This is a genomic window from Shewanella sp. TC10, assembly GCF_009663145.1.
Classification (GTDB): Bacteria; Pseudomonadota; Gammaproteobacteria; order Enterobacterales; family Shewanellaceae; genus Shewanella.
Map to the genome: position 1 here is coordinate 1 of NZ_VKHR01000008.1, position 57,671 is coordinate 57,671.

At 38.1% G+C, this 57,671-nt stretch carries 51 protein-coding genes and 5 tRNA genes (1 of these 56 running past the window's edge); 20 read left to right on the forward strand and 36 right to left on the reverse strand.

Annotated elements, in window-relative coordinates; translation table 11 throughout:
• Nucleotides 1-134 precede the first annotated feature (134 nt).
• Nucleotides 135-2,411 carry an acyl-CoA dehydrogenase gene (locus tag FNZ24_RS04260; protein WP_416384812.1) on the reverse strand — a complete coding sequence of 759 codons (2,277 nt, stop codon included), beginning with the start codon at nt 2,409-2,411 and terminating at the stop codon, nt 135-137.
• A 9-nt stretch (nt 2,412-2,420) separates the two neighbouring features.
• Nucleotides 2,421-3,065 (reverse strand): TetR/AcrR family transcriptional regulator, encoded by a 645-nt coding sequence (locus FNZ24_RS04265; RefSeq protein WP_153913173.1) that lies wholly within the window; start codon nt 3,063-3,065, stop codon nt 2,421-2,423.
• 1,302 nt (nt 3,066-4,367) lie between these two features.
• Here FNZ24_RS04265 and FNZ24_RS04270 point away from each other — a divergent pair.
• Complete coding sequence (locus tag FNZ24_RS04270) at nt 4,368-4,508, forward strand: hypothetical protein (protein ID WP_153913174.1); 141 nt, start codon at nt 4,368-4,370, stop codon at nt 4,506-4,508.
• A 94-nt stretch (nt 4,509-4,602) separates the two neighbouring features.
• Here FNZ24_RS04270 and smrA read toward each other — a convergent pair whose 3' ends face one another.
• Nucleotides 4,603-5,193, reverse strand: coding sequence for a DNA endonuclease SmrA (smrA, locus tag FNZ24_RS04275; protein ID WP_153913175.1), 591 nt, complete (start codon nt 5,191-5,193; stop codon nt 4,603-4,605).
• Between the two features lie 129 nt (nt 5,194-5,322).
• On the opposite strand from smrA, the gene FNZ24_RS04280 reads away from it, so the two are divergent.
• Together FNZ24_RS04280 and FNZ24_RS04285 are read left to right on the forward strand one after the other, a co-directional pair.
• Nucleotides 5,323-5,928: a YybH family protein gene (locus FNZ24_RS04280; protein WP_228768371.1), complete on the forward strand. Its 606-nt coding sequence runs from the start codon at nt 5,323-5,325 to the stop codon at nt 5,926-5,928.
• A 97-nt stretch (nt 5,929-6,025) separates the two neighbouring features.
• Nucleotides 6,026-6,514: a YchJ family protein gene (locus FNZ24_RS04285; protein WP_153913176.1), complete on the forward strand. Its 489-nt coding sequence runs from the start codon at nt 6,026-6,028 to the stop codon at nt 6,512-6,514.
• Between the two features lie 60 nt (nt 6,515-6,574).
• On the opposite strand, the gene FNZ24_RS04290 is transcribed toward FNZ24_RS04285, so the two are convergent.
• The 3 genes from FNZ24_RS04290 to FNZ24_RS04300 form a co-directional block, all read right to left on the reverse strand.
• On the reverse strand, nt 6,575-8,752 hold the full coding sequence (locus FNZ24_RS04290) for a putative bifunctional diguanylate cyclase/phosphodiesterase (protein ID WP_153913177.1): 2,178 nt from the start codon (nt 8,750-8,752) through the stop codon (nt 6,575-6,577).
• A 235-nt stretch (nt 8,753-8,987) separates the two neighbouring features.
• A complete protein-coding gene (locus FNZ24_RS04295; RefSeq protein ID WP_153913178.1) occupies nt 8,988-9,275 on the reverse strand; it encodes a DUF406 family protein in 288 nt (95 codons plus the stop codon).
• Nucleotides 9,276-9,407: 132 nt separating this feature from the next.
• Nucleotides 9,408-9,911, reverse strand: a complete 504-nt coding sequence (locus FNZ24_RS04300; RefSeq protein WP_153913179.1) for a VC2046/SO_2500 family protein — start codon at nt 9,909-9,911, stop codon at nt 9,408-9,410.
• A gap of 124 nt (nt 9,912-10,035) precedes the next feature.
• On the opposite strand from FNZ24_RS04300, the gene FNZ24_RS04305 reads away from it, so the two are divergent.
• The 4 genes from FNZ24_RS04305 to FNZ24_RS04320 all read left to right on the forward strand — a co-directional run bounded on the left by FNZ24_RS04305 (nt 10,036) and on the right by FNZ24_RS04320 (nt 11,716).
• Nucleotides 10,036-10,120 (forward strand) — tRNA-Tyr (locus FNZ24_RS04305).
• Between the two features lie 30 nt (nt 10,121-10,150).
• A tRNA-Tyr gene (locus FNZ24_RS04310) sits at nt 10,151-10,235 on the forward strand.
• Nucleotides 10,236-10,312: 77 nt separating this feature from the next.
• Nucleotides 10,313-10,397, forward strand: a tRNA-Tyr gene (locus tag FNZ24_RS04315).
• Between the two features lie 257 nt (nt 10,398-10,654).
• Entirely contained in the window at nt 10,655-11,716 is a 1,062-nt protein-coding gene (locus FNZ24_RS04320; protein WP_153913180.1) for a PLP-dependent cysteine synthase family protein, read from the forward strand.
• 143 nt (nt 11,717-11,859) lie between these two features.
• Here FNZ24_RS04320 and queE read toward each other — a convergent pair whose 3' ends face one another.
• On the reverse strand, nt 11,860-12,528 hold the full coding sequence (queE, locus tag FNZ24_RS04325; RefSeq protein ID WP_153913181.1) for a 7-carboxy-7-deazaguanine synthase QueE: 669 nt from the start codon (nt 12,526-12,528) through the stop codon (nt 11,860-11,862).
• Between the two features lie 243 nt (nt 12,529-12,771).
• On the opposite strand from queE, the gene queC reads away from it, so the two are divergent.
• The gene (gene queC, locus FNZ24_RS04330; RefSeq protein WP_153913182.1) at nt 12,772-13,464 is read left to right on the forward strand and encodes a 7-cyano-7-deazaguanine synthase QueC; all 693 of its coding nucleotides are present in this window, start codon (nt 12,772-12,774) and stop codon (nt 13,462-13,464) included.
• A 363-nt stretch (nt 13,465-13,827) separates the two neighbouring features.
• Nucleotides 13,828-14,460 (forward strand): rhombosortase, encoded by a 633-nt coding sequence (gene rrtA / locus FNZ24_RS04335; protein ID WP_153913183.1) that lies wholly within the window; start codon nt 13,828-13,830, stop codon nt 14,458-14,460.
• Between the two features lie 64 nt (nt 14,461-14,524).
• Here rrtA and FNZ24_RS04340 read toward each other — a convergent pair whose 3' ends face one another.
• The 6 genes from FNZ24_RS04340 to FNZ24_RS04365 all read right to left on the reverse strand — a co-directional run bounded on the left by FNZ24_RS04340 (nt 14,525) and on the right by FNZ24_RS04365 (nt 19,758).
• Nucleotides 14,525-15,880 carry a hypothetical protein gene (locus FNZ24_RS04340; protein WP_153913184.1) on the reverse strand — a complete coding sequence of 452 codons (1,356 nt, stop codon included), beginning with the start codon at nt 15,878-15,880 and terminating at the stop codon, nt 14,525-14,527.
• Nucleotides 15,881-15,933: 53 nt separating this feature from the next.
• Nucleotides 15,934-16,407: an SET domain-containing protein gene (locus tag FNZ24_RS04345; protein WP_153913185.1), complete on the reverse strand. Its 474-nt coding sequence runs from the start codon at nt 16,405-16,407 to the stop codon at nt 15,934-15,936.
• 172 nt (nt 16,408-16,579) lie between these two features.
• A complete protein-coding gene (locus tag FNZ24_RS04350) occupies nt 16,580-17,056 on the reverse strand; it encodes a GNAT family N-acetyltransferase (RefSeq protein WP_153913187.1) in 477 nt (158 codons plus the stop codon).
• A 26-nt stretch (nt 17,057-17,082) separates the two neighbouring features.
• Nucleotides 17,083-17,703 (reverse strand): FMN-binding negative transcriptional regulator, encoded by a 621-nt coding sequence (locus FNZ24_RS04355; protein WP_153913189.1) that lies wholly within the window; start codon nt 17,701-17,703, stop codon nt 17,083-17,085.
• Nucleotides 17,704-17,830: 127 nt separating this feature from the next.
• Nucleotides 17,831-18,298: an NUDIX hydrolase gene (locus FNZ24_RS04360; protein ID WP_153913190.1), complete on the reverse strand. Its 468-nt coding sequence runs from the start codon at nt 18,296-18,298 to the stop codon at nt 17,831-17,833.
• Nucleotides 18,299-18,378: 80 nt separating this feature from the next.
• Nucleotides 18,379-19,758, reverse strand: a complete 1,380-nt coding sequence (locus FNZ24_RS04365) for a Na+/H+ antiporter NhaC family protein (RefSeq protein WP_153913191.1) — start codon at nt 19,756-19,758, stop codon at nt 18,379-18,381.
• 304 nt (nt 19,759-20,062) lie between these two features.
• On the opposite strand from FNZ24_RS04365, the gene FNZ24_RS04370 reads away from it, so the two are divergent.
• Nucleotides 20,063-20,533, forward strand: coding sequence for an Lrp/AsnC family transcriptional regulator (locus tag FNZ24_RS04370; RefSeq protein WP_153913194.1), 471 nt, complete (start codon nt 20,063-20,065; stop codon nt 20,531-20,533).
• A 275-nt stretch (nt 20,534-20,808) separates the two neighbouring features.
• A complete protein-coding gene (locus FNZ24_RS04375) occupies nt 20,809-22,164 on the forward strand; it encodes a sodium-dependent transporter (protein ID WP_153913196.1) in 1,356 nt (451 codons plus the stop codon).
• Between the two features lie 150 nt (nt 22,165-22,314).
• Here FNZ24_RS04375 and FNZ24_RS04380 read toward each other — a convergent pair whose 3' ends face one another.
• A complete protein-coding gene (locus FNZ24_RS04380; protein ID WP_153913197.1) occupies nt 22,315-23,508 on the reverse strand; it encodes a cation:proton antiporter in 1,194 nt (397 codons plus the stop codon).
• Nucleotides 23,509-24,070: 562 nt separating this feature from the next.
• On the opposite strand from FNZ24_RS04380, the gene rsgA reads away from it, so the two are divergent.
• Nucleotides 24,071-25,156 carry a ribosome small subunit-dependent GTPase A gene (gene rsgA, locus FNZ24_RS04385; RefSeq protein WP_153913199.1) on the forward strand — a complete coding sequence of 362 codons (1,086 nt, stop codon included), beginning with the start codon at nt 24,071-24,073 and terminating at the stop codon, nt 25,154-25,156.
• 87 nt (nt 25,157-25,243) lie between these two features.
• Here the strand turns inward: rsgA and FNZ24_RS04390 are convergent, their stop codons facing one another.
• The 15 genes from FNZ24_RS04390 to FNZ24_RS04460 all read right to left on the reverse strand — a co-directional run bounded on the left by FNZ24_RS04390 (nt 25,244) and on the right by FNZ24_RS04460 (nt 40,006).
• On the reverse strand, nt 25,244-25,660 hold the full coding sequence (locus FNZ24_RS04390) for a GNAT family N-acetyltransferase (RefSeq protein WP_153913200.1): 417 nt from the start codon (nt 25,658-25,660) through the stop codon (nt 25,244-25,246).
• Between the two features lie 154 nt (nt 25,661-25,814).
• Entirely contained in the window at nt 25,815-27,728 is a 1,914-nt protein-coding gene (locus FNZ24_RS04395) for an alpha/beta hydrolase family protein (RefSeq protein WP_153913202.1), read from the reverse strand.
• Between the two features lie 196 nt (nt 27,729-27,924).
• Complete coding sequence (locus FNZ24_RS04400) at nt 27,925-28,704, reverse strand: hypothetical protein (protein WP_153913204.1); 780 nt, start codon at nt 28,702-28,704, stop codon at nt 27,925-27,927.
• The gene (locus tag FNZ24_RS04405) at nt 28,694-29,140 is read right to left on the reverse strand and encodes a hypothetical protein (protein ID WP_228768372.1); all 447 of its coding nucleotides are present in this window, start codon (nt 29,138-29,140) and stop codon (nt 28,694-28,696) included. Before FNZ24_RS04405 ends, FNZ24_RS04400 begins: the two co-directional genes overlap by 11 nt.
• A gap of 512 nt (nt 29,141-29,652) precedes the next feature.
• Complete coding sequence (locus FNZ24_RS04410; protein ID WP_228768373.1) at nt 29,653-30,903, reverse strand: hypothetical protein; 1,251 nt, start codon at nt 30,901-30,903, stop codon at nt 29,653-29,655.
• A gap of 242 nt (nt 30,904-31,145) precedes the next feature.
• Nucleotides 31,146-31,928: a hypothetical protein gene (locus FNZ24_RS04415; RefSeq protein WP_153913207.1), complete on the reverse strand. Its 783-nt coding sequence runs from the start codon at nt 31,926-31,928 to the stop codon at nt 31,146-31,148.
• Complete coding sequence (locus FNZ24_RS04420) at nt 31,922-32,887, reverse strand: vWA domain-containing protein (RefSeq protein ID WP_153913209.1); 966 nt, start codon at nt 32,885-32,887, stop codon at nt 31,922-31,924. Before FNZ24_RS04420 ends, FNZ24_RS04415 begins: the two co-directional genes overlap by 7 nt.
• On the reverse strand, nt 32,880-33,887 hold the full coding sequence (locus tag FNZ24_RS04425) for a vWA domain-containing protein (protein WP_153913211.1): 1,008 nt from the start codon (nt 33,885-33,887) through the stop codon (nt 32,880-32,882). The genes FNZ24_RS04420 and FNZ24_RS04425 overlap by 8 nt, the downstream gene beginning before the upstream one ends.
• A gap of 168 nt (nt 33,888-34,055) precedes the next feature.
• A complete protein-coding gene (locus tag FNZ24_RS04430; RefSeq protein ID WP_153913212.1) occupies nt 34,056-34,562 on the reverse strand; it encodes a DUF4381 domain-containing protein in 507 nt (168 codons plus the stop codon).
• On the reverse strand, nt 34,559-35,485 hold the full coding sequence (locus tag FNZ24_RS04435) for a DUF58 domain-containing protein (RefSeq protein WP_194944993.1): 927 nt from the start codon (nt 35,483-35,485) through the stop codon (nt 34,559-34,561). Before FNZ24_RS04435 ends, FNZ24_RS04430 begins: the two co-directional genes overlap by 4 nt.
• 57 nt (nt 35,486-35,542) lie before the next feature.
• Nucleotides 35,543-36,511, reverse strand: a complete 969-nt coding sequence (locus tag FNZ24_RS04440; protein WP_153913215.1) for an AAA family ATPase — start codon at nt 36,509-36,511, stop codon at nt 35,543-35,545.
• Nucleotides 36,512-36,938: 427 nt separating this feature from the next.
• Complete coding sequence (locus FNZ24_RS04445) at nt 36,939-37,349, reverse strand: VanZ family protein (protein ID WP_153913217.1); 411 nt, start codon at nt 37,347-37,349, stop codon at nt 36,939-36,941.
• A gap of 75 nt (nt 37,350-37,424) precedes the next feature.
• Nucleotides 37,425-38,123: an aspartate/glutamate racemase family protein gene (locus FNZ24_RS04450; RefSeq protein ID WP_153913218.1), complete on the reverse strand. Its 699-nt coding sequence runs from the start codon at nt 38,121-38,123 to the stop codon at nt 37,425-37,427.
• Nucleotides 38,124-38,165: 42 nt separating this feature from the next.
• Complete coding sequence (locus FNZ24_RS04455; protein ID WP_153913220.1) at nt 38,166-38,567, reverse strand: GFA family protein; 402 nt, start codon at nt 38,565-38,567, stop codon at nt 38,166-38,168.
• A gap of 176 nt (nt 38,568-38,743) precedes the next feature.
• A complete protein-coding gene (locus tag FNZ24_RS04460; RefSeq protein WP_228768376.1) occupies nt 38,744-40,006 on the reverse strand; it encodes a metal-dependent hydrolase family protein in 1,263 nt (420 codons plus the stop codon).
• A gap of 449 nt (nt 40,007-40,455) precedes the next feature.
• Here FNZ24_RS04460 and FNZ24_RS04465 point away from each other — a divergent pair, with 449 nt between their 5' ends.
• The gene (locus FNZ24_RS04465; RefSeq protein WP_228768377.1) at nt 40,456-42,483 is read left to right on the forward strand and encodes a S9 family peptidase; all 2,028 of its coding nucleotides are present in this window, start codon (nt 40,456-40,458) and stop codon (nt 42,481-42,483) included.
• 593 nt (nt 42,484-43,076) lie between these two features.
• Entirely contained in the window at nt 43,077-46,079 is a 3,003-nt protein-coding gene (locus tag FNZ24_RS04470; RefSeq protein WP_194944994.1) for an EAL domain-containing protein, read from the forward strand.
• A 775-nt stretch (nt 46,080-46,854) separates the two neighbouring features.
• Here the strand turns inward: FNZ24_RS04470 and FNZ24_RS04475 are convergent.
• From FNZ24_RS04475 to punC, 5 genes are all read right to left on the reverse strand, one after another.
• Nucleotides 46,855-46,945: transfer RNA gene (locus FNZ24_RS04475), tRNA-Ser, on the reverse strand.
• Between the two features lie 294 nt (nt 46,946-47,239).
• Nucleotides 47,240-47,641, reverse strand: coding sequence for a MerC domain-containing protein (locus tag FNZ24_RS04480; protein ID WP_153913224.1), 402 nt, complete (start codon nt 47,639-47,641; stop codon nt 47,240-47,242).
• A 540-nt stretch (nt 47,642-48,181) separates the two neighbouring features.
• On the reverse strand, nt 48,182-49,792 hold the full coding sequence (locus tag FNZ24_RS04485; protein WP_153913226.1) for a BCCT family transporter: 1,611 nt from the start codon (nt 49,790-49,792) through the stop codon (nt 48,182-48,184).
• A gap of 806 nt (nt 49,793-50,598) precedes the next feature.
• A tRNA-Ser gene (locus FNZ24_RS04490) sits at nt 50,599-50,689 on the reverse strand.
• Nucleotides 50,690-50,769: 80 nt separating this feature from the next.
• Nucleotides 50,770-52,062, reverse strand: coding sequence for a purine nucleoside transporter PunC (gene punC, locus FNZ24_RS04495; protein ID WP_153913227.1), 1,293 nt, complete (start codon nt 52,060-52,062; stop codon nt 50,770-50,772).
• A gap of 127 nt (nt 52,063-52,189) precedes the next feature.
• On the opposite strand from punC, the gene punR reads away from it, so the two are divergent.
• The 6 genes from punR (at nt 52,190) to FNZ24_RS04525 (ending at nt 55,588) form a co-directional block, all read left to right on the forward strand.
• The gene (gene punR / locus FNZ24_RS04500; RefSeq protein ID WP_153913229.1) at nt 52,190-53,092 is read left to right on the forward strand and encodes a DNA-binding transcriptional activator PunR; all 903 of its coding nucleotides are present in this window, start codon (nt 52,190-52,192) and stop codon (nt 53,090-53,092) included.
• A gap of 341 nt (nt 53,093-53,433) precedes the next feature.
• The gene (locus FNZ24_RS04505; RefSeq protein WP_153913230.1) at nt 53,434-54,096 is read left to right on the forward strand and encodes a Bax inhibitor-1 family protein; all 663 of its coding nucleotides are present in this window, start codon (nt 53,434-53,436) and stop codon (nt 54,094-54,096) included.
• 97 nt (nt 54,097-54,193) lie between these two features.
• Nucleotides 54,194-54,583, forward strand: a complete 390-nt coding sequence (gene tusD, locus FNZ24_RS04510) for a sulfurtransferase complex subunit TusD (RefSeq protein ID WP_153913231.1) — start codon at nt 54,194-54,196, stop codon at nt 54,581-54,583.
• A gap of 24 nt (nt 54,584-54,607) precedes the next feature.
• Nucleotides 54,608-54,964 carry a sulfurtransferase complex subunit TusC gene (gene tusC / locus FNZ24_RS04515; RefSeq protein ID WP_153913233.1) on the forward strand — a complete coding sequence of 119 codons (357 nt, stop codon included), beginning with the start codon at nt 54,608-54,610 and terminating at the stop codon, nt 54,962-54,964.
• A gap of 1 nt (nt 54,965) precedes the next feature.
• Nucleotides 54,966-55,256 carry a sulfurtransferase complex subunit TusB gene (gene tusB / locus FNZ24_RS04520; protein ID WP_153913235.1) on the forward strand — a complete coding sequence of 97 codons (291 nt, stop codon included), beginning with the start codon at nt 54,966-54,968 and terminating at the stop codon, nt 55,254-55,256.
• Complete coding sequence (locus tag FNZ24_RS04525) at nt 55,250-55,588, forward strand: TusE/DsrC/DsvC family sulfur relay protein (protein WP_153913237.1); 339 nt, start codon at nt 55,250-55,252, stop codon at nt 55,586-55,588. Before tusB ends, FNZ24_RS04525 begins: the two co-directional genes overlap by 7 nt.
• A 148-nt stretch (nt 55,589-55,736) precedes the next feature.
• On the opposite strand, the gene FNZ24_RS04530 is transcribed toward FNZ24_RS04525, so the two are convergent.
• Nucleotides 55,737-56,903 (reverse strand): DcaP family trimeric outer membrane transporter, encoded by a 1,167-nt coding sequence (locus FNZ24_RS04530; RefSeq protein ID WP_153913309.1) that lies wholly within the window; start codon nt 56,901-56,903, stop codon nt 55,737-55,739.
• Between the two features lie 380 nt (nt 56,904-57,283).
• Nucleotides 57,284-57,671 carry the 3' portion of a hypothetical protein gene (locus tag FNZ24_RS04535; protein ID WP_153913239.1) on the reverse strand. The gene runs 317 nt beyond the window's last position, so 388 of the gene's 705 nt are visible here — the last part of the coding sequence; the start codon falls outside the window, past its right edge; its stop codon occupies nt 57,284-57,286.

Consider the following 57,671-nt stretch of genomic DNA (forward strand, 5'->3'; position numbering starts at 1 on the left):
CGAGCTAGGGCCTTGGTAAGTTTTAGCTAAATTTAAAACACACATAATAAAAAACCACCTCAWTGAGGTGGTTTTTTATTATGTGTGTTTTAAATTTAGCTAAAACTTACCAAGGCCCTAGCTCGTAATGCAAACTATAACGTCTCAAAGTCATTAACGTTAATTGCAGCTAAACGCTTTTCATCTGCATCAGTCAATAAATCATGCTCTTCCTGAGAAATGACATTTTTCTCTAAGGCTTCAGCGAATGTCGCCAGTGCAGGTAGTTTTGGCGTTAAATCCCCTGCTTTCTGTGCTTTTCTGATTTTAGCGTATAAATGCTTACAGCTAATTTTTGCTAAAAACGCAGACTCGACTTCTGCAATTCCACTCTTATCGCCTTCAAAATCAGCACACAAGAAAGTAATTCTATCTCTTGCAGGAGAAGGTTGTAAGAAATTATCAGCCAATGTCGTTGCTTGCTTATCAGTTGGTGCATTAAAGTGATTTCCAATCGGGAAGATAATAACTTTTAATAAAATACCAACAAGCTTGCTTGGGAAGTTACGCGTAGCATCTTGTAATGCTTTAGCTGCTAAATGTAAGCGTTCAGTCATGACATAATGAACAATCGGCAAATCATCTTGTTGACGTCCATTATCTTCAAATTGTTTCAGCGTTGCTGATGCTAAATAAAGTTGACTAAGTACGTCTCCCATACGAGCAGAAATCATCTCTTTACGCTTTAGATCACCACCCATTATCAACATCGACAAATCAGTCATGATTGCTAAACCTGATGATAAACGGCTCATATCTTTATAATACTGCTGAGTTGTACCACTGACTGGTGAAGAGTTAGTTTTACTAGCAGTTAATGCATTAAAAAATGCCATCACGCCGTTTCTGGCAGCATAACCCATGTGACCCATTAACAGAGAATCAAAACGGTTTATAGCCGCTTTTTGATCTTCCATGGCAGCCGTTTCCATTTCAGCTAATACATACGGATGACAACGCGTCGCACCTTGACCAAATATCATCAAAGAGCGGGTTAAAATATTAGCGCCTTCAACAGTGATTGATATTGGGCTAGACATATAGGCATGACCTAAATAGTTTTTCTCGCCAAGCTGAATACCTTTTCCTGATTGAATATCCATTGCATCTTCTACCACATCACGACCTAACTCTGTCATGTGATATTTTGCAATCGCGGTAACCACTGAAGGTTTAACCTTTAAATCGATACCGGTTGTCGTTAAGCAACGAGCAGCTTCAAGTTGATAAGTATTAGCAATAATACGTGCTAAAGCTTCTTGAACGCCCTCAAACTTACCAATTGGCATGCCAAATTGTTGTCTCACATAACTGTAGGCAGTTGTTGTTTTGGTCGCCATTTGAGCTGAAGCAGTTGCTAAAGCAGGTAAAGAAATACCACGACCTGCTGACAAACATTCAACCAGCATGCGCCAGCCTTTGCCAGCAAACTGAGGACCACCGATGATCCAATCAAGAGGAATGAACACATCTTTACCGCTTGTTGTCCCGTTCATAAAGGCCATCATTAATGGATTATGACGACGGCCTATTTCCACACCTTCATGATCCGTAGGAATAAGCGCACAGGTGATACCAATGTTTTCTTCATCACCTAGCAAGCCATCAGGATCTCGCATTTGAAATGCTAACCCTAGTACCGTAGCTACTGGAGCAAGGGTGATATATCGTTTATCCCAAGTCAGACTTAAACCCAAAGTATCTTCACCGTTAAACTCACGGCGACACACAATACCTAAATCCGGGATAGCACCCGCATCAGAACCAGCTTCTGGACCTGTTAAAGCAAAACAAGGTAACTCCTCGCCTACAGCAAGTGGCGGTAACCAACGCTCTTTCTGCTCTTGAGTACCATAATGAGTTAACAGTTCACCAGGGCCCAATGAATTTGGCACCATGACTGTCACAGCAGCGCTAATGCTTCTTGTTGCAATTTTACTGACGATGGTTGAGTTCGCATTGGCTGAAAATTCTCGACCACCGAACTTTTTAGGAATGATTAAGGCGAAAAAACCTTCCTTTTTAAAGTAATCCCACAACTCAGGGGGTAAATCTTTACGGTTATGAACGATGTCATAATCATCAATCATAGTGAGTGCTGTCATCACTTGATTGTTAATAAAGTCTTGTTCTTCAGCAGTAAGCGTCGACTTGCCGTAATTATGCAAAGTATTCCAATTAGGATTCCCGCGAAATAATTCGCCTTCCCACCAAACGTCACCTGCTTCCATTGCTTCTTTTTCAGTGCTTGAAAGTGGTGGCAATACTTTTTTGAAGAAACTAAATACAGGACGCGTAATAAATCGCATCCTTAAATTACGCACACCAAATAACACGAACAGTGCTATTAATACTAGTATTAGGACAGTCATGATAATCCCTTATTCCTTTGCTAAAATTGGTACTGAAACACCAGCCGCCATGTAAGGTATCACCTTGCGGATAATTGCTTCGGTATCGTTATGTTCACCATAATCAGCCTCTGCAATCTCATTTAACGCATCTGCTGAAGCCATAGTGAAAACGATCGTTCCTAAGGTAAAGTGTAGTCGCCAAAACATTTCTGCAGGGGGAATATGTGGCGCACTAGCTGAAACAGCTTTGACAAAAGATTCAAGGTATTTACCGTAATGAGTTGTAATAAACCATCTCAAATGCCCTTGGCTTTCAATGTAACCACGTCCTAATAACTGTAGAAATATCGTGGTGCCGCCATGACGAACTTGATTCAATTCCAACAAAGGCTTGATCAACGATGAAAAAATTTCATTCAAATTTGCAAGCTCTGGATTTTTAAATAAGCGTTGAATTTCAGCGGCTGCACTAGGCATAAAGACATCTAAATATCTTGCCAGTACTGCTCGAATAAGTTCTTTCTTTGAACCAAAATGATAATTAACTGAAGCCAAATTGACTTCAGCTTTACTGGTTATTAATCTTAACGATGTTTCTGAAAAGCCTCTTTCGGCGAATAACTTTTCAGCAGCATCTAGAATTCTTGTTTTTGTATCTGTTCTGCTTGCCATTCCATGACCCATTCTAATTTAAAACACTCGTTTAAATTAAACATTGAGCGCACAGTTGTCAATCTAATTTACTGAACTCCTGCTAAAGAAAACCTGTGTTTTGCGCTTTCACAGCAGCAATCTTTAGCTAATTTGTTTGATATAGCTTCTTTATATAAATGAACCTTTATATAGAAAACAAGGAATGCTGTAAGATCAAATCCCCTTTTAAACAGCCGTCCAAAAAGCCTGAGCCATTAAAATTCCCAAAAATCATTATACAAACTGACATTTCAAGCATTAATGAACTGAATAACCATTAAAATGTTTATGCTTTAAAACATTAAAGTAGATTAACCAAGTTCAAATTGGAAAACTCAAAAGAATACGGGTTACTTAAGCCACCAAGCTCGAGCGAATATACACCAGCCAAAATTTACACACATTTAACACTATAAGATCAAGGTGATAACACTAGAGCTAACACCCATTAACGACAATATTCTGACCACTGTCAAATTATTGAAAGGCGTGATCATGATCACACAATTATCGATTTATGAGACCAAAAATTATGATAATTTACGCCTGTACACATAGTGAATGGAGTTACTTGTGCCGTTTTTAAGACTTGACAGTTTTAGGCAAAAGTTGTCAGCTAAACTTGTTCATTAATAAACCTAGATAAACAATCTACACGTTTGTAATAAAACAAATCCCCCTTCAACTTTATTGTTCCTAAGACTTTATGCTTCAACATTTGTGAAGCTTTTTGCTGGCTAAAAAGCTTAGGAGTCATGTGTGAAAAAAAGAAATTATGTAAAACTTAGGAATGGTCGTGCAAAACGTATCCGCAAAGGATCAACGCTAAATTACAGCACCCATAAAAGCAGTATCCATTTTTTGTTCATAACAATAGCAGTCGTTTACTTTCTCATGTGATCCGTTATGCGATAAGTCATGTCTTTTATAACGTGTAGATATTTAGTCTAGCTGCTTTACAAAGTTATTTTCATGCTAAAGAAAACACATTTAAGCCACTGATTTACAGCAATATTAAAACGCCTAATACAATCAGTTTACGTTTATTTATAAAAAACTGCTCAATTAACAGCAATTCAGTTTTAGCCTCACAATATTGACTAAAACTAGGTTATTTTTAAGCTTCAAAATGACAAAGTTAATCGTCAATTAATTTAAGTTTTATCTAATACCTGATTGTGGTTAACCCACAAAGCATTCTTACAATTTTAAATTTAAAAACAAAAAATTTTCGTCAAAGTTTAATTAATCGGTTTTCATAGACGAAAACCAAGGTCCCGTATGAAAAAAAGCAGTTATGTAAAACTTCGTAATGAACGTTCAAAACGTCTCAATAATGAAGTTGATAAAAAAGACAGTAACCTGGGCACGATAGCTATTTTTGTTTGTCTGTTACTCGTATTGGCCTATTTGTTAGTGTAAAAATTTCTTTTAAAATGCTCATCATTTTTTAATGCTAATGAATACATTAAAGCCCGTCATACGGGCTTCATTGTCAGTATTAATGACATAGCAATTACCTAAAACCACTTCCTTTTCTATTCGTTTCACTAGCAACAACCCTTTGTTGCTCTGATTTAACTAACATGACAAATAACGCGCCTGTGCCTCCCTGTTCATTAGTTGCACTATGAAATGCCTGTACTTCTTCAAATTGCCCTAACCAGTTGTTTACTGCAGATTTCATTAAAGCCGGATAAGGTTTACTTTTGTAACCTTTCCCATGAATAACAAGCAAGTTTCGCTCACCTCTGTTGTGCGCCTTTAATACTAATTCAATAAGCGCCTCACGCGCCTGTGACAACCTGAAAGCATGTAAATCAATCACAGATTTAATTTGATACTTACCTAAACGTAAGTGGCGAAACACTTCTTCTTGAACACCATTCTTTTTATAGCTGAGAACATCATCAGGTTTAACAGCAAGAAGCATCGCTGGATCAATCGAGAGCTTTTGTAAATATTCATTTTGCTCTGCTGCTGCCCTTCTAGCAAGCTGTGCATCTGTAACACCTTGGGAGGAAGTATTAAAGTGACTGTTGTTAGCTCTTAATGGTTTTACATCAGCCATTTCAGCCATAAATAAATCATCGTCTTGTTGTTGCATAATTACCTTCCTACACACTTTGTAAAGATTCGACGCTTTTGATACTAGTAAGAATAATTTATAGTGTCATCCATATTATTAAGAGATATTGCATTCATTTAATATCATATTAAAGAGCATTTTATTTACATGAGCCAAATCAAACTGTTGTGTATTAGTTTCATCTCTATCATGAGTTTTTATGTATCTGCTGAGCAAACAACAGATAACGAAGCTCTTAATGCGAATTATAAAGTTTTCTCTGCAGCTTTTGAAAATTTAGACCTAAATAAAATCGATAATATATACACAAACGATGCAGTGTATATTTCTGAAACTCTTGATAAAGAAATTGTTACTGGTAAAAAAGATATTTTAGCCCTCTATACTGTTTTCTTTAAAAAAATAGCGAAAAAGTCTGCTCATATCGATGTTGACTTTAGAGTGATAAACCGTGAACTGTCTGATAAAAATGCCACAGATGTTGGCTATTATCTGGTTCGTTTTCATCCTAGAAAAGAAACCGGGGAGCCAACGAGCGTCTTTTCAGGTAAATTTGTATTAGTTTCAAGAAAAGGAACTGACAACCAGTGGCAATTTATTGTTGATTCAAACACTAAAGCCAATCCGGACTTCTATTTTTCAGCTAAACCCGTCTCTAATCTTTACTTTGGTCGTCAATTCAACCCGACTCTTGAGCCTGTTGAAGAAGTCGATATCGAACCTGAAACTGAGCCAGAAACTCATAATCACTAACATTATTAAGCTTGGTTAGCTGTTCATTTCCTGTCGTATTAGTAATAATACCCTTTATAGTGCAAGTTTCCGTGCAAAACCATTAGTAGCTAAATCAATGAATTCAGATACCCCTCTTTCATGCCCATGTGACAAGCCAAGCAACTATATAGACTGTTGTCAGCCTTACCATTTGGGCCACAAATCAGCTGAAAACGTCGAAAGCCTGATGCGTTCGCGTTATTCCGCTTTTGCGTTACATGAATTTCAATACTTATTGGATACTCATCATCCTGATTACATCAATGGATTAACCTTGCAGGTGCTTGCAAAGGGAGCAAACGAAACACAGTGGTTAGGATTAGATGTTGTGCAATCAAGGCAAGACCCTAGTATTGGAACAGGCACAGTGACGTTTAAAGCCTGGTACCTAAATGAAGGTCATATTGATGCAATATACGAATGTTCGCAGTTTAAATGTATTGATGGTAATTGGTACTACACCGAAGGGGAGCAACAACAAGCTCAATTACCAAAACGAAATGACAAGTGTATTTGCCATAGTGGTAAAAAATTCAAAGCTTGTTGTATGAAGAAGCAATTCTGATCAAATAACTTGGTATTAATGTTTATCTATTAGATGTAAGTCAATCATTAGCTAGTAAGATTAATGAACAACTTCATTCTGCTCAAAAATAAATTTAGAAAATTCATTCTCTCTAATGGCTGGACTGTATAAAAAACCTTGTGCATGGTGACAACAGCTGTCTTCAAGGAAAAGTTCTTGTTCTTTAGTCTCGACACCCTCAGCGGTCAACGAAATATTCAATGCTTTAGCCATAGCAATAATCGCACTAACTATCTCTCGACTTTCGTGACTGGTGGTTAAATCAGAAATGAATGAACGATCAATTTTAAGTTTACTGATTGGGAATTGCTTCAGGTAACGCATTGAGCTGTAACCTGTTCCAAAGTCATCGATTGCAAGTCCAACGCCTAAGTCTGCCAGTTCCTGACATAAACGTGTCGCATGACGAATATCACCCATTAATTCAGTTTCAGTTATTTCTAATATTAAACTTTGTGGTTTTAAGCGATAACGTGTGACCAAATTCCATACTTGCTCAAACAAGTTACCGCTAAAGAATTGCCTTGCCGCAACATTAACGTGCATGACAATATCAACATTTTTGCGCTGCCATAAATTTAGTTGCTTACAAGCAGCCTCAAGCACCCAATCTCCAATAGCGTTAATCATTCCTGACTGTTCAGCGATTTCTATGAAAGCCCCTGGATATAACACGCCTTTTTTAGGATGATGCCAACGAATTAGTGCTTCGGCGCCAATAAACTTATGGTTCTTTAAATCCATTAATGGTTGATAATAAAGTTCGAACTGTCTTCCACGTATCGCCGACATCAAATCTCGTTCAATATCAGCATTATTCTTAAACGTCGCCAGTAAATCATCATTGAACATTTGATAATTCATCATGGTTTTCTTTTTAGCATATTGCAGGGCGATATCAGCACATGAAAGCGGTGAAAACTGAGATGCTACAGATGCAACATCAACAACGGCGATAGCCGCTTTAGGGTCAACTTTTTCGCGACCAATAACAGAAGGAACAGCAAGATTTTGGTACAACTTAAAGATTTTTTCTTCTAGCATTTCAGCTGAAGCTAATTCAGGTAATAGCACAGCAAATTCATCACTACCTACACGTGCTACATCAAGTGCCTCGTTACTCTGAGCAAAGTGTTTTAAACGTCTAGCAACTTCTGTTAGTAAAGCATCGCCTTGTTCATGGCCACTCGTATCATTAAAACGTTTGAATCCCATCAAATCGATTAGAACTAAAATGCCTTTGGTAGCTCTATCGAGCTGTTGAGTAAAATGTAGACGGTTATGTAGACCTGTAAGGGTACAATTCCAGGCGAGGTTTTCTAATTCATCTTTATGGCGGCGTTGATCTGACACATCAATACAAGATACCAAGGCATAGTAGTTACCCTGCTGGGTAACAAAACGGTTAGCTTGGTATTGTGCCCAGTACTTAGTACCGTCTAACCTTTCTAATTCTGTTTCGCCTTGTACCATCTCGCCAGCAATTAGCTTTTCCGTAAGCTGATTAGCTAATTCACGTTTGCCACGAAAAAAATCTAAGGTAATTAATTCATTATCTTGAACAATGTCTCTGCTTAGCCCAGTCATTTTTTCATGGGCAGGATTAATATATTCAATGATTTGGGTTTTGAGATTAACCAACATTAAAACATGCTGAGCTTGTTCGGTTGCGCTATGAAACAAAGTTAAGCGTTCATCATTAACATAAGCGTACTGAGTTGCCAGAGTCAGAGCTAATTGGTCGGCAAATTGACAGGCAAACTCTATCGTCGGAATTGAAAGTTCAACATGATGATCAAACTCAATACACAGTAAACCTTCAATATGGCCATTAATACGAATGGCAACATCAAGATTTGATTGAATGCCCGACTGACTATAATAATCTGAGAAGCAAGCTAAACGTTTATCAGTAGCTGAAATACTACTGGCAATGTGTCTATAACGACGGATTTCTTCAAAATAGGTTTCTGAGGCAAAATTATCATGCCTAAGTTGCTTAATAGCATCACTAATAGCAGTAACAGGCGATAAACAAGCAACAACTTTCTGCTCAAGTGCTTTATTACGAAGGGAGATGACTGACACGCAGGTTGCGTTGAAATGTTTCAATAACAATTTACATGCTAATTCAGAGGTGCGGGTAAAATCCCCTTTCTCTTTAGCGACAGAGTTAACAATTAACTCTAATAAATGTTGTTGCTCAGTTTGTTTCATTATTATTCCCAACAAGACAGCATAGCAATCGGGTTGACCTCATTTTTACGAGGTTTTATCGCATTTAAAGTCAGGGTAATAAATTTACCCATTAAAATTACAGTCAAATAACTGCATCTATGATTAAGCAAAAAGGCCTAATCAAAAAGTAGTACTGTTATTCAGGTTACACTTACAACAAAAAAATGCAAGATGTAACCGGCGAATTACAGATAATAATCAACAACTTTAGAGTTTAAAGACTATTTTCTAATTGAAAAATCATTTTCTCAGCTGTGAACTCAAAATCAATGAATACAGTTAAATGAGTCGCTGTTTTATCTAGACGAGTGTTCACGTTATCAAAGCGAGCTTTTGCCTTATTAATAATACTTTCAGCATCATCTGCTGCAGTACTACCTTCAACTTGAAGAATAAGTTGAGTATCTTGCTCATCTATCACAGTACCAATATCAACAAATGATCCACAGTCATTGCAACTATCACTGACTTGAACTTCTTGCTTAGTAATCGTTTTAATCATTCCAATCGCCTTTCAGTGCTTTAAAGCGTCAGCATATCGTAAAAACTGTAACCAATAATCTAGCTAGTTCACACAATTAGCAGAACATAATATTCAACAAATATTACAGAAAGAATCATTAGTGTATATTAATCAAGCAACTGCATATAGTTGATTAGCTAATGTCTCACTAATCTTACGTTGAGTGGCTAATTGATCTAAAAAATGGATTTGGTTTAATTCTGAAATTTCCGGCGTTTGTTGCTGATGCTTTAACTTAGTTAGCTCGTCGCAATTGGCTAATACTATTTGCATGTCATCTTCATACTTGCCACGAGTGACTAATGCTTCAGGTTGCAGAGCTTGCTTTAAATGAAATTGAGAGGCGCCACTTATATGAAAATCATCTGCATGATTGACAGCCTGCTGCTGACTCAAATCGCATACAAGTTGTTGCTTTTGAGGTAACTCAAATGCTTTATATAATTTTTCATCTAGATTTAGTTCTTTATCTAGCTGGAATTGAGACATATCTCGAGCATCAATTGAAAGCATAGATAAAAGAAGTGCAAATTCACCACGTCGATCATGTTCAATCGCATCATTTAAGCGATTGCCCAGTTGTAGTTCATTGACTAAAGGAAACTCAATTTGCATATAAAAACATCATTAATAACAGCGATTGTTATTTTATCGACCACTTGAACAAATACTTGAGGGTTATTTTCGATTTTGGCTTTACTTATATTTAATTCGTGACTATTATTCTCGCCGCAATTGAGGAGGGGTTCCCGAGTGGCCAAAGGGATCAGACTGTAAATCTGACGGCTCAGCCTTCGAAGGTTCGAATCCTTCTCCCTCCACCATTTGCACAAGTGATAAATATACCGTTTCGTGGAGGGGTTCCCGAGTGGCCAAAGGGATCAGACTGTAAATCTGACGGCTCAGCCTTCGAAGGTTCGAATCCTTCTCCCTCCACCATTTATCGGTATGGTTATCACGTAAATTTATTGTTGTGGCCAACAATAAATAGTAAAGCAAGACAAGTAAGAAAATGTGGAGGGGTTCCCGAGTGGCCAAAGGGATCAGACTGTAAATCTGACGGCTCAGCCTTCGAAGGTTCGAATCCTTCTCCCTCCACCACTTCTTATGCTTCCAGTTAGTTTCAGTACAATTTCAAATCGTTCAAATCCAATCTGCTCAAATCTTTAACCAATTAATTTTATTTCAATATTTTTATATTTAAATATATCCCGCTCTATTTAAAGCCCACAAAAATTAGCTATTCAAATTTACCGCACTATTAATTCCGTATTTTTTATTAAAAATAAGATACAAACACTGTTAGCCGTTAATAATTGTGATTAAGATGATTCTTTTATCGTTTATAGGGCTCAACAATGTCAAAGCAATGGGTAAACGAAGCCATCGCGAAAATCGAAGCCGACTTTCAGCGAAGTGCCGATACACACTTAATCAAACTAGACCTCCCTCAGCTTGATGGCATAGATATTTATCTTAAAGATGAAAGCACCCATCCAACGGGTAGTCTTAAGCATCGTTTAGCTCGTTCATTGTTCTTATATGCTTTATCAAATGGCTGGGTGAAAGAAGACACTACTATCATTGAATCCTCTTCAGGAAGCACTGCGGTATCAGAAGCATACTTTTCAAGATTATTAGGGCTGCCTTTTATCGCAGTTATGCCTTCTTCAACAGCTAAAACCAAAATTGAGCAAATTGAGTTCTACGGTGGACAATGTCACTTTGTCGACCACAGTAGTAAAATATATGCTGAGTCTCAACGGCTAGCAAAAGAGTTAAACGGCCATTACATGGATCAGTTTACCTATGCAGAGCGCGCAACAGATTGGCGTGGTAATAACAACATCGCTGACTCTATCTTTAATCAAATGCAAAAAGAGCCGCATCCCGTCCCTGCTTGGATTGTAATGAGCCCTGGAACAGGCGGTACTTCGGCTACTATTGGTCGTTACCTTAATTACCAACAATTATCGACTCAACTTTGTGTAGTTGACCCAGAAAATTCAGTTTTTTACGACTACTTTTACCAACGAGATTTATCACTAACCTGTGAAAATGGCAGTAAAATTGAAGGTATCGGCAGACCAAGAGTTGAGCCTTCTTTTATTGCTGGTGTAGTTGATGAAATGATAAAAATACCTGATGCTGCGTCTCTTGCGACAATGAACTGGTTAGCCGCACTGATTGGCCGTAAAGTGGGTCCTTCTACTGGCACCAATTTATTCGGTGTCATGCAACTGGCTTGTAAGATGAAGCAACAGGGCCAGCAAGGTTCTTTAGTCACTTTACTGTGTGATTCTGGTGAACGATATCTAGATACTTACTATGATGCACAGTGGATTGCTGACAATATAGGTTCAACCCAGCAATATGATGAGTTACTGGAAAAATTTAATAAAACAGGCAGTCTTAGCTAATCATATAAGCGTGACCCATGTAAGCCTGCTCAATGTTTGGATAGCGGACAAAAGCGTCATGTTGACTTAATTCTCATAATAAAAAACCGCTTAAATAAGCGGTTTTTTATTACACAGTAATCACTCGATAGCGATGCTGTGGACTAATCAATATCTAAGTATTTATGTGTTTGGATAGATAAACGCCAGTTGCGAGCTATACAGGTTTTCATTGCAAGTTCTGTTGCTCTAGGTTTTTGACTGATAGGCTGTAAGCAAATTGTTTTATCGCTGGTATCAATCGGAGTAAGTAAGCTATCTAATTCATCAATATGTTTCTGTGTTGCAATTGGATGCTTAATTTCATTGGCCCGATTCAACGCTTGCTCGAGTACTGCATAACCACCCTTCATGTTTACCTTAGGTGAAACTGTCACCCAAACATCTTGATGACAAAGCACTTCAAATGTACCACTGGTTTCAATTTGTATATCGTAACCTGCGGCAATAAAATCATTTGTCAAACTTGTTACGTCATATAAGCAAGGCTCGCCACCAGTTAATACAATATGCTTAGCGGTAAAACCCTTAGCTTTAAATGCATTAATAAGACTCGATGCATCATGCTCAGCCCAGCGTCCAATGGTGCCATCCACTTGAATCACTTGATCTTGAGTCACTTTATTATCTGCTAAAACTTCCCATGTTTGTTTAGTGTCACACCAAGAACAGCCCACAGGACACCCTTGTAAACGAACAAAAATGGCTGGTACACCCGTAAACGTCCCCTCACCTTGGATTGTTTCAAACACTTCGTTTACAGGATACTTCATTGGCTAACCTTTTTGTAAATGCACTAAATCTAGTTGGCCTTTTAAAGTGAAGACCGATTCAAAGGCGCATTTATAGATGATTTTCGAACCAGCTGCAAGTTTTTGCTATCGCAAGCTGCAATAAGTTAAAATACATCAAATTGATAATTAATTGACTGATAACTGTTTATATTTCTATTGCAGTAAACTCTTTAACAGTATTACTTCAACAGCCAAGTGCAGTTATTTTTTACGGTAACATTTATGTCTAAAGCAATTGTAGTTTTCTCTGGTGGTCAAGATTCCACGACCTGCCTAATCCAAGCCATGACTCAGTATGATGAAGTTCATGCAATTACCTTTGATTATGGTCAACGCCATCGTCAAGAAATAGAAATTGCACAGTCTTTAGCAAAACAACTTAACATTGCTAGCCATAAAGTCATGGATGTAAGCCTGCTTAATGAATTAGCCATTTCATCATTGACAAGAGATGCCATTCCAGTTTCTCACGAGCTGATGGAAAATGGATTGCCTAGTACCTTCGTACCCGGTAGAAACATTTTATTTTTAACTCTCGCTGGTATTTATGCTTATCAACTAGGCTGTGATGCAATCATTACTGGGGTTTGTGAGACAGATTTCTCAGGGTACCCAGATTGCCGTGATGAGTTTATAAAATCAATGCAGCAATCTCTCGCATTAGGAATGGACAAGCCATTAAAGATAGTAACGCCATTAATGTGGCTTAATAAGGCAGAAACATGGGCGTTAGCTGATAAGTATCAGTCGTTATCTTTGGTTACTGACGAAACGTTAACTTGCTATAACGGTATCAAAGGCAGTGGTTGTGGCGATTGCCCAGCATGCTTACTAAGACAGCGTGGTTTAGATGAATACCTAAACAACAAGAAAAGCGTTATGGACTCTTTAAACGCCAAACAATTAGCAGAGTAATAAGTTGATAAGTTTTTACTGTAGAACTGTTAAAAGAAACCTACGAGCTTATAAGTTTTAATTATAAGATACCCATGATACTTCAAGATGCAAAGTCAGCAAGGCAAATAGTGCCAAGATGCTAGGCATAAAATTGAAGTATAGTTATTCTACATCGATATTTTATAACAACGCAGATTGGCGCTATTTGATTTGCCCAACGGGGCGCAAGCTCGGAAACCACTGCTACGTTGTAAACTTTGAAAAGTGAATAACAATTACCTCAGCTTACGCCTTGCATTGTTATCCGAGCTTGTGCCTGACAAAGCATCTTGAGGTAACATGGGTATAAACAGCATTGTTAAAAGTAAATGGATTTAAAACATGGCAAGAAGTAACAAAAGCGCAGGCACCTACTATTTCGCTATCATGGTCAGCGTATGTTGCTGTGTTTTGTTTGTTTTATCTATTAGTCCAATAGGTGCAATTGATGTCAATAATACTCTCAGCTATCGCTATGACAATATTAGTGACGGTCAATATTGGCGAATAATCTCAGGTAACTTATTACACACTAATTTATGGCACTTGCTCATGAACCTTGCAGGTTTTTGGGTCATTTTATTTTTACATGAAATGCATTACAAAGGCAGTGCCAGTAAATTTATCAGTCTTTTTTTTAGTCTCTGTTTATTTGAAGGCTTGGGTTTATATCATTTTTACCCTGAGCTAAAAGGATACGTTGGATTAAGTGGGCTGCTACACGGTTTGTTCACTTTCGGCGCTTTATTAGATATTCGAAAGGGTTACTTTTCTGGCTACCTGTTGCTCATTGGCGTGTTCGCCAAAGTAGGATATGAAATGTATTTTGGAGCAAGTGAGAGTGTGAGTGCCATTATTAATGCTCGCGTTGCTACAGAGTCACATTTTATCGGCGTTATAAGTGGATTACTGTGTGGTTTAGTCTGGTTGCCACTAACACGCTTTTTTAAATATCAGAAGAGCACCATCAATTAAACTGAAAACCTAAATCACTGAATAAATTTAAAAAGGGAGCAATAGCTCCCTTTTTGTTGATACATCAATCTTTCTTAACGTAAGCTAACATCATTAATAGCACCAAAATACCGATTAAGCCTATGGGTAGCCAAGTGTTAATTTGTAGCACTGTATCAACACTAGAACCTGTGTGGATCCCTGTTGAATCAATAAATCGCTCAATCTTATTTAAGCCTAAATAATCGCTCCAAATACTAATTAACCCTAAAATTTGGATGCAGGATATGATAAATAAAATTTGGTTTTGGCGTTTATTCGCTTGCTCTGCTTTTCTTGCATAGGCACGTTCTAAATAATCTTTAAAAAAGCTAACGTATGTTTTTGCGTGCTCAAGGCTGCTCTCTACATTCCATTTGCTCTCAATCTTCTGATATACATCTTCATTATCAGACTCAATCGCGAGTTTAAAATTTTCATTATTCATCCGTAATAATTCAATTTTATTAATGTATTCATCGATAACATTACGCTTAGAGTTAAGGGTTTTCTTTGAATCATTGGCTAGAATGTGACTGTTTAATTTATCAAGCACCCGACTGTAAAAACTTACGTAATACCAAGTCGCTTGGATATGGTGCTGAATGGGGGCAAATCGATAATATCGACCAATATCTTTAGTTATAATTGTATGAAAACGACTAAAGAATGCGTAATGGACACAATCATTGTCAATAATCGTTGTGTTATTACCTTTAACCCTTTCAGCAATGGCATTACAGCTTAAAAACTGTTGTTTCACTGCTTTATTTTGCGGTGATTCATCCACAAAAAAAGTAATGTTTCCAGAGTTGTTACCAATGTAGGCAAGCGGACGAGTGCTACTTCTTAATGAAATATGACTGATTGCTTGGATCCGCTTACATACGGCTAATCGAACGGCATTCCCCCACTCACTCAAAGGTGAGTCATCGTGTTCTTTAACTAATAGGTTCCTCAACGTATTGTAAAAGTCGACTCCCCCTTCAATTAACTCTGTAGATAATAGCGTTTCTAGTTGCACATCAGGTATATCGAAATGTAGCTCTACTACAAGCACAAAATTGAAAAAACGTTGATCAAAAACCAGCTCATAGGTGGTGTTATCTAAATCAAGGTACTCACTGATGTCATGTTGGCCGTTTACTAGGAATTGTTGTTGAGTTAAGTCCTGCTTAAGCAGCTCATTAGACACTTTAGAATCTTGATTACCATAGATACTTTTATAATTGGATAAATCACGATGTAATTTATTAAATTGCTGTAACCATTCAACTTTAAAATCATTCTTGTCGAATGTGCCAATTAAGCGGCCAATTCGGCTTTTTTTACTAATGAGTTGTTCGTATTGTTCTGCATCAACCTCAATAGGTTGAACATACATGACGCGTAATTTGGGCATTTTAAATTCTTGTTATGGTTTTTTGTGATTAAGACTGCCGATATTTAAGGCTGCTATAAAAATTGTTTCTCTGGATGAGTTAAATAATCATCAGATAGTTGCTCTTTACGGTAATCAATCGTGAGCTCTTCATTAGCTTGAATATCTCGAAGAGTGACTAGACGCATAGGGTGATATCTAATTTCTGTATTAGGTGTTCTTGAATGGTTTATATAGCTATATTTAGTTCTGAAATTACGTACCAGTAACGTGGTGTTATTGAGGTAGTTACACTCCATAAAAATATAATTTTTATATGGTTCAATTTCCTGTGCCATTAACTGCTCAATTTTCTGATAGTCAGCAATTGAAACCACCTGCCCGTCAAAAAGATACAGTATCTGTTCTTCTTTCATTAAATCTGTGGCAAATAAACCAAACCCGTGTAATTCACTTTGTTTAATATCTGTCTTAGCGATGGTATTGAGCGTTGCAGCTTTTACAAAGTTAAGTTCTTGGGTTTTATCACCGGTATCGGAAACTGACATAAAGAAACCTATAAAAGTGGATTAGCATAATTTCAAAGAAGAATTGATTACTTTAACTTATCATTCGATACTTTGAAATATCAGCACTTTAGAACAACAAAAAAATATTTATCAAAGGGATTTCACACCATTAAAATATGCCTTTGGTAGCAGTAAGGTGCGAATTTCAATATCAATTACCAGTATATTCTTGTTGGTATATAGTGGGCCGCCATATTTGCATCAGAATTTCAGGATTTGTTACTGGCAAGAAACCAAACTGAGCATAAAGTTTATGGGCATCACTTGTCGCCAGCATCATTCTTCGAAGACCAATTACATCTTTGTGATTAACAATCGAGTTAATCAGCCATTTGCTTAATCCTTTCCCCCTGTATTCATCAACAACAAAAACATCTGCCAAATATGCAAACGTGGCTTTGTCTGTAATTAATCTTGCAAAACCGACTTGTTGATTTGATTCAGTTAGCACGCTAAAACAACTTGAATGCTCAATCGCTTTTTGCAACACGGCCATCGGGATATCTTTAGCCCAATAAGAGTGAGTGATAAATTGGTGAATGATATTGATATCAATATCATTTTTATCTGTGCTAATTTTAAACCCTTTTACTTGAAGGTCATTTATATCATTGTCGCTTTTATTCATGCCATCACGCCTTACAAGATTAATAATTAGGTTTTATTTGCAGAATGTTCTATCAGGCTCTTTGTGTAAGTAAATAAGGCTTTATCGTCCAATCTTGACGACTTTGCTAGTCCATTTAATACACCTTGTTGATCAGCCTCTGAGCGATGCTGGCCGAGTTTCAGTTTTCCCTCAGCATGCGTAATTTCAATTTTAAAACCGACGATGGCTTTAGCAAGTTTTTGCTTATATTCCTCAGGAACAAAACCGTCACTTTCTGCTAATGAAGGTTCATAATATTGAATAGTGTCTGAAAGTATTTGTAAGGTCTCTTCCCTGCTAGTAAGACTTATAAGCCCTTTTACATGCACAGCAGCATAATTCCAGGTCGGCACAGCTGGATAACTGTCATACCATGTAGGAGATATATAGCCATGAGGGCCAGAAAACACCGCTAAAATAGCTTGGGTATCAAACGATTTCCAGTGACCATTCGCTTTAGCAAGATGACCATATAAAGTGCCTAATTCACCTTCATCACGTTTTAATAATAAAGGGAGATGTGAAGCAGTTAAGTCTTGAGTGGTTAAAATGGCAAAGCTGAATTCATCTATAAAGTCATGGATCTGTTCAAGTGATTCCATTTGTAACTTCTTAGGTATATACATATTGCTCCCTGCTATAAAAAAGCTTATATAATAAGCTTATATAAATTTCCTATGTTACTTGTTTAGGTTAATTTTTTATCTTAATACTTATCCTTTGAATAAATAATCTTACCTAACTAAGTTAATGTTATTTAGTATCTAAATAACAAGCCAAACGCTGCTGTAATGGCAAAATGGCATCTTTGTCATTCATATATTCTTTAATCGACATTAATTGCCAATATTGACCTTCATCTCCAAAGCGAATCGACTCAATCTCTTGCTTTGTCGCCTGTGCAACAAAAAAGAATGAAATACCATCAGATGTTTGATTAATGGCTTGTTGTTTGTATATCAACCTCTCAGTAGGTAATGCAATAGAAAATTCTTCATGCAATTCACGTAACACACATTGTTCAGGCGTTTCATTTCCTTCACGCCCACCACCTGGAAAGTCCCACATATTTGCAAACGGGATTGAACAGATATTATCACGTCGATAAACCACTAATTGCTCGTTATAAAACAATGCCAATTTACAACCAGTGAATCCTTGCGCGTTACTTTCGTCATTGTCATTGTCATTGTCATTGTCATTGATAATTAAATTCAACATCGTTAAATAACCTCTTAAAAAACAATAAAAAAACCAGTGACAAGCACTGGTTTAGTAAACTGGATTTAATAAAACTCAAGTTACGCGATAACAATAAACCCAACGAAAGTAATGGCCGCTGCAATCAGTGTATAAGGTAGCTGAGTAACAGCATGACTCACCAAGTTACAACCCGCACCTTGTGCAGCAAGAACAGTCGAATCACTATAAAAACAAGCCTGGCTACCAAATGATGATGCAGATAATAATGCTCCAATCACCAAAGGAATATCAGCACCTACCGCTTGCGCTAGTGGCATAACAATCGGTATGGATACTGCAAATATTCCCCAACTCGAACCTGTCGCAAATGCCAACAATGCCATAGCCACAAACACAACAGCCGGTAAGAATTGCGCAGTCATATATGGGCTTAAACTTTCAATGACATATTGCGGCAATAACAATTTGTCGCAGACATCTTTAAAAATAAAAGCCGCGATAACTGTTCCGATCGCAGGCAACATACTCTTAAAGCCGTCAATCATTTGCTCCATCATTTCAGCTAATGGCATTAAACGCTGCACAGCATAATATGGAATAGTGATGGTCATTGTTGCTAAAAGTCCCATCCAAACATCAATATCAAAATAAACAGTAAAGCCCACTAATAGCGCAATCGGCACTAAAAAGTTATGTAATTTACCCTGATGATCGGCGGTTTTAAACTCATCTTCCATCGCTTTCACAGCATAGTCATTGCTGGTTTGAATATCAGCTGATTCATCAACAGGTATACCAATACCCTGTTTCGCTTTTAACTCAGCCTTTTTCATTGGACCAATTAACGGCATAACACCTAAAATAACCAGTGGTACCATGATGACAGCCACCCAAGCATAAAGCATGTACGGTATGGCTTGCATGTACACAGAAATAGCTTGGCCAGGCGCTGCAATACCGTTATCGACCAAAAGCCCACCAAAGAACACTGCCCAAGTAGACAAAGGCACTAATACACAAATTGGCGCAGCTGTTGAATCAACAACATAAGCGAGCATCTCACGTGAAATACGAAACTTGTCAGTGACACGTTTCATTGTTTCACCCACCGTCAGCGCATTGAGATAATCGTCAATAAAAATAGCGACACCTAACACAAACGTCATCATTAACGATGACTTGGGCCCTTTGGCCACTTTCAGTGCATTTTTACCAAATGCAAAAGCACCACCGGTGCGAACTAAAAGCGCAATAAGCGCGCCAAACGTGCCACAGACTAGAATTAACCAACCAATGGTCTCATCTGCCATAACACTTAATGAAATCTCTGAGAAATTATTTAATGCTTCGACTGGGTCAAGCATCAATAAACCCACAACAGCACCTATGACTAACGCAAGAATAGGTCTTCTTAATACAATCGCTAATATCAAAACAACCACAGGCGGGATCAAACTGATCGCTGATGGCTCTGTCATGACGGTTTTCCTTGTTCAAAATGTAAGTTAAAAATGGAGGTGCAAAATAATGTCGTTATGTCATTGAGTCAACAAATATTAAACATAAACAAGAAATAAAATAAGAATTTTTGACAAAGAAATCAACTTTGTAAGCCAGCATCAGGTATAGCAATAATTAAAGATTAATAACCAATTGAACTAAATGATAAATTTCTTCAAAATTATTTCAACTCTGTTTGCTTGTTTTAGTTACTTTCAGCTGAGTCGAGATTATAATTAAATACTGATTTATATTTTAAGTAATTAACTTCTAGGGCTGCCCATGAGCGAAATAACATTAGATAAAATCGATTTTGCGATCTTGTCTGAACTTCAGCAACATGGCCGCTTGTCGAATCAAGAGCTTGCTTTAAAAGTTAATTTATCGCCCTCACCTTGTTCTCGTCGAGTAAAAGCGCTTGAAGATGCAGGATATATAGCAGGTTATGCCACCCTATTAAATGCAGAGCACTTTAATTTAGCTTTAACCGTATACATACAGATAAGACTAGAAAAGCACACCAGCAGTATATTGAATGCTTTTGAAGCCGATATCAGCCGTTATGATGAAGTACAAGAGTGCAGTTTAATCACTGGCAGTGAAGCTGATTATTACCTCAAGGTACTCGTAAAAGACATGCAAGACTATAAGACCTTTTTATTGGAAAAGTTAACAACCAACCCACATATTGCCGGCGTCCAATCAAGCTTTGTGCTTAAAAAAGTGAAAAGTAGCACAGCGATACCACTGTAGGTAATAAGAAGCACATCGCACAAATATGTGAACAAGCTCAAGGTTTACCGTTTTAATTCGGCTAGATAAAATTGCGCTGGCTTATAAATACCCAAACTCAACAAGATTTAATTTCAACATAAAAACTAAAAATAGATTTATATCTCAATAATCACGCTTTTAAGGGCATATTTTTTCACAATGAAGCTTCTGTTCGCAATATTTTATCATTGACCTTATCTTCCAAAACACTAGTATGCGCGCTCTTTTCTATTTTAACTATTTAGAGATCCATCATGAGTGCACAAGCAAACGGACATTTTAGTTCAAGAATCGGTTTTATTATGGCCGCAGCAGGTTCTGCTGTCGGTGTGGGTAATATTTGGGGATTTCCAACACAAGCTGCAACCCACGGCGGGGGCGCATTTTTACTCGTATATGTGTTGCTCATTATCCTACTGGGATACCCAATGCTGATGGCTGAGTTGATGGTGGGTCGTCATGGGCAAACTAACCCTGCAGATGCTATGGCAAAACTCGGTAATTCTTCAATATCAAAGCGGATCGGTAAAACAATCGGTATGATTTCGATTATCACAGCAACACTGATTTGTACCTTTTACAGTATTCTTTCTGGCTGGTTTGTCAGTTTTGCGCTAGCACCCATTGCACAAATGGCAGACCAACCTGATATTGCAAACTGGTTTACCGAGTTTTCAGTTTCAAGGAACTTAGTCTTTTCTTTAGTCTTTATCGCATTAGTTGTTCTAGTGATCCGCCAAGGGGTCCAAAAAGGTATCGAGCGTTGGTCTAAGCGTTTAATGCCATTATTGCTGATAATGCTAGTGTTAGGTGCGGTTTATATTTTAACTCAGCCAGGGGCAATGCAAGGTTTAAAGGTACTATTAGTTCCTGACTTTTCAATGATATTTAATGCTGATGTCTTAATTGGTGCCTTAGGGCAAACCTTCTTCTCATTAACTGTGGGAACAGGAGCGATGATGGTGTATGGCGCCTATCTCAATAAACAAGAGAACATTGGCCAATTAACTGCTTACGTGACGTTAACTGACACCATGGTGGCTTTTCTTGCTGCGTTAATGATTATCCCTGCAATGTACGTGGCGCAACATAATGGCGTTCAAATTTTTGCAGACGATGGCAGCTTACTCAACTCTGATACGCTTGTGTTTAGTGTTCTACCTGCATTATTCGACTCTATTGGTGGTATCAGTCAATATATTATCGCTATCGTGTTTTTTACGTTAATGACCATTGCCGGTTTAACTTCTGCTATGTCGATTGTTGAAGTGCCCACCAGCTATATCGTCGAAAAGGCATCATTAAATCGCAACAAAGCGACGTTAGTTGTCGGCATCTTTATCTCCATCATGGCCAGCATCATTGTATTTAATTTTAGTGCATTATTCGGGCTCATCATTACCCTAACAACAGAGCGAGCGCAGCCTTTAATTGCTTTAGGTATTGCGATATATATGGGTTGGATTTGGCATAGAAACACGTTACTTGCTGAAATAGCCCAGCAAGATGGAGTAAATCAAAATAGCTTATTCTGGCGAGTATGGCCTGTGTACGTGAAGTTTGTTTGTCCGCTTCTTATCATCGTCATTATTATGCAATTGATGAGTTAAGGTTTATCGCTATCATTACAATCATTAGCTAACGATAACAATCAAAAGCGGTAGTGCTGAAATCGTTTTACTCGATATCAGTCGCTACTGCTTTTAAAATTAATTCGAAAACTTTACTAAAGATGACTACAAAAGAAGGTTATCAAAGTATTATTTCACTCGTTTACTTATCCATTTAGACAAGGGTTTAGCCGACACTCCATGGACAATTAAACTAATAAACACAGTACAAATAACTGTCATCGCAATAAACTCCCCTCCGGGCAAGTCACGCTCTAACATAATCACCACAAACACAATTGACGCTAATCCCCGTGGACCAAACCAACCAAGAAATAATCTTGAAGGAACATTTTCCCCTTTAGCACCTAATGCTAAAAAGACTGGCAACATTCTCACTACAGTCAGACTTAATAATGCATACAACAACATAGTCCATGTAAATGAAGCAAACGCTGTTCCAATAACCATTGCCCCAAATAACATCCATGTGAGTAGCGCTAGTATTTCACCAATGCCTTCTGTAGGGAGAATCATTTTTTGTTTATGTTCTTTCATCAGGTAACCAAATAATAAACCTCCTGAAAAAGCGGCAATATAGCCACTGCCTTCTAATGATTGAGAAATAGCAAAACAGCATAGCGCTAAGCTAAGTACAATATTTTGACTCCAGATTTCTGTAATCCAGTTTTTGTTATAACAGTGCACAATCAATTTGCTGGCGATAAAACTTGCCGACAGCCCAACGGCTAATCCGATCCCCAATTCTTCAATCAAAAAAGTAAATGCAATATGAGTCACTTCACCATCTGCTACACTACCCGCTGCTAATGCTAAAAAGACAAATAAGATAGGGACACAAAGGCCATCATTTAAACCGCTTTCGATATTTAGCCCTTCACGCAACTTTGACGGCACTATCGGACTTGATACTACGGCTTTACCAAGTGCTGCATCTGTTGCTGCTAACATCGTCGCTAACACTGCAATTTCATATATTGTTAGGTTAGGAAACAACCAAAAACCAACCAAAGATCCCAAGGCTATCGCCCCTGGTAAACCGTACAGTAGCATGCGAGTGGGAATGGCTATATGGCGTTTTAATACCGTTAAATCGCTATTGGATGCATCGCAAAAAAGTACCACTGCGAGGGTTAAATCGGCAAATACTCTCATGCCAGAACCATCTGAGTGATTGCCAAGCCAACCTAGACCTAACGGGCCCAATACAAAACCTACAACAACAAATACCATGGGGCCTGAAATCATCGAGTTCTCGACTCGCCCAGCAATTACGCTATAACAAAAAGCAAAAATGGCTAAAATGGCCAACTCTTCATACATATCTCAATCTCCGTATTGGGATAATGATTTATAAACCTAGCAAGATCAGTTTATTAATAATCTCTACAGTAGACTTTTTAATCAGGCTTTCGCAAGTTTTGATCTAACTGAACGCGAATTTTCATATTAAATCCCTCCCTCAACAACTTGTCGCTTTTGTTCAATAACCCCTGTCTATAAAACGTTAAGATGCTTTCATCAAATACATATTGTTAAAGTTACATAAAAGCTATGAGCTAATTAATGAACTACAAATTTGGTAGTATCAGCCCATTGATTTACCAGTGCTTATGACAACTTGTAAAAGTACTTAGTAGTTAGTAGTTAGTAGTTAGCCCCCTATTTATGAAAAACATTTTTTAATCAAGAGCGACATAACATTACAAACTAGTGGACTCCTAACGCTGATCGAAACCTTTAACAGATTAACGGTTTTACATTTGGCGGTAAGCTAATATGGAACTCATATGGCGATATTATTTACTAATTTGTATACCAATTTAGCTAAACTAAGCATTTTTATTTCAGCTAATTTTACAAAGCAAAACATCAAGGTTATTAAATGCATTCACATCTTTCACTAACACAATTAGGGTGGCGTCCTTTTTTTCAACAGCAGCTTACGTTAGAAGAAATGGAACTAGTTGCAATACAATCAGCAGAATTACAATTAGCAATTGGCAGAGTGGTTGAGCAACATCGCAGTGGTGTGGTGGTATTGTCTGAGTCTGGTAGTTATCAGCTTACTCAAACACCCATTCAAGCATCTGATACTGATAAGCTTTGTGTTGGTGATTGGGTGTTATTTAATAACCTAAAACGCTTTGTTAGATTATTAGAAAGGCAGTCTTTATTTCAGCGTAAAGCTCCGGGCAGTAAAATCGATACTCAGCTAATTTCGTCTAATGTGGATAGCTTATTTATTGTTTGTTCGCTCAATCAAGACTTCAATTTAAGCCGAATAGAGCGTTACCTTGCGTTAGCAAAAGAAGCGCAAGTAGAACCCATTATAATCCTGACGAAAGCCGATCAATGTGAAGATAGTGATGATAAGCGTCAGCAAGTACAGTCACTTGATCCATTTATCATGGTTCATGCATTAAACGCTTTAGATAGAGACCATTTAATTGAACTCAGCGGTTATTGCAAACAAGGTAAAACTATCGCACTTCTTGGTTCCTCTGGTGTTGGAAAGTCTACCTTAGTCAATGGCTTAATGGGTGTTGATACGCAGCTAACGAGTGATATTCGTGAAGATGATAGTAAAGGTCGTCATACGACAACTTCTAGAGCATTAAGATTATTACCACAAGGTGGGTTAATTCTAGATACTCCCGGCATGCGAGAACTACAACTCAGTGCTTGTGAGCAAGGCGTATCTGAAACCTTTAGTGAAATCACTGAACTGGCAGCACAATGCCGTTTTGCAGATTGTCAGCACGGTGATGAGCCGGGTTGCGCCATTCAAAAAGCGATTCAGCAAGGGAAAATAACCGAAAGGCGTTTTAGCAGCTATCAAAAACTAATGAGAGAACAAGCTTTTAATAGTGCAACTTTGGCGCAAAAGCGTGCTAAAGATAAAGCCTTTGGAAAAATGATCAATACTATTCAAACAGAATCACGTAGCCGTAAAAATGGCGGATATTAGTTACGGCGTATTGATCTATGCTGGGCGAATCCATTGGGCAGCATTTGTTGTCCATTTGAATTTGTTTCGCCAGTGAGTAAGGCTTTATTACCCATAACGTTTAAATAGAAAATATTGTTCGGGGCAGCCGTCAAAACCCGGCGCTGTTCCAATAATCTCAAAACCACATTTTTGGTAAAAATTCGGGGCTTGAAATGCCAACGTATCGACTTGCGCGGCTTTACACCCCTGCTGTTTGGCTTCTTGTTCAGCTAAATTCATCAACTTGTACCCGAGCCTTTGACCACGATATTCATTACTGACCCACACTACGTTGATCAAAAACTTATGGTATATCGTTCGCCCAGATATGCCTGCAACGATAGTGTCATTGCTATCTCGCATAATTACAGTCAAGGGTTTAGACGTTTCATTACCCATGTGGCTAAAATTAAACTTCCTAACACCATCAACAAGTTGATCAACAATTTTCGACTCTTCTGAGTGTAAAACTTCAATCTTCACATCATTTCCTTTTGACATAACCATACACATTAATACTTCAACCAAGTGATTATATTGAATTTAATTTTTAAACTAGTTCATATCTGTAATAAATGAAAGCCACTTGTTTACACAAATGGCTTAATTAAAATTTGAGTCATTTAAGAGATAATCGTTATAGATATTCTTTCAAAAAGACCAAGTATTTGTTCGAAGCACTGATTCGATTTTCTTTTTTACTAAAACCATGACCTTCGTCATCAAAAACTAAGTAATCAACATGAGTTCCACCAGCACGAATAGACTCAACCATTTCATCACTTTCGATTTTTAGCACTCTTGGATCATTGGCCCCTTGCACAACAAGTACTGGACTTTTGACTTGATGACCAAAAAATACCGGTGAAATATTATGTAAACGCTCTTTGTCAGTCGCTGGGTCTCCAAGTTCGTCATAAAGACTTTTTCTAAAGGCTTCCCAATAAGGCGGGATACTTTCTAGGGTTCTTACCCAATTGGTGACACCAAAAATATTGATCCCAACTTTAAATTCGTCGGTAAATGCCATTGCTGCCATAGTTAAATAACCGCCATAACTGCCACCCATCACGCCAATTTTTTCAGCATCAACCCAATCTAAGCTCTGTAGGTACTTTTTGTTGTATACCACATCTTGTAAATCATCTTCACCATGACGTTTATCATCTAAGTGAAAGAAGGTTTTACCGTAACCACTTGAACCACGGTTATTGATTTTAATGATAGCGTAACCATTATTCACCAAGTGCTGAACCGTGGCTGAGTAGCCTTTACGTGATTGCCCTCCTGGTCCGCCATGTATATAGATTAGCGCAGGGACTTTGGTAAACTCAGCTTGTTTTGGCTTATACAAAATAGCTGGGATCTCAATACCATCAAAACTTTTGAATCTCACCACTTCACCAGCTACTAAATTTTCTTCTTTAATCGCTGGATTGCCGGAATTAGTAAGACGTAGCACTTTATCAGTACCCAGTTTGTGACTATATAAGTTGGATGGTGAAGTATCTGAATTGATATAGAACACCATTGATTTAGAATCTTGTGAAAAGTTAACGCCACGGAGATCGCCACTTGGTAATGTAGGCAAAGAGAGTTCACGATCATTGTTGTGATCGGTTATCGTTAATTGAGTTTGAGCATCAGCATTGATACCCGAGATTTGATAACGACCATCTTTAGAGAAGTAGCTGAAACTCACATCCCAATCTGCTTTATAATTTAACTCACTTTCACTGGTAGCAATATCATAGGTCCATGCTTGGTTAAATTCCCCAAACTCATTTGTCGCATATAACAGCTGCTTATTGTCTTTGGTGAAGGTGTAAGCATAATAAGACACATCACCTTCATGCTCTGTAATTAAGCGAGGTTTGGTCATTTTTAGTCGTAAATCAACCAAATATAAATCAGTATTACTATTAGAGTGGTTCTTACTTAAGGCAATAAAACGGCCATTGGGACTCATACTTTCAACTGTAAATCCCGAGTCATTTTTATAAATTAAACTACGACTATAATCCGCAGTATTGTATTGATAAACATCAAAATATTTAGCATCACGCTCATTAGTCATAACAAAAAAAGACTCATCATCTTCATGCCATGACAACATCATAGCCTTCAAGCCTTCACCTGGTGTTAAGTCTATTTCTACACCATCAAGATCTTTAACAAATAGATGATTTAATTCATCACCGCCTTTGTCTGCGCTATAAAGAAAACGATCATCCTTTGGAAACCAAGACTCGACAAAGATTGATTCTTCAGTGGAAAACGTTAATTGAGTTGTTTTTGAGCCATCTACCGGCACTTTGTAGGCATTAAAGATCCCGGAGTCATCATTACTCACAAGGACTGCTGTACCTGAATGATTAATAGATGAGCCAAATACACTGGTCGTTTTATAAAACTCTTCAGCACTGTAACTTTGGAAATTTGTTTGAGCTTGAGGTGAGATTTGCGGAGTCTGTTGCTGTTGTTTATCAGCAGTGGAGCAACCTGTCAGTACTAGCGTAATAACTGCGCTACTAATCAGCGTTTTAAGCATAATATATCCTTATTTAGCTTGAAATTGGTTTCTCAATAAATTGACAACTCAACAGCTTACTAAGAAATCGAACACAAATTAAACTAACACTAACCTGTGTTTTTGGCCAATTAGTTTACCTTGAACTGCGGCTAATCATCTCAACACAAACGTGTCAGGCACAGAAATTCCTTTTACACTATCTTAAGAACATGGTTTACACATTGTTGCTTTTATTTTTCACAAAAGTACCTGGACAAATAGCATTAATGAATGAAGGAAAGCAAATAAACCAAATTCCAATTAATAAAAACCAGTTCATTTTGAAACCAGCCGTTTGCAAATTATAAATTTTTGATTTCATATAGGTATAAGGTAAAACAATACGATTGTTGAGCGCAATTTGGTATACTAGGCCTTGCTTATGCCATAGGGATATTTCTGTTTGCTCCTGAGTTTCAGCCCCATTTATTGAAACAGATATTGCCTTTGCTACTTTTTGACATAATGATCGACTAATACCAAGAGCAGCAAATGTTTCAGGGTATGACTGAATATAGAGATCATAATAACGAGTAGTTTTATCTAACTCCTCATCGTAAACGGTTTCTGTTTTACACTTCACCTCGTCTACTAAGGTTCGAAACTCGTGCACTTCAGATAATGGAGCCACATGATATTTAGGTACAGCCCAACACAGAAAAATGATATTAATCAGAAGAAAAGCCAGTAAGAATAAAGCTCTTTTATATTCATCACCTCTAGCTTCAAACTCAAAGTATTCAAGTCTATATCCATAGTTTGAATTATATGCGTCCTCTAATTCATTTTCAGATTGAACTTGCTGTTGTTTTAATAACTCTTCTTCAGGGCTATTAGCCCGATTGTCTATTTCTGCTAATAGATCTTGATATCGTTGTGGGTACTTAGCTGCATTAATATTTTCTTTAACGTCTAATAACTCTTCCAATGAGTATTTTGAATAATCAATTGTCATTATCTTCCTTAATAATTATCTCTATTTTGCTTATTTCACTATCGGTTAACGCTTTATACCCTCTTGGGTAAGGCCAGCCATAACCCCAGCGATAGGTGGTAGGAAAATATGGGCTACCGCCTACACGTATACCTGCTAGCATTATCTCAGCTATTTGAGGTTGTCCCACTTGTTCGACGCAATGTTTTAATCGTTTATCAGAATCCTGTCGCTGTTTGTAAGTGCCGCCTTGCCAATAATCAAAATCATGAGCAGTACAACACTGAAGCCAAAGCTGTTGATGTTGTAAAGTACCATCAGGGAACACACTGCATCCATCAGAAGTGAATGGCACAATATCATCGTTAAATGAAAGATTAAATAATGCTCCAGCTATCAAAAACAAGCTGACGCCTATACCGTATTTAAAATAAGACTTATTGATTTTATTTAACAAGTTAATTCCGAAAAACCAACAGATTGCGCTGTTCATCTTTAGTTAGCACTTCTGTTTGTTCTGGTACGTGATAATTAATTAAGGCAGCGATAACATAAAAAACCAGAAAGGTTACCACCAGCGCAGCAAATATAACTGCAATAAATCGTAAAAATGTAGCCATAATTTTGCTAACTTTTTCTATTAAATTTCATCATCTTTGGATGATGATTTGAGTTCTAAAATTTGATCTAAGTATGCATTAAATCAAACGACTAATTTGGGGTCAAAATGTTTATCTGCTGCTTCCTTTATTAATTATTCAGTAGCTTTAATAGACCACCAAAAAACCTAATGCGGTTTGGGTACAGTCCATGTTCACATCAAGCACCCCAAGCATCCAGTCATGCACCTCATCTTTAAGCTTTTACTCCATAAAGGACAATGATGAGTACACTGAAGGAGGTAAAGTACTAGCTAGACATATCGAGTTCTCGTCCGAAACGATTGCTCGATAGAAAATGGATGAGTGGCTAATTTAAGTTTATCTGGTCATCTCTCAAATTCACTGAGGCTAACAACCGAGTTTTTTTGTGATGTGTTACATCAACTTTCAGTAATTGATTAAATTGCGCTAACGATAACGTTTGTAGTTCGTCACCTGAGAATGCATTACTTAGTAATTTATTTATCAAGACCAGTTTAGCTTCATTACCTTCAAACATTGCCCTTAAACTCAGCACAAGCGTATCTTGGTCAGCGATTCTATTTTGCTGACGTTTTCTGTTATCTTGCTGTTCAAAATAGTCATATAACAATAGGCAAACCTGTTGGTACTCACCGCTTACAAAATGTTGACGAAGTTGTTGCCTCAAATGACGTTGATGTGAACCAGTTATCCACAAACACCAGATATTTATACTATTTTTATGCTTAACATATAATCTTATCAATAACATCAGCGCAATTATAATACCGCAAAACATGCCCAGCTTTAAAACAATGCTAGTTGAATTTACCTTAGCATTATTGATTGCAGCAGCGTTACCCTCGACATGCCAAGACACTGCAGGAATGGTCAGTTCAGTTAAATTATCCGTTTTATAGTTATACCAATAGAGCGTTTGCGAAGGCAGCTTGTACTGACCACGAGTTTCAAAAATATAACTCGTGGTTTGCTCTGCCGTTGCGATGAGTTCGCCACGATTTGATTTATCGGATAATGTCGTTGGCTGCTGATAAATACTTAAGCCGTTAATTTGATGCTGAGTTAGCACTGGAAGCATCATAGATGGGGTTCCAGCAGCTTTAATTGTAATATCTCGAGTAACAGCCTCGCCCACTTCAAAACCTTTATCTGTATCATCAAGCACTTCATCGCCCAGATAATCTTTTACAGACAATGACACTGAGGGAGACACGATTAACCTATCTAATGCATCTACTTTAGCAATATCCAGCAATACATCAGGAAGCGTTGCAGTAAATTGTAGCGCATCGGTTGTAACCTCTCCTTCCACAATGCCGTACTCTTCTGTATTCACCGAAACAAAAACAGTAAATGGCGGCAGTTCATAAGTGCCCGCGTCCATCGGGTAAAAAGTTACTTCACGGATGAGGTAGCTCCATGATTCGCCATCGATGTTTTTAGTGCCAGTAATCGCAGAACCTGTTTGAGGTAAAAATACAATATTGTTGAATTGTGGTGGAGTGACGTTGATGCCTCTTCCAAACCATCTCGGAGTTGCCACCTCTATTTGCACCACAATAGGCTGTTTTAACATGTAAGGTGCTTTTGAATATAGCTTAATAGCCACTGTCAGCTGGTTTGATTTAATCAAGCTGTCCACTGTTGAGTCTTTACTTAAACTAGAACTGGGACTCGGATTAGCTTGATTAGCATCAGCGGTTTGACAAAACAAATAAAAAAACACAATGAACAAGCTGATGATAATAGCGACTTCGCTGGGTTTTCGAAAATGACTACTGAACAGTTGCTTGTGATCCTTCAAATAGGAATGACACATTATTCATTCTCCCCATTCGCCGTATTTTCATCAGTGTTTACAACTGGTAGTTCGGTTTGCATTTGAAACTTGCTTGCTAAAAATCGACCGGGATCTTTTTGAACTTGCCTTAGCCACATTTCATTCAGTTTAGGATCTAATAACAATTGCTGAGCATCATATTTCTCGGCGACTTTTAAGACCATTTCTTTCTTGTCAGCGCCATCCCCTGTTTGTGGATCATCACCCAAATCTTGTGGTGAGTCACCTGACTCACTTTGCTGACTTTCAGCTATGCGGTTAACTTCGTCAATAATGGCTTGCACCAATGCTAAATTATGCGTTGCTTGCTCATTATCTGGTGATTGCTCTAGCACCCACAGATACACCTTTCTTGCAGCAACATAGCGTCTTGCGTGGGCTAATGCATTCGCTCTCGCAATTTGATCGCTAATGTCGTCAAATTGATCGTACAAGATTGCGGCTAAATCAAACTCTTCGCCGCCATACTGGCTATAGGCTTGCCAACGGACAGTCTCAAATTGATTAGCAGCCTGCTCGTAACGGCCTAGTTTAAAAAGCAGCATACCTTGTTGATCGCGAGTGAACCAAAGATCAGCAAATTCTTGTGGCTTAACCGCAATAAAAACGGTGACGGCTATAACGGCCACTATGATAAGTTTAATTTTTTGTCGAATTAACCAAGCCTTAGCTGTAGCGATACCACCAGCTACCCAATTTGCAAAACTGACTGGTAAGGGGTTTAATTTGTGTTTTTTTGTTTTAAGCGATGGATTTACCATTTTAAGGTCCATCCACGTCTAAACCAGAGCGAATATAGCGCTGCGATAACAAATACGAATCCGTAGCCTGCATCTAACCAAGGGCGACTTTCATCTTCACTAACAACCAAATTATTGTCGACATACTGATTCACCTTAACAACGTCTTGTTTATCATCCGTTAAAATCACCATTCTGCCATTAGCCGCATCTGTAAGTGCCTGTAACTGTTTAGTTTGCATCGCAATAATATTAGAGCCGACTTCTTGCTTTACTTGTTCTCGGCCCATAGCCCATAGTACGAGTTGATGCGGTGCTGAAGTGAAATATGATTCAAATGCCGCTAATGCTTCATCATTACTTCCATCTGTTATCAATAGTAAAGTGCCGGGCACTTGAGTTGATGCCAACAGTTGGTTGGCCAGCGGCAAAACAGTTTGGGCTTGCTTACCTGAATTAGGCATAAGTTGATAGTTAAGCGAATCTAAAAACTGCTTGATCATGTTACTGTCATTAGTGATAGGCATGACAATGTGTGCTGACCCTGTAAAAGCAATTAACGCTGTATTAGCATCTCCCCTTATTGCCAACAGCTCCATGATTTTTTGCTTTGCTCGGGTTAATCTACTCGGTAAAACATCTGTTTGCTCCATCGATTGAGATAAGTCCAATCCAATAACAAGTGCAGACTTATCTTCTTTAAACGGACTGGGCTGCTGTTTCCACGTTGGTCCCATTAACACTAAAATGCTCAAAATACCGATAACAATAGTGAGATTTAGAGGTGAAATAAGGTTTTTCTGTGCCCCTGAGACTGTTAACGTTTGCAGTATGGTCTCTGACATATGCTCACGCCAGTGGGCTAAATTATCTTGACGCCCTTTGAAGCTATAAACGATATAAATTAATGGAACGAACGCTAACAACCACCATGGACGCAAAAAATGAAAATGTTGTAAGTGAATGATTATATTATCCATTTTTATCACCTACCGTCATCATGTTATATCGTATACTGACAACCAGTAATGATAATAAATACAAGCATAAAAATGCTGCTACGGGTAAATAATGGATACTGGTTTTAGGTCTAAAAGTTTGAGATTCAAATAATTCAGGTTCTAAAGCGTTAATCTCTTCATACACAGTTTCAAGTGCTTGTGCATCTATAGCTTGGAAACTTTTGCCGCCAGTAATACTTGCGATGTCCTCAAGTACTGCTAAGTCGACTTTTTCTTCACCAACAGCAGCAGGATCGCCAATGGCAATCGTATGAATTTTAATATCAGATGCTGCAGCGACCTTGGCAGCCTCAACAGGTGGCACTTTTGATGCTGTATCATTACCATCAGTCAGTACGATTAACACTCTGTTCTTGGTTTCGTGGCTACTAAACACACTGATTGATAACCCTATTGCGTCACCAAATGCAGTACTTTGCCCCGCCATGCCGACTTGTGTTTCATTTAATAATGTCTGCCAAGTGGCAAGATCATTGGTGAACGGCGCTTGTAAGTAAGGCGCGTCACCAAATAATATTAACCCCAGTCGATCGCTTTCACGTTGAGCAACAAAATCTGTCAGCACCTGTTTAACTGCCGTTAACCTATCGACATTAATTGCTTGATTGCTATTTACTGGCATCACAAAATCTTCAACCGCCATAGATCCAGACAAATCAACTGCAATCATCAAATCTCTTGCTGACTTTTGTTGTGTCACCGCAGCGCCAATCATTTCAGGTTTTGCCATGGCAGTGACAATGGCAATCCAAGCCAGCACCATAAACAGTTTTTGCAGGTTTTTTCGGCTTAAGATAACCGCGCCTTTTTGAGGACACTCTCCCGTTATTTTGACTAACTCTTCAAAATAAGGCACTTGGATGGAGCTGCGTTTTTCTTTGTAAGCAGGCGCAATAAAGTAAATGATAATCGGTGCAAGCAACAAAATGAATAATTGGGGATTTGCAAACTCAATCATAAGCCCCTCAATGGTTTTATGTTTAGCGGTCGAGCTTGCAAAAGTGTTTTTGAAGCTGGTTGTGGATGTGCTTTTGAAGGTGCTTGTGTTCGTGATTTTAAATGAACAGGTATTTGTCCTAGCAACCTGGCTAAGTGTTTACACACAGCATCAATATCTGCTTTCCATTCACACATAAGCGCCCCGATGGTGATGAATCCACAGCTTAATTTGCTGGGTTAATGTTGAGATGTCTTCAGCTGTCATCGTTAACGAGGCGTCATACGCTAACCTGTGAAGGGTAATTGCACCATTAGCACCAAATTGAGACAGCTCGCACTGCTTATCTAGCCATTCAGTCCAGTCTTGACCTGACAACAATGCAATTTCATTACGCTGATAACCCCCTAGGGCTGTTTTACGCAGTAAATTAGGTAACTGACGATAAATAGGCTGTTCAGTTAAGCTTTGATAATCAGGCAATCGTTCTAGCCAAGTAATCGCGTCTCGGCGATAAACATTGTGTTGATACAATCGCCAACGCTGATAAACCTTTCTAAGCAACCAAAATAGACCAATAATGGCTATCACTTGCCATGCCATCGTCTGCGGCCACCAGTTGATACTACTTGGTGGTGAGGTTTCGATTAACTCTTTGACGATGGTTGCGCCCCAACCTTCATAAAATAAGCTCATTCTCCCCCCTTGCTAAATGCCTGTTGCAGCTGTTTTTCAACGGGTTCAAGCGTATTAATCGTCAACAATGGGACACGAAACTTGCGAGCTGTTTGCGCATATTGAGTGAGTTTAGATTGGATTTGAGCTTGATACGCTTGATTGGTTTTCCCTAGTGCGTCAAATTGAATTTGTAATTCACCATCACTGACCACCATTTGAGTCATACTTGGTAACTGCTGCTCTAGCGCGTCGATAACATTACAAGCAATCACTTCATTGTGACGTCGAATATTCTTCATATGGTGCGTGGTTTTATCATCCCAACCATTGCCATCACCGATATAAATAATTAATGAATCATGGCCACACACATTAGCTATTTTATGCCAGCAGTTGTTTAAACTCTTATTCGTATTTTGACTCACTTTACCTAACCCTAATTGATTATTAAGTTCGACAACTGAAGTCAAAATTTGGGTTAAATGCTGTTTTCCCCGTTTTGCAGGGAACACGCGATTATGACTGTCGTTGAATACTATGGCACCAATACGATCGCCTGCTGCCGCTATTCGCCAACCAATGAGTGAGGCTAGTTCAGCTGCGATAACTGATTTCATTTTTCCTTTGCTACCGAAAAACATTGCTGCGCGTTGATCTACTAACAGAAAAACATTGCGTTCACGCTCTTCTGTGAACACTTTAATATGGGGTTTACCTGTACGCTTAGTGACTTTCCAATCCATACACCGAATATCATCACCAGCTCGGTAATGACGTAACTCTTCAAAGTTTAACCCTCGGCCACGCAATTTTGATGCATAGCGTCCATTCAATACACTATTTACAGCTTGAAATGGTATGAACTTAATCCCAGCGCCTCGATATTGCAGCTGAGTTAGCTGCGCTAAACTTGTATAAATTTCATTTGAAGCTTGAGTCACCTTTACCACCTATGAGTTTTATTATGTTCAAAGGTTGAATTGTCATATTGCCTATAATCAGGCCGCGACAACTTGACGTAGTAGTTCATCAATGACCATATCTGGGGTAATGCCATCAGCTATTGCGTCGTAACTGAGCACTAAACGATGACGTAACACACTATGAACGATACTGCGTACATCATCAGGATCGACAAAGGTTTTTCCAGCTAACCATGCAGCCGCTCTAGCGCATTTATCTAAAGCAATACTGGCTCTTGGACTTGAGCCTACCGTTAACCATTCTGATAAAGAAGAATCTGGGTACCTCGCAGGCTTCCTTGTGGCCATCACGATCGCCACAATGTAGGCCGTAATAGCGGGTGTCATGGTAATTTTCTTGATTTGCTCCCTGGCTTTAAAAATGTTGTCAGCATCAATACAAGATAAAGTATTATCGCTACTTAACTCTTCAGCCCTTACTAACTCGATAATGCTTAATTCCGCTTCATCATCTGGATAATCCAATAATATCTTCATCATAAAGCGGTCCATTTGCGCTTCAGGAAGTGGGTATGTTCCTTCTTGCTCTATGGGGTTTTGCGTTGCCAACACCATAAATAACTCAGGCAGTTGATGTGTTTTCCCTGCAACAGTGACTTGCCTTTCTTCCATAGCCTCAAGTAACGCTGCTTGTACCTTGGCAGGAGAACGATTGATTTCATCGGCTAATAAAAGATTGTTAAAAATGGGGCCTGGTTGGAAGGTTAATGTTGGCTTGCCCGAGACCTCTTGATAAATTTCAGTACCCGTGACATCTGAAGGTAATAAATCTGGGGTGAACTGTACTCTGCCTAGAGAGACATTTAACGCCATTGCTAAGGTCTTAATGGAGCGAGTTTTAGCCGTACCAGGTAAGCCTTCGAGTAACACGTTACCATTGGTTAATAGTGATAACAGTAATGCATCTACCACATGAGACTGGCCAATTACTGATGATTGAATTTGTTGTTTTAACTGCTGTATCTGTTCGAAGCAATCACTCATATTGTTTCCTATTAAATCCATTTAAACTGGGTGAAATAAATTCATCCAAAGACAATAATCAAAAATATCATAAGAATTAAATCTTAATTAACAACACCTTACAAACTCGATATTATTCATTCGAATTTATACATTGATACTGTTCAATCCTATTAGGCTCATGGTGCGTTAGGTTTATATAAGAACTATTACCACGATAACTGTTTAAAATTATGATGCTTTTATAAGCTGTGTCAATAAAACCCAATGATGTTTACATGACTGCTGTTTACATGACTGCTGTTTACATGACTGCTGTCATGATATTTCCTCATGACAGCAAGCAAGTGACGAAAATCTCTTAGAGTCGCTTGCTCACCTGTTATCCTTTATAACTTAAACAACATTAAGTTAATGTTTTTCACCTTGAGTAAGTATTTTATGGCTCTTAAACTGATGCTTTATAGATCTTAAGTTGATTATTAAGCCATATAGCACCAACACTAAACAACACAATACCCGCCATATCTGCAATTAAGTCTCCTGCATCAAGTGTTCTTGAAGGAATAAAGCCTTGGCTTATTTCTTCAGCAATGACCACTACCGTGACAGCTAAGGCAGCAGAATAAACTCGGAGTCTTTTTAAATAGAAATGATGAAAGCGGCTGGCAAATAAACTCACAAACGTTAAAAAACCAAAAATACAGAAATGACCTATTTTATCTCCATAAGGGATTGTCCTAATCCAACTAAAAAATAAGTTATTCGCACCGATATTTGCTTGAAAAATTATCCAACTCACAAACATAATAAAGATGATTAATAAGATAAAAGAAAAATAGTGAAAATATCTATGCATTCCATTGCTCCAAATTTAAGTGACATAGCCATCCAATTGCCATCAAAATCATTAACCCCAAACCCACTAAAATAATTAATCTCTGCTTAATGCTAACTTTATCGCCGCTTCCGCATGTATTGCCGTGGTATCGTAAAGCGCAATAGGGGTATCAGATTGATTAATCAGTAAAGCAATTTCAGTACAACCTAAGATGACTGCTTGAGCCCCTCGAGAGAATAAATCCTCGACAATTTGCAGATAACTGGCTTTAGAAGATGGCTTAAACTCCCCTAGACATAGTTCCTGATAAATTATGTCATGAACAACTTTTTGCTGCGCATCATGAGGGACGATAACATCAATACCATGCAAGGACTTTAAGCGGCCTTTATAAAAATCTTGTTTCATAGTAAAGCCAGTCCCAAGTAAGCCAACGGTATCAATATTATCAAGCTTCAGTTGGTCTGCTGTAGCATCTGCGATATGTAAAATGGGGATATTAATGGCGGCGGCGATATCGTCATACACTTTATGCATGGTGTTAGTACATATCAGCATAAAATCTGCACCAGCCTTTTCAACGCGTTGAGCGGCTTCAGACAAGATAGATGCTGTTTGCTGCCAGTCTCCTTGATGTTGCAGCTTTTCAATCTCATCAAAATCAACACTAAACAAGCTAATTTTAGCGGAATGTAGACCACCCAATTGCTGGTTAACGCCTTCATTGATCGCTTTATAATAACTAGCAGTGGACTCCCAGCTCATCCCGCCTAACAAACCGATGGTTTTCATATTTTTCCTAATAAACTGAATTAACACAATACTTTGCTGAACCTAACGGTCAGCTGGATGATTAACGCCATCATATAGCTTTATTTGATCAATTTTTAGCGGATTAATACCTGCTAAACAAGCCACATTAAAGCCGAATTGATTCGGGTTTGAGCGTCGTTGATGATGGGTATAAATTCCGCAATGACGGCAAAAATAATGTTTAGCTGTTTTGGTATTAAATTGATAGACGTTTAACTCATGCTCACCTTGAATAAACTGAATATCATCTAAATTGATTGATGCAACAATAGCACCTCGGCGACGACACATACTGCAATCACAGCGCCTAACATCCTGTAATCCTTTTGATAAAGAAAGCTCCATGACCACCGAGCCACAATGACAACTGGCTCTATGTTTAGGCATAACCTCGACACCATCAACCTCTGTTAAATTAACCATTTCTCTTCCTTGTGAATTCAAACTAGTTTTACGTTACCACGCTTAGTTAGAAGAATGACTTAAATTAAGATTAATAAAAAATGCTAACAAAAAAGGAGCCTAAGCTCCTTTTTTATTAAATGATGTATGAATTGTTTATTCAATCACTTTACTATGAATCGAAGCGAAGGTAAGGATTACTGCTTATACACCACGCCGCCTTTCATGACGAAATCCACATCTAATAACTCTTCAATATTCTTAAGTGGGCTGCCATCTGTAGCGATAATGTCGGCATATTTTCCTGTTTCAATGGTACCTAACTTATCAGACATATCGATAAGATCGGCTGCATTCACTGTAGCTGATTTTAAGATATCGCTATTTGTCATACCCGCTTGATGCATTAGAACAGCTTCTTGAGCATTAATACCATGTTTAGACACACCACTGTCAGTGCCAAACGCAATTTTAACGCCTGCTTTATATGACTTTTCAAAGTTAGCCAGCATATCTGGACCGACTCTAATTGCCTTCGCTTTTACAGGTTCAGACATAAAATCAGAAGTTTCAGCCATTTCCACAACAGTCGCGCCAGCTAACAATGTAGGCACTAAATATGCGCCTGTTTGTTTAAATAACTTAATAGTTTCATCATCAGCGTAACTGCCATGTTCTACGCTATCGACACCTGCTCGTAGTGCTGCATTAATGCCTGCTGTTGCATGAGCATGACTGGCCACTTTACGGCCTAAGCCGTGAGCCGTTTCAACAATTTCTTTTAACTCTAAGTTTGTCATTTGTTGGCCTGTACCTGTATCAGTATCTGATAATACCCCACCAGTTGAGGCCACTTTAATGGCATCAGCGCCATATTTAATGGCTTCTCGAGTCATTTTACGGCACTCGTAAGGGCCATCACATATGGTTTTAGGTGATTTCATTGCTAATAAATCAGGTGCCATACCATCAGCATCTAAATGACCACCCGTGATGGTAACCCCTGCTGCGGCAATAATACGTGGACCTTCAATCCAACCCTTTTCTACACCATCGCGCAGTGCATACATTTGCTCAGGTTCACTTAATAAATCCCTTACTGTAGTAAAACCTGACATCAAGGTAGTTTTAGCGTAATGAACACTTTTCATTGCGACATCAGCATCAGAGAGTTTCACTATGTCTTTGGTGTTATTTGGCCCCAGCTCCATTTGCAAATGGACATGCATATCCATTAAGCCAGGCATAACGAAACTGTCTGACAAATCAATCAGCTTGGCATCTTTGGCAATTTTATTCGCCGCAATAAAGCCTTTTTTAACTGCAATAATTTCACCGTCTTGAATAACAACGGTTTGCTTAGTCAGTGGTGATTTGCCTGGAACAGTGAGTAACTCACCTGCATGGATAACTTTGGTTTCAGCAAAGGAAGAGTGTGACAACAAAGCGCTGGCCATCATTGCAGCTAGCGTTAATTTTTGTGTTAATTGTACTTTTTTTATTGTTTTCATAAGAAATATACCAGCAGCAACAAAGGCTTTATTATCAAGTTTTGAGTTCAGATTGTTATTTCGCACATTATCAGGGATAACCTTTAAAGGCCTATATCCTTAGACATTTATCAATAGGCACTTATCAATAGGCACTTATCAATAGGCACTTATCAATAGGCACTTATCAATAGGCACTTATCAATAGGCACTTAATATAACTCACAAGACCTCAATGTAAATACAGATTCACATTATTTTACCATTTATTTGTCTTGTGGTAATTTATGCTTACAAAATTAACTCTCTAATTAATATAAAAAAGGGTTATAAAAGTCCATCGAACCTCATTCGCTTTCATTAATAGTCAAGGAATACTCATGAACAAAGGCATATATCTGGTGTTAATGATGTCGCCAATGGCCGCAGCCATTGGCACATCGTCAGCACTAGCCGATACCATAACGACAGTCCCCTCTACCAATACATTACAACTTGAAGATATCTTCACATTGGAATATGCCTCCAACCTTGAAATCAACAATGATGGCGATGAAGTGTATTTTGTCCGCAATTACATGGACATACATAACGATAAAAAGCTTGGAAATATTTGGAAAGTCGACAACAAAAAACAACTAACTCCTGTGACTAACGGTTTGCATGTGGACTTCTCACCTACACTGTCTCCAGATAACTCTAAGCTCGCTTATATTTCAACAGCCAGTGGCTCACCTCAAATACACATCAAATGGCTAGAAACGGGTGATATTGGCCAAATGAGCCATTTCAGCCACAGTCCAAATAACCTAACTTGGTCGCCTGATGGCACTCAAATCGCTTTTACTCGCTTTGTACCAAGCAAGCCTAAATCAGTAGTGTCATTGCCAGGTAAACCACAAAACGCAAATTGGGCTAAACCAGCTGTTTACATTGATGATATGTACTACCGATTTGATGGCGCAGGTCTTACCAAACCTGGCAACAGCCATATCTTCGTTATGTCAGCCAATGGGGGCTCTGCAAGACAAATCACCCAAGGCGAATTTGATCATCGTGGCAATATCAGTTGGTCTAAAGACGGTAAGCAACTAATTTACTCTACCAATACCCGTGAAGATAAAGAGCTTGAATGGACTGACAGTAATATTTTTAGTGTTAACCTTAACACTCAGCAAGTGACACAATTAACCGAACGATTGGGCCCTGACAATGCCCCACATGTATCACCTAATGGGAAATACATTGCGTATTTAGGTTTCGATCAACACCACATGAACTATGAGAACACCCTACTCTATGTCATGGATATCGACGGCAAAAACAAACGTGCGATAACAACCGATTTAGATCGTTCAATTAATAGCATAAAGTGGGCTGATAACAGTAAAGCCGTATACATGAGTTATCACGATAAAGGTGAAACTTACGTTGCCTATCAACCGTTAAATGGTAAGCGCAAAATTGTTGCTCAAAACCTTGGCGGACTCGCTTTCGGTCGCCCATATACTGGCAGCGAATTTGATGTATCAGAAAATGGCACAATTGCATTCACCTACTCAAATCCACAACGACCAGCTGATATTGCTATTACTCGCAAAGGGACAACTAAGCAGTTAACTGATTTAAACAGTGATGCATTGGATTACAAAACTCTCGCAGATATTAAAGAAATCAATGTGAAGTCATCTTATGACGACCGTAATATTCAAGCTTGGATAGCATATCCACCTAATTACGAAGCTGATAAAAAAGCAGGTAAAACATTTCCACTTATTTTAGAGATTCATGGCGGCCCAGTTACTAACTATGGCCCTCACTTTTCTGCTGAAGTTCAGCTAATGGCGGCAAGCGGTTATGTTGTGGTGTATGCCAATCCACGAGGTAGTGACAGTTACGGTAAAGAGTTTGCCCAAACTATTCACAATAACTATCCAAGCCAAGATTATGATGACTTAATGTCGGTTGTTGATGGCGTTATCGCCCAAGATGCAATTAATGAAGATGCTTTGTTTGTCACCGGTGGCTCAGGTGGCGGCGTATTAACAGCATGGATCATCGGTCATACCGACAGATTTAAGGCTGCAGTTGTCGCCAAGCCTGTTATTAACTGGTATAGCTTTGCATTGACCACTGATATTTACCCGTTTGTGATTAAAAACTGGTTTGAAAAAATGCCATGGGAAGATACGGCCCATTACATGAAACTCTCGCCAATTAGTTACGTTGGTAATGTCACTACGCCAACTATGCTTTTAACAGGTGATGCCGATCAACGAACGCCGATCGCTGAAACTGAGCAGTATTATCAAGCACTTAAACTGCGTAACATCGACACCGCAATGGTCAGAATACCAGATGCGCCTCATGGTATTTATAAAAGACCCAGTAACTTAATGTCTAAAGTTGCCCATATTCTTTGGTGGTTTGAGCAATATCAACCATAAGAACCGCTCATTAATAAAATCAATCAACCAGCATGTTAAGTTAAAGAACATGCTGGTTTTTAATTAAATTTTTAACTAGGCCATGTAGAACTTTACAGGTTGATTTTTACTGGTTGGATGTTTTTCGAGATAAAAACGGATTAGATTCGGCGAATGAAGTGCCGCCAAGCAATCTAAGTAACATTCGCTCAATTATGTAGACTCTGTATTTAGTAAGCCCCTTCATTGGATGATTAACACGCCCTAACATCTTTCATCCTTAAATCTATTCAGGCTAAGGGCTACTTACTTCGAGTTAACTTTTATTTTTCAAAAACCTAAAACGTCACAGTCCTTTCCTTGATTAATTTTAAAATAAACTTCGTTTAATATTAACTTCCTATCCACAAATTGAAGCATGTGTATTAGGAAATCATAAGCTGTAAACAGTTGCTAACCTGTTTAAACGGAGCATATAAAAACTCACTTTCAATTGTCATTGCAGCGAGTATGGAGGCCCATTTGTTTACATGAAAAAATTTATTAAATACTAAAAAAAAATTAATTATTGACTACACTTCAAATTAGGAGCTTAACTTTCAGGGATGTTTTTAATGAGGAAAAGTGATGAGAGTATGAAGTTTAAAGGTAAATTGAAGCCTTTAAGCACATCCACTTCGTCTGAGTTCAGCTCCTCTGATTTAACGACTAGTTACTCTGGCTTCAATTCTAACTACATAGTTTTATTCTTATTATATATAGCATCGGCTTATACGTTTTTCCTGTTAAGCCCTTCAAACCAAGTCTCCTCACTATGGCCAGCGGCTGGGATCGCTCTTGCTAGTTGCATAAAATATAGAGCATATTTTTTACCTGCAATTTTTTTTGGATCCGTTATTTTCCAAATTGGTAGCCAGTTATTAAATAGCAATCCAATTGAGATTTCTTTGATATTAATATCACTAGGTATTGGAATTATTTCAGCAATACAAGCGTGGGTTAACTATCGCCTGTTGGCACACTTCTCAGTAAATATAATTGAAGCTCCAACGCTACGTATAGTGACCATTTTTATTTTCTTCGCGCTTCTTAGTAGCTTTATCGGTAGTTTTAGCAGCTGTTTGTTAGTTGATATGGCGCTAATAACAAGTCAGCCTCAACTATTTTGGACCAACTTGGCTATCTGGTGGCAAGGGAATTTCCTTGGCATAATCATCGTTACACCTATCTTTTTGGCGTTGTTGCAATTTAACAAGCCGACCTTTCTGGTTTTCGGGCATTATCGTGGACTTGTATATCCATTAATATTTTTATTGGTTACCTTTGTCGCCATTCAAAAATACACTGGTGTTTCTATTAGAAAAAGCAGTATCGAAGAAATAAAATTAAATACAGAACTAATTGAAAAACAACTTAATCACCAGGTTGAAACTTATTTATACACCCTATCTAAACTAGCTGATAAACTTTCAGGAAAAGAAACTATTACCCAAGAAGAATTTAAAAATTTAGCATTACCGCTCATCCAAAAAAATAAGGGAATTCAAGCTTTTTCGTGGAATCCTATAATTGAACAAAATGAAAAGCTTGAATTCGAGAGAAGTGTAAAAAATCAGATTTCTTCAGAGTTTACAGTGCGAGGAACACCTATACAAAAGGAAGACCCATTAGTCGTGGTCAAGTGGATTGAACCTTTTGGATTTAACGAAAAAGCATTTGGGTTTAATGTTTTTTCTAATGAAGCTAGACGAGAAGCGATGATTAAAGCTCAAAACTTAAATACTCCGGTAGCGACAGAGATTATCAATTTAGTTCAACTGAAAACTCAAGAACCAGGTTTTCTGATTTTTTACCCAATTAATAAAGGGCCTTCCCTCAGTAATGACTACTTAACGCAATCTCTAAGCTTATCAGGTTACGCTGTAGGAGTTTTTGTTGTAAGTGATATTGTACTGGGCAGCATAAATAAATACTCAGACTACATCAATATTAGGATTAAAGATCTCGATGCTAATGGAGATGAGATTTTTAACAACCACCCTAGTGAAGATGATTCCACTCATAACGCGATTGAAGTTTCATTTCCTCTTCACGTTGCGACAAGAAATTGGGAGGTCATTCTATGTGTTTCTCATCAAACGGTTTCACTTATTCAAGCCAACAATTCTGTAAATGCTCTTTTCTATGAATCCGTATTTGGCACACTTTGCGTGTTACTTATTTTAACCTTATTTGGCACTCATAAGATTCTAATAAACCAAGTTAAAGCTAGAACAAACGAGTTAGTTAAATCTAGAGATGAGCTTAAAAAATATGCATTCAATGATCCACTTACTAATTTAGCTAATAGACGTAAATTTATTAAAGAAACAACAAAGATATTAAACATAGCTAAAGCAGAAAACAAAATTGTTGCAATACTATTTCTAGATTTAAATCGCTTTAAATATGTCAATGATAGTCTGGGTCACGAATTTGGGGATCGATTACTAATAGAAGTAGCTAAGAACTTTCGTAGCAATCTAAGAAAAGATGACATGCTTGCTCGTTTCGGTGGTGATGAATTTACCATTATGTTAGATAATATTTTAAATGTGAATGAAGCTATTTTAGTTTCTAAAAAATTAATTAATGGGCTTCACACAGCAATACAAATTGATGATAACTCGTTATTCATCTCCACTAGTATTGGTATTGCGATTTATCCTAAAGACGGCTCAAATGTATATGATCTAATTCGAGCTGCTGATACAGCGATGTATAAAGCTAAGGAGTCATCAGCAGGCTATTTTTGTTATTCCAGCATTTTGAGAAAACAAGCAACAGCGAAATTATTTATTGAGTCTGAACTCCCTCAAGCGTTAGATAACAACCAACTAGAATTATACTTTCAGCCAATTGTTGAAATAGTTTCCGGAAATCAAATCGGTTGCGAATGCTTGCTCCGTTGGAATCATCCATTACACGGCCTTATTTCTCCAGATCGTTTCATTCCAACAGCCGAACTTTCAGGAGAAATTATTCCTATCGGAGCGTGGGTTATCGATCAAGCATGCAAAAATATACAGCAATGGGAAAGACAAGGTTTTTACCACCAGAAAGTTTCAGTCAATGTTTCTGTAGTACAACTCATGACGGGCAAGTTAATTGAAAATATAGTAACTTCACTAAAACGTTATGAAATTACAGCCAATAAACTTGAACTTGAAATTACCGAAAGCGTTTTAATGCAAAATATTGAAATTGTGACGAATTTGCTTAAAAAATTAAGAAAAATCGGTGTGAGAATAGCTATTGATGACTATGGCACTGGCTATTCATCATTAAGTTATCTCGATAAATTACCCATTGATACCTTAAAAATAGACCGTATATTTATCGAACAAATAAATGAGGGTAATCTTGCGATTGTTTGTTCAACATTGCAGTTGGCGAATGAACTAGGTATTGATGTTGTAGCTGAGGGAATTCAAACAACCAAACAAATACGTGTTTTGAACGAGTATAGTTGTCGTTGGGGGCAAGGTTATTTATTTAGCCAACCTCTTCCAATCACTGAATATGAAAATTTCTATAAATCAAGTCAAGATAACAAGGTTTTAAATAGATCATTTTAATAAATTTTTGCCTTATCATTTTTGCTGTTCTTTCTAATCCCGAAAGACAAAAGCACGCAAAACTTCTACGACGAGCTACTTTGATTGTAAAAATAGAACAACGAAATACAGCTCAACATTTCTAATGAGCCTTACGTCTCTAATAAAGCGGAAAGTTGAACATTTGTATCCTAAACAGAGACCTACAAACCCATGCCTAATTATAAATACACAAGAACGAAAAAAGGCTCATCATTTCTGATGAGCCTTTCGTCTTAAATATGGCGGAGAGATAGCATATTTTTGAAAGTGGAACCCTACACATTGTTGAACTACAAACCTATGTTGTTTTATGTATTAAACTCTAGATAGCAAAAAGCCAGCTAATTAATTAGCGGCCTTTTCTAAATGTGGCGGAGAGATAGCCTATTTTTTGAAAGAGGAACCCTAAATGGAATGCGCTACAAACCAATTTGCAATATTCCAAAAATCAGTCACAAAAAAGCCCGCTATTTTCAATAACAGACTCTTTCGATAAATATAGCGGTGAGATTGCGATTTGAACCCTACATTAATGTGCTACAAACCTTTTAACTCTCTCTTCAAACTAACTCAAATTCAACAAAGCAAAAAGCCCGCTATTTTTCAATAACAGGCTCTTTCGATAAATATGGCGGTGAGATTGCGATTTGAACCCTACATTAATGTGCTACAAACCTTTTAACTCTCTCGTCAAACTAACTCAAATTCAACAAAGCAAAAAGCCCGCTAATTAATTAGCGGGCTTTTCTAAATATGGCGGAGAGATAGGGATTTGAACCCTAGATGGGCTACAAACCCATGCCGGTTTTCAAGACCGGTGCATTCGACCACTCTGCCATCTCTCCGAACGCCGAGAATAATAAGGGGATGACGGTTTGCTGTAAAGGATAATTTAGTAATTATTAGCTGTTTGTCTAAGTTAACATCACTCTGATCGTTTTTTGTCATCATTGGATAAATTAACCTCAAACACTCAAGCTAATTTACATCAAACTGTAGGATCTCATTTGTTCCACGCCTAAACCAAATTGATATAAAAGCCGATATAAAAGATGTTAGCAAATAAAAAAGTCACTTCCTTAAACAGAAAGTGACTCTTAATCAATCATCTCGTTGAAGCAAATAAATAATGGAGTTAATTAGTTACCATTGCAGCATTCTTGCTTTCGACATAATTTGAAATTTCTAATGTGAGCTAAAGCTACAATGACTGCACCAAAGATAGTTGCCACTTTTTCCCCTACCTCACCTAAATAGTCATGGCCATAAAGGGCTGATGCCGCTAATGCAATGAGTCCGGTTACTGCTAACAATAAAACTTTCGTGTCTTTATGACGCTTACAACCCAATAAAACCGCTATAGAACTGGTTGGTAAAACAATCCAAACCATCACTTGATGATACAGATGATCAGATAATGGCAAAGCTGACAATGATGGTAGCAAAGCAAGTAAAACTGGGGGCGCAACACAATGTATTGCACACAAAGCAGAAATCGCTATGGCAAATTTGTCTAACACAGACTGAATGGCGTGGTTCATTTTCTTCCTTAAAACACAATGGGGTTTAACAGTTCAAGCTAATATTAGACCTGATTACCGCTCAAAATGCTACTATATATCATTTATATTGTTCACCTTTACATAACAAGCTTTAAATTATTAGAGCCGAGTCTAACTGTGATTTAAATAAGTAAGCTTATAAAAAAATTCATATTAACTTGCACGAAGCAGAAGTATTAAACCAATGCAGCTTGATTTGTCCTTTAACTGTATTGTTCTAGGTTCATTCACCATTATAAGTGGCAAGATCCTCTTCAAGTTGTAGAGACATTTTGATCGATACAACGATTTCAAACTGCCCTCTTATACGACAGGTTTCAATTTGATCTTGGTCTATCTGAAGGAAGTCAGCTAGTGTATTTGTATCAGATACAAAAAAGCCCATTACATAAAGTAACGGGCCTTTAAAATATGTCAGAGATAAAACGCTATCTTTTCTATACCTGATAAATCAATACATAGAATCCATGTTAGAACTAAGTTACTGTAATTATTAACTAAGCTACTTTATTCATTGAACTAAGCTACTTTATCAGTATTATCCATTCTACTTTTTTGCTCAACTTCAGTGAGCAAGCCTCTAATTAAACTAAAACAACCTAAAAGCAAAATGATTGTAAAAGGCAGCGCGGCAATAATCGTAATTGACTGTAATGCTTGAATTGACTGCGTCCCTCCAATCCATAACATGACCATCGCGATTGCTCCAGAGATCACAACCCATACTACCTTTTGGCGAGCAGGGACTTCTAATTTACCGCCGGCAGTCATACCATCAATGACGATAGAACCAGAATCAAGAGTAGTCACAAAGAAAACAATAATCAGTGCGATAGCAATTAGCGATAAAATATTGCCCAGAGGATAAGCCTCAAGCATATAAAACAAACTTAGCGATACGTCTGTAATACCTTGATCGATACCTAGCTGCCCTACTTTATCAATGACCTGCTGAATCGCAACGCCACCGAATGTTGACATCCATGCTGTGGTTACGGCTGTAGGAATGATCAATACACATAATAAAAACTGACGAATTGTCCTGCCTTTTGAAATACGTGCGACAAACATGCCGAAAAATGGCGCATACGCTACCCACCAAGCCCAGTAGAAAACTGTCCAACCATGTAACCATGTCGTGTCATCACGTCCAGATGACTGACTTAAAGGAATGATATTTTTTACATAGCCCGTCACCGCAGTAGCCAGTGAGTCAAGCACTGTGGTGAAATTCAGTACTGCAATAAAGCCGATAAAAATAAAGGCGATAATCATGTTGAGGTTACTTAACAACTTCACCCCTCCATTCATGCCTCGCAGTACAGAGAAAATAGCTAACCCCATAATGAGTAGGATAATACTCTGCTGGAGGAAGATATTATTATCAAAGCCAAACACATGGCTAATCCCACTTGCAGCCTGCGTTCCACCTAACCCAAGAGAAGTCGCTAAACCAAACAAGGTTACTAGCACAGTTAATACGTCAATAACATCGCCTGTTTTGCCCCAGACTTTATCCCCGAATATTGGATAAAAAACTGATCGCATAGATAAAGGGAGCCCTTTGTTATAAACAAAATAAGCTAGACACAGCGCAGTCATCCCATAGATCGCCCATGCATGAAAACCCCAGTGAAAAACAGTCGCCCCTAATGACACTTCACGGCCTTCTGCAGTATAAGGGTCAACACTTAACGGAGTACCAAACCAATTAGTAAAAAATGCAGTTGGTTCTGCTACGCCCCAAAAAATTAACCCAATTCCCATTCCTGCGGCAAATAGCATCGCTATCCATGACATCATGGAATAGTCAGCCTTGGCTTTATCACCACCTAAACGGATCTTCCCTAAAGGTGAAAACGCAATAACAACAGCAAAAAGTAGCATTAAATTGGCTCCCCACATAAATAGGAAGTCAAAATTTGAAAGCACTGCGCCTTTTACTGCATCAATGGCAGCTTTAGCTTCTGCTGGTGAAAGTACGAGTAAGGTAATGATGAATAGAAGAGATAAGCCAACTGAGGCGGTAAAAACTGTGTTGTGGACATCCATACCCAACTTATTAACGTTATCTTGTCCAATTTGATAATCTGTTGATTCAATACTGTATTTGTCTGATTTAAAACTCATAATTTATGATGTTCGTATATTCGATTAACGAATATAAAGACCACTCCATTTTGCTTAATGTTTGATTAGCTACCTGCATCACTATATCGATTGTGATGCCTCCTAAATGAGAAAAATCAAGGCTACAAGCAAATCCCAAGTGCGGGATTATAGCACAATAAGTTTTCGCAAACTTTGATGTTGAGCTTTCATTCCTAAAGCACTCATAATTAAAGCGCACCAGTGATCAATTAACGAAAATAAATAAGCATGGCAAAAAAAAACTATTTCATATATTCCAAATTAAAGAAACAAAAAGCCCGTTACTTTTCAGTAGCGGGCTTTTCTAAATATAGCTGAGAGATATGGTTTAAACCCTAAATGGATTGCGCTACAAACCAGCTTGTAATGTTCCAAAATTCAGACACAAAAAAACCGCTATTTTTCAATAACGGGCTCTTTCGATAAATATGGCGAAGAGATAAGGGTTTGAACCCTACATTGTTGAACTACAAACCCATGTAATTTTATATATTAAATTCTAGATAGCAAAAAGCTCGTTACTTTGCAGTAACGAGCTTTTCTAAATATGGCGGAGAGATTGGGGTTTGAACCCTAAATGGATTGCGCTACAAACCAATTTACAATGTTCCAAAATTCAGACACAAAAAAGCCCGCTATTTTTCAATAACGGGCTCTTTCGATAAATATGGCGAAGAGATAAGGGTTTGAACCCTACATTGATGAACTACAAACCCATGCCTAATTACAAATACACAAGAACGAAAAAAGGCTCATCATTTCTGATGAGCCTTTCGTCTTAAATATGGCGGAGAGATAGGGATTTGAACCCTAGATGGGCTACAAACCCATGCCGGTTTTCAAGACCGGTGCATTCGACCACTCTGCCATCTCTCCGAACGCCGAGAATAATAATGCCCTCGACGTGCTCTGTAAAGTATTAAACTAATAAAATATTCTGATTGCCTGTCTTAGCATCAATCTGTTGAATTTTTATCTGAATAAAGTCCAATACGAGCAGGATCTGGTTTTACAAAGTTATTTTTAACACTATCCCAGCTGTCATGCTTTGATAATAAATAGCCAAAATAAACACCAATAGCACTTAACACAATACCTAAACCGATAGTCATTTCAGCATATTGAGCCAACATAGCGACAATGCTTGAAGCACCAAATGCCATGCCGATTTGAATAAAGTTTTGTAAACCCGCAGCCTTGGTCGCGTTTTTACTAAATTGTTGTAGCGCGTTATTCACAACAATAGGATAAATAGCACCATTACCTGCTGCTAACACAGAGAATGCAATTAATAATGGATAAATTGTATTCATTGGAATAACTAAAGTTACGATGCCAATAAGTGCAACACAGACAAAGAATAAACCAAGAACATATTTAAGTGCGACTGGTGCACCAAACTTCTTCACCAGTACCTTACTCATGTACCCGCCCACAATAAACATAATTGTTTGTGGAATAAAACTAAGTCCAATAGCCTGAGCTTCATAACCAAACTTAATCATCACACTCGGCCAAACCGTTAAGTAACTAAAGAATGCAGCTGAACAAGCACCAAATATCACCACATTTCCTAAGTAACGAGTATTTTTTAAAATGCTTTTATAGCTAATGCTTTCTTGTACTTCTACTTGCTTGGTTTCGCTAGCAACCAGCCACTTGGTTAATACAATCAACAATAATGCAATAATGACTAAAGTTACAAATACTGCGCGCCAGCCAAAATTACTGACGATAGAAGCCCCAATTAATGGCGCTACCGCTGGTGATAAAGCAACAAGAGGCATAATGTTTGAAAATATTTTTTGTGCTTTATCAGCATCATATTTTTCAACTACAATGGCTTGCCAAATGACACCTGCACTACAAGCACCAAGGGCTTGGAAAAAACGTGCAATGTTTAGCATCAAAATAGATTCACTGGCTACAATCGCGCCACTTGCTGCTGCAAACAAGGCCAAACCAATAATCAATGCATTTTGCTTACCGACTTTTTCAACTAACGGGCCATATAACAATTGACCCAGTGCCAAACCTGCCAAAAAGGTCGTCAAGGAAAAGGCAACATTATTTAAGCTGGTTGAAAATGAGTCGGCAATGTTTTGAAACGCAGGTAAATACATGTCGGTGGCGATAAAACCCAACATGCTTAATAAAGCGAGATAAGCTAATAAAATAAAGTACTGTAAGTTAGCAGGCGTAGAACCTGACGACTTTGTTTCAGTAGACTTAATTGATGCATTGTTCATGTAAAAATGATTTCCAAATTGGGACGATTAAAAAACTGCGTGCAGTCTAATGACTTGCAAAAGTATTGTGAAACGTTTACTTTTGATGATTGCATTCATAAATTTTCACAGCAAAGGATAGCCCTCTATGCTTTCAGAACAAGCATTGGAAATGATTGATATAGTCGCGCGTGTTGGTAGTTTCACCGCAGCAGCCAATCAATTGCACAAAGTTCCATCAGCCGTCAGTTACGCAGTAAAACAAATAGAAGATGAACTTGGTGTCATTTTGTTTGAAAGGCATCACCGAAGTGTGAGTTTAACTGAGCCTGGTAAACATTTTGTGCAACACGCCCGTGAACTGCTTGCAGAAATGAACGATTTAAAACGCAGTACACAACGCGTTGCTAACGGCTGGCAACCCACTTTATCAATAGCATTAGATAATATTGTTCGCGCAGATCGAATCAGCGTATTAATTTCAGATTTCTATCGCCATTTTAGTGATGTTGAGTTAATCATCCGAATTGAAGTATTTAATGGCGTTTGGGAAGCATTAGCTACTGGTCGAAGCGATATTGCTATTGGTGCCACAACAGCTATCCCTGTTGGTGGCGTGTTCCAATATAAAGATATGCGTGATATTGAATGGGCATTCTTGGTAAGTAAAAACCACCCTCTGGCAGCAATTGATCGCCCGTTAACTGATGATGAACTCCGTCAATACCCTTCTATTTGTCTTGAAGATACTTCACGTGAAATCCCAAAACGTACCACTTGGTTATTAGATAATCAGCGTCGTTTAGTGGTGCCTGATTGGATTAGGGCAATTAATTGCTTCAGAGACGGCTCAGGTATTGGCTATATGCCGCTTAACCTAGCTAAACCTTTTATACAGTCAGGCTCGCTTATCTCAAAAACATTAGAGAATCCTAAAAATGCCAGCCCTTGTTGTTTAGCATGGAATCAAGAGAAAATGTCTCCTGCGCTAGAATGGGTTCTAGACTACTTAGGTGATACTGACAAGTTACATAGAGAGTGGCTAGCTTAACTTGAAAATGACTTTGTTAGCCCCCATGTTTGTATATATTGGATGTGACTTCTTAAAACTATGGGCTCAAAATACGGTTTAGTTCACTCAGTCGGGTAATAAATTAATGTTCAGTTAAGTTAATTCTTTAACAATGACATTTATAAAAAGCAAAAAACAACAAAAGCTGATTGATTTAGCAGTCGAAAGCGTTTTTTCGACGTTAAATCAATTCGTTTATGAAGATAACTTTAAGCTGGAGTAAAGCTGAGGTATCATCAACTTAAGTAATTAGTAATTTATCAATTTGTTCCAGATTTTTTTCATTAAGGAACAACCCTTTTAACGTCTTGGAGACTGTTATGAATCAACAAACTTTGTCTGGCCAGCAAGCCACGACGATGGAAACCAATAAACTCATTAAAAACACATACATGTTATTGTCTATGACACTAGCATTTGCTGCTGTAATGGCAGGTGTTGCGATGGCAATGAATATCGGTCCTTTCATGTCTATCGGTCTATCACTTGGTAGTATCGTAGTGATGATGGTGACGTTGAAAAAAGCAGATAACGCTTCAGGTTTAGCTTGGATTTTTGCCTTCACAGGTATGCAAGGCGCATCATTAGGCTACATTCTTAACCACTATGTTGGAATGGCTAATGGCCCTGAGTTAATTATGCAAGCCTTTGGTTTAACTTCGGTTATCTTCATTTCGCTTTCAGCATATGCCATTACCACTAAGAAAGACTTCAACTTCATGGGTGGTTTCTTATTTGCTGGCTTATTAGTGGTTATCGGTTTATCACTCATTAATATGTTCTTCGTTAATAGCGGCGCAATGTTCATGGCTCTACAGGCAGCTGTTGCAATGATCATGGTCGGTCTAATCCTTTATGATACAAGCCGTATCGTAAACGGTGGCGAAACTAACTACATTCGCGCTACGATTTCATTATTCTTAAACTTCATTAACTTATTCATGGCCCTACTTCACTTGTTAGGCATGGGTAACGATGATTAATCTGTGAGTGCCTGCTTTATTCCTCGGTCGATGACCTTGTGATTAATCAGTTAACTACGCTAAAATGGCTCCCTTACAGGAGCCATTTTTTATTGTTATGAATAAATTTATTATCCAAGTTAATGGCACAGTCTATGGCTCAACGGCCAGTTTTAGAGCGCTTCGCTTTACTGAGAGCGTATTGTCTCTGGGTCATAAAGTCAGTAGTATTTTCTTTTACCAAGATGGCGTGACAAATAGCAGTGCGCTTATTTGCCCTGCCTCAGATGAGCATGACTTACATCGTGCTTGGGAAAAGCTTGCTAAAGAGCATAACCTTAAGCTAGTAAACTGTGTCTCAGCAGCACTTAGACGTGGCGTTTTATCAGAACAAGACGCTCAAGAAAATAACAAAACATCAGCTAATGCCAGCACTCATTTTGTGATGGGTGGTTTAGGTGAACTTGTCACCGGTATAGAAGAGTCTGATAGGCTTATTTGTTTTTAAGATGACGCAAAAAGGTTTAATACGATGAAAAAAATCTGCGTCATATTCAGACACAGTCCAACAGGCAAGACTTCTAGTCGTGAAGGCTTAGATTTTGCCATGTTAAGCGCAAGTTTTGAGCAGGAAGTCAGTGTGGTATTTACTGATGAAGCAGTGCTGCATTTGTTGGCAGGTCAACAACCAGAATTAGTTGGCAGCAAAGACTACCTATCAACGTTTAAGGCATTGAGCTTATACGACATTGAAACAGTACTTGTGTGCCAGGATTCAGCAAAGCGATTTGGCATATCATCAAATGAATTTAATTTCGAAGCCAACATGGCATCGACCACCCAAATTCAGCAATTAATTCAAGACGCCAATGAAGTGGTGGTTTACTAATATGATTTTACATCAGGTACAAACCTCTGCCACTGTCGATAACGCGCTCAATTGCTGCTTGCGCTTCATTGACGACTCAGACAGCATCTTACTTACTGACGATGCGCTTAATTGTTTACTCGATAAACAATGGCAGCAACGTTTATCTAATTACAAGCTTTACGTACTGATTGAAGATATTGAAGCAAGGGGGTTAAGTCATCGCTTACCTCAGTCTGCTAATATTTCAGTCATAGATTATGACCAGTTCGTTCTCGCTACACTGCAACACACTAAGGTGATCACTTGGTAGATTCATTTGACTTTAATGGCCAACAGATAGAAATAGATGCTAAAGGCTATTTAAAAAATTACACTGATTGGCAAGCCGATATGGCGCCTGTGCTCGCGCAAACCGAAGACATTGTACTGACAGAGCAGCATTGGGAAGTCATCAATTTCGTTCGCGATTTTTATTTAGAATATAAAACAAGCCCTGCGATCAGAGTTCTTGTTAAAGCGATAGGCCAGTCTTTAGGGGCAGATAAAGGCAACTCTAAATACCTTTATACCTTATTCCCTGTCGGTCCTGCCAAACAAGCGACTAAAATTGCTGGACTGCCTAAACCAGCAAAATGTATCTAAAATGGGTACTTTAAAAGCTTAAAAGGAGACGTTCAGTCTCCTTTTTGTTGATAAAATACTATGTAGTGAACAGTTGCGCTAACAGTAACCACCGAACTTAAAGTTACTGTTAGTAATAGTGATGTTAGTTTTTGCGTTTAAGCACCAGTTAAAGAACGTATTTAGCAGAAAACATGACTCGATTAAGTTCTCCTTCTATATCATTTTCTTTACTGTTTTTCGCATACATATACTCAACACCAAATGTTAAAGGCTTAATTGGAGAATAGAGTAAGTTGACATAGCCTGAATAAGAGTCTTTATTAACGTTGTCTCCAGTTAAATCTACATCATTATCAGCACTGAACGCTGAAGCTGTTATGCTGCTACGCCACTTATCGTTCCACCAATGGCGATAAGCGATATAACCACCAATTGAACTTATTGCTCCAATTTCCCCGTTGCTATCGAGAACACCGGCGTTGACATAATTAAGTGCCATGTAACGTCCAAGTCCCTCACCGTAAGTTGCACTGAATTTAATGTCATCTTTGCCAACGGGCAAAATACCACTGAAGCTAACACCGTAACCTAGTGCGTTAGAGTCGAGCTGAATATCATCATAAGTCGAGTCGACATTTAATTGTCTTGCTAAAGCTGCAACAGACAACTTAGCACCACCTTCCGTTTTAATGTTATAGCGTGCAACAAAGTCAGGCACCATACCACTACCACTGACTATTCGAGTTGCGCTTTGATTTTTGTTCAAGGTCGTTTCTGGGTTTTCAATTGAAAACTGAAAACCACCATTGGTATATCGGATTTGAGCCTGACGGACAAAAGGAGTACCTTCTGCTGCGCCGACAAAGTCTAAATTCTCAGGTAAAGCTGAAGGGTTTTGGAAGGTTGTCCAGGTTTGGCCGAATGTCCAGTTGTCATAGCTTATAAAGGCATGTCGAATACGAGGTGAATAACTGTTTGACACTCGCTCATTACCATCAGCATGGGTCATAAAATCAAGTTCAATGTAACCTGTAAGTTTATGGCCATCCATATCAGTCACTGTTTTAAAGTTAAATCGTGTCTCCCTTGCCTGAAAATCGACTACTTGTTCACTATTACCATCGACACCGTAAATGGTTCCTGGCACATAAAACTGTCTGGAAATATGACCAGAATCAGGCGCACCATTACTATAATCACTAAACATGGTATCGACTTTAATATATCCGCCGAATTGCATGTCTGTGTCATCAAGAACTGATGCATTAACACAGGTTGAGCTAAACGCAGAGGCAACCATGATCCCGATTAAACTCAATTGCTTTTTTCTCAGTATGAAAGGATTATTAATTGTATTTTTATTTGCAGAAATTAGAGAATTTTTCATTTCATCACCCTTGTTATTTGAATAACAAAATCATAGTTTTAGAATTGATTCCAAAACGAGAGTTACAAGGTGGTTTAAGACAAATTACGCGTTTGCGACCAAAAAGTTAAATGCGTGTTAGATATTTTGGATTTTAGTGATAAACAAGAAATTTTGGCGCTAAGTCCAAATTGTGAACGACATCTTTATAGCTTTAGCGTGGTTAGCTAGCCTTTGTGTTGATTGTTAACTTTAGTGTGCATGTTAGTCTTTGTGTTAATAGTTAACTTTAGTATGAAGCTTAGTCTTTGGGTTATTAGACAGAGTTGATATATAACTTATCCCAATTAGTAGTCAGGTAAATATTCACGACCAGACTTGATCAAATTACTTTCACCTACCCTTTTATCATTAAGCGCCTCCCCGTAATTTTCACGGCAATGAGAGCATGGACTCATGGTATTGATCAATCGACCACGTTTTGAATACTTTCGAATATAGGCATGCGATATGGTCACATTATTTCGGTTAAGTAACGCTGGCATAGCAATTTTTGACTTTAAATCTGACACCGCAGCATCTTCAGCACACTGGCTATCATCAGCTCTCCCCCAGCCGATAGTTTCAACACCTGTATCATCTATATATTTCGCAGCAACCCATGGCCCACTATGATGGCCTGTTGGTTCACCATTAGGGAAATAAGAGGGTTTATTAGCAAGTTCATAGGGTATG

Bases quoted from the DNA above. Each gene is read 5' to 3' on its own strand.
- FNZ24_RS04470 (WP_194944994.1), top strand. From the start codon at position 43,077: ATGAGGAAAAGTGATGAGAGTATGAAGTTTAAAGGTAAATTGAAGCCT.
- FNZ24_RS04450 (WP_153913218.1), bottom strand. From the start codon at position 38,123: ATGAAAACCATCGGTTTGTTAGGCGGGATGAGCTGGGAGTCCACTGCT.
- FNZ24_RS04420 (WP_153913209.1), bottom strand. From the start codon at position 32,887: ATGGATAATATAATCATTCACTTACAACATTTTCATTTTTTGCGTCCA.
- FNZ24_RS04370 (WP_153913194.1), top strand. From the start codon at position 20,063: ATGAGCGAAATAACATTAGATAAAATCGATTTTGCGATCTTGTCTGAA.
- FNZ24_RS04480 (WP_153913224.1), bottom strand. From the start codon at position 47,641: ATGAACCACGCCATTCAGTCTGTGTTAGACAAATTTGCCATAGCGATT.
- rsgA (WP_153913199.1), top strand. From the start codon at position 24,071: ATGCATTCACATCTTTCACTAACACAATTAGGGTGGCGTCCTTTTTTT.
- FNZ24_RS04285 (WP_153913176.1), top strand. From the start codon at position 6,026: ATGAATTCAGATACCCCTCTTTCATGCCCATGTGACAAGCCAAGCAAC.
- FNZ24_RS04425 (WP_153913211.1), bottom strand. From the start codon at position 33,887: ATGATTGAGTTTGCAAATCCCCAATTATTCATTTTGTTGCTTGCACCG.
- FNZ24_RS04455 (WP_153913220.1), bottom strand. From the start codon at position 38,567: ATGGTTAATTTAACAGAGGTTGATGGTGTCGAGGTTATGCCTAAACAT.
- FNZ24_RS04300 (WP_153913179.1), bottom strand. From the start codon at position 9,911: ATGCAAATTGAGTTTCCTTTAGTCAATGAACTACAACTGGGCAATCGC.
- FNZ24_RS04340 (WP_153913184.1), bottom strand. From the start codon at position 15,880: ATGCCCAAATTACGCGTCATGTATGTTCAACCTATTGAGGTTGATGCA.
- FNZ24_RS04360 (WP_153913190.1), bottom strand. From the start codon at position 18,298: ATGTTGAATTTAATTATCAATGACAATGACAATGACAATGACAATGAC.
- FNZ24_RS04395 (WP_153913202.1), bottom strand. From the start codon at position 27,728: ATGCTTAAAACGCTGATTAGTAGCGCAGTTATTACGCTAGTACTGACA.
- FNZ24_RS04430 (WP_153913212.1), bottom strand. From the start codon at position 34,562: ATGAGCTTATTTTATGAAGGTTGGGGCGCAACCATCGTCAAAGAGTTA.
- FNZ24_RS04440 (WP_153913215.1), bottom strand. From the start codon at position 36,511: ATGAGTGATTGCTTCGAACAGATACAGCAGTTAAAACAACAAATTCAA.
- FNZ24_RS04505 (WP_153913230.1), top strand. From the start codon at position 53,434: ATGAATCAACAAACTTTGTCTGGCCAGCAAGCCACGACGATGGAAACC.
- FNZ24_RS04485 (WP_153913226.1), bottom strand. From the start codon at position 49,792: ATGAGTTTTAAATCAGACAAATACAGTATTGAATCAACAGATTATCAA.
- FNZ24_RS04380 (WP_153913197.1), bottom strand. From the start codon at position 23,508: ATGTATGAAGAGTTGGCCATTTTAGCCATTTTTGCTTTTTGTTATAGC.
- FNZ24_RS04415 (WP_153913207.1), bottom strand. From the start codon at position 31,928: ATGGTAAATCCATCGCTTAAAACAAAAAAACACAAATTAAACCCCTTA.
- FNZ24_RS04345 (WP_153913185.1), bottom strand. From the start codon at position 16,407: ATGTCAGTTTCCGATACCGGTGATAAAACCCAAGAACTTAACTTTGTA.
- tusB (WP_153913235.1), top strand. From the start codon at position 54,966: ATGATTTTACATCAGGTACAAACCTCTGCCACTGTCGATAACGCGCTC.
- FNZ24_RS04465 (WP_228768377.1), top strand. From the start codon at position 40,456: ATGGCCGCAGCCATTGGCACATCGTCAGCACTAGCCGATACCATAACG.
- FNZ24_RS04280 (WP_228768371.1), top strand. From the start codon at position 5,323: ATGAGCCAAATCAAACTGTTGTGTATTAGTTTCATCTCTATCATGAGT.
- FNZ24_RS04445 (WP_153913217.1), bottom strand. From the start codon at position 37,349: ATGCATAGATATTTTCACTATTTTTCTTTTATCTTATTAATCATCTTT.
- FNZ24_RS04400 (WP_153913204.1), bottom strand. From the start codon at position 28,704: ATGACAATTGATTATTCAAAATACTCATTGGAAGAGTTATTAGACGTT.
- punC (WP_153913227.1), bottom strand. From the start codon at position 52,062: ATGAACAATGCATCAATTAAGTCTACTGAAACAAAGTCGTCAGGTTCT.
- tusD (WP_153913231.1), top strand. From the start codon at position 54,194: ATGAATAAATTTATTATCCAAGTTAATGGCACAGTCTATGGCTCAACG.
- FNZ24_RS04365 (WP_153913191.1), bottom strand. From the start codon at position 19,758: ATGACAGAGCCATCAGCGATCAGTTTGATCCCGCCTGTGGTTGTTTTG.
- smrA (WP_153913175.1), bottom strand. From the start codon at position 5,193: ATGCAACAACAAGACGATGATTTATTTATGGCTGAAATGGCTGATGTA.
- queE (WP_153913181.1), bottom strand. From the start codon at position 12,528: ATGAAGTATCCTGTAAACGAAGTGTTTGAAACAATCCAAGGTGAGGGG.
- FNZ24_RS04260 (WP_416384812.1), bottom strand. From the start codon at position 2,411: ATGACTGTCCTAATACTAGTATTAATAGCACTGTTCGTGTTATTTGGT.
- FNZ24_RS04375 (WP_153913196.1), top strand. From the start codon at position 20,809: ATGAGTGCACAAGCAAACGGACATTTTAGTTCAAGAATCGGTTTTATT.
- FNZ24_RS04355 (WP_153913189.1), bottom strand. From the start codon at position 17,703: ATGTATATACCTAAGAAGTTACAAATGGAATCACTTGAACAGATCCAT.
- FNZ24_RS04265 (WP_153913173.1), bottom strand. From the start codon at position 3,065: ATGGCAAGCAGAACAGATACAAAAACAAGAATTCTAGATGCTGCTGAA.
- rrtA (WP_153913183.1), top strand. From the start codon at position 13,828: ATGGCAAGAAGTAACAAAAGCGCAGGCACCTACTATTTCGCTATCATG.
- tusC (WP_153913233.1), top strand. From the start codon at position 54,608: ATGAAAAAAATCTGCGTCATATTCAGACACAGTCCAACAGGCAAGACT.
- FNZ24_RS04460 (WP_228768376.1), bottom strand. From the start codon at position 40,006: ATGATGGCCAGCGCTTTGTTGTCACACTCTTCCTTTGCTGAAACCAAA.
- punR (WP_153913229.1), top strand. From the start codon at position 52,190: ATGCTTTCAGAACAAGCATTGGAAATGATTGATATAGTCGCGCGTGTT.
- queC (WP_153913182.1), top strand. From the start codon at position 12,772: ATGTCTAAAGCAATTGTAGTTTTCTCTGGTGGTCAAGATTCCACGACC.
- FNZ24_RS04295 (WP_153913178.1), bottom strand. From the start codon at position 9,275: ATGATTAAAACGATTACTAAGCAAGAAGTTCAAGTCAGTGATAGTTGC.
- FNZ24_RS04410 (WP_228768373.1), bottom strand. From the start codon at position 30,903: ATGTTAAAACAGCCTATTGTGGTGCAAATAGAGGTGGCAACTCCGAGA.
- FNZ24_RS04270 (WP_153913174.1), top strand. From the start codon at position 4,368: ATGAAAAAAAGCAGTTATGTAAAACTTCGTAATGAACGTTCAAAACGT.
- FNZ24_RS04320 (WP_153913180.1), top strand. From the start codon at position 10,655: ATGTCAAAGCAATGGGTAAACGAAGCCATCGCGAAAATCGAAGCCGAC.
- FNZ24_RS04350 (WP_153913187.1), bottom strand. From the start codon at position 17,056: ATGAATAAAAGCGACAATGATATAAATGACCTTCAAGTAAAAGGGTTT.
- FNZ24_RS04290 (WP_153913177.1), bottom strand. From the start codon at position 8,752: ATGAAACAAACTGAGCAACAACATTTATTAGAGTTAATTGTTAACTCT.